Origin of the sequence: Paenibacillus sp. IHB B 3415, assembly GCF_000802655.2 — a bacterium.
GTDB classification, from domain to species: Bacteria; Bacillota; Bacilli; order Paenibacillales; family Paenibacillaceae; genus Paenibacillus_AQ; species Paenibacillus_AQ phytohabitans.
Genome location: NZ_JUEI01000058.1, coordinates 1 through 51587, shown reverse-complemented (window position 1 = coordinate 51587; position 51587 = coordinate 1). Strand labels below are relative to the sequence as shown.

General features: G+C 52.5%; 47 protein-coding genes. 31 read left to right on the top strand and 16 right to left on the bottom strand.

The window, feature by feature from the left end; all coding sequences use genetic code 11:
• The first annotated feature begins 364 nt into the window (after window positions 1-364).
• From miaB to QW71_RS23640, 8 genes are all read left to right on the top strand, one after another.
• On the top strand, window positions 365-1948 hold the full coding sequence (gene miaB, locus QW71_RS23675; protein WP_039304695.1) for a tRNA (N6-isopentenyl adenosine(37)-C2)-methylthiotransferase MiaB: 1584 nt from the start codon (window positions 365-367) through the stop codon (window positions 1946-1948).
• A gap of 24 nt (window positions 1949-1972) precedes the next feature.
• On the top strand, window positions 1973-2425 hold the full coding sequence (locus QW71_RS23670; RefSeq protein ID WP_039304693.1) for a RicAFT regulatory complex protein RicA family protein: 453 nt from the start codon (window positions 1973-1975) through the stop codon (window positions 2423-2425).
• Between the two features lie 136 nt (window positions 2426-2561).
• Entirely contained in the window at window positions 2562-3332 is a 771-nt protein-coding gene (locus tag QW71_RS23665) for an NUDIX domain-containing protein (protein ID WP_039304691.1), read from the top strand.
• Between the two features lie 47 nt (window positions 3333-3379).
• Window positions 3380-3922: a cysteine hydrolase family protein gene (locus QW71_RS23660; protein WP_039304689.1), complete on the top strand. Its 543-nt coding sequence runs from the start codon at window positions 3380-3382 to the stop codon at window positions 3920-3922.
• Between the two features lie 272 nt (window positions 3923-4194).
• Entirely contained in the window at window positions 4195-5646 is a 1452-nt protein-coding gene (locus QW71_RS23655) for a nicotinate phosphoribosyltransferase (RefSeq protein ID WP_039304687.1), read from the top strand.
• 380 nt (window positions 5647-6026) lie between these two features.
• Window positions 6027-7256 (top strand): glycosyl hydrolase family 8, encoded by a 1230-nt coding sequence (locus tag QW71_RS23650; protein WP_039304686.1) that lies wholly within the window; start codon window positions 6027-6029, stop codon window positions 7254-7256.
• 419 nt (window positions 7257-7675) lie between these two features.
• Window positions 7676-8686, top strand: coding sequence for a 2-oxoacid:acceptor oxidoreductase family protein (locus QW71_RS23645; protein WP_039304685.1), 1011 nt, complete (start codon window positions 7676-7678; stop codon window positions 8684-8686).
• 26 nt (window positions 8687-8712) lie between these two features.
• Window positions 8713-11019: a thiamine pyrophosphate-dependent enzyme gene (locus QW71_RS23640; RefSeq protein ID WP_039304684.1), complete on the top strand. Its 2307-nt coding sequence runs from the start codon at window positions 8713-8715 to the stop codon at window positions 11017-11019.
• 70 nt (window positions 11020-11089) lie between these two features.
• Here the strand turns inward: QW71_RS23640 and QW71_RS23635 are convergent, their stop codons facing one another.
• Genes QW71_RS23635 through QW71_RS23620 form a run of 4 tightly spaced genes read right to left on the bottom strand, consistent with a single transcriptional unit; the run spans window position 11090 to window position 16008 of the window.
• Entirely contained in the window at window positions 11090-11848 is a 759-nt protein-coding gene (locus QW71_RS23635) for an ABC transporter ATP-binding protein (RefSeq protein ID WP_039304683.1), read from the bottom strand.
• 4 nt (window positions 11849-11852) lie between these two features.
• The gene (locus QW71_RS23630; protein ID WP_039304723.1) at window positions 11853-14183 is read right to left on the bottom strand and encodes an FtsX-like permease family protein; all 2331 of its coding nucleotides are present in this window, start codon (window positions 14181-14183) and stop codon (window positions 11853-11855) included.
• Window positions 14184-14185: 2 nt separating this feature from the next.
• A complete protein-coding gene (locus QW71_RS23625; RefSeq protein ID WP_039304682.1) occupies window positions 14186-15328 on the bottom strand; it encodes a cell wall metabolism sensor histidine kinase WalK in 1143 nt (380 codons plus the stop codon).
• A complete protein-coding gene (locus tag QW71_RS23620) occupies window positions 15325-16008 on the bottom strand; it encodes a response regulator transcription factor (RefSeq protein WP_039304681.1) in 684 nt (227 codons plus the stop codon). The genes QW71_RS23625 and QW71_RS23620 overlap by 4 nt, the downstream gene beginning before the upstream one ends.
• 267 nt (window positions 16009-16275) lie before the next feature.
• On the opposite strand from QW71_RS23620, the gene QW71_RS23615 reads away from it, so the two are divergent.
• From QW71_RS23615 to QW71_RS23555, 13 genes are all read left to right on the top strand, one after another.
• Window positions 16276-17301: an ROK family transcriptional regulator gene (locus QW71_RS23615; RefSeq protein ID WP_039304680.1), complete on the top strand. Its 1026-nt coding sequence runs from the start codon at window positions 16276-16278 to the stop codon at window positions 17299-17301.
• A gap of 11 nt (window positions 17302-17312) precedes the next feature.
• Window positions 17313-18521 (top strand): sugar MFS transporter, encoded by a 1209-nt coding sequence (locus tag QW71_RS23610; RefSeq protein ID WP_039304679.1) that lies wholly within the window; start codon window positions 17313-17315, stop codon window positions 18519-18521.
• Complete coding sequence (locus QW71_RS23605) at window positions 18521-19120, top strand: DUF1349 domain-containing protein (RefSeq protein WP_039304678.1); 600 nt, start codon at window positions 18521-18523, stop codon at window positions 19118-19120. The genes QW71_RS23610 and QW71_RS23605 overlap by 1 nt, the downstream gene beginning before the upstream one ends.
• Window positions 19121-19247: 127 nt before the next feature.
• Entirely contained in the window at window positions 19248-19769 is a 522-nt protein-coding gene (locus tag QW71_RS23600; protein ID WP_039304677.1) for a hypothetical protein, read from the top strand.
• Window positions 19770-20122: 353 nt separating this feature from the next.
• The gene (locus QW71_RS23595; protein ID WP_039304676.1) at window positions 20123-20479 is read left to right on the top strand and encodes a NifB/NifX family molybdenum-iron cluster-binding protein; all 357 of its coding nucleotides are present in this window, start codon (window positions 20123-20125) and stop codon (window positions 20477-20479) included.
• A 33-nt stretch (window positions 20480-20512) separates the two neighbouring features.
• Complete coding sequence (gene nifH / locus QW71_RS23590) at window positions 20513-21391, top strand: nitrogenase iron protein (protein ID WP_039304722.1); 879 nt, start codon at window positions 20513-20515, stop codon at window positions 21389-21391.
• A 51-nt stretch (window positions 21392-21442) separates the two neighbouring features.
• Window positions 21443-22744 carry a nitrogenase cofactor biosynthesis protein NifB gene (nifB, locus tag QW71_RS23585; RefSeq protein WP_039304675.1) on the top strand — a complete coding sequence of 434 codons (1302 nt, stop codon included), beginning with the start codon at window positions 21443-21445 and terminating at the stop codon, window positions 22742-22744.
• Between the two features lie 46 nt (window positions 22745-22790).
• Complete coding sequence (locus QW71_RS23580) at window positions 22791-24110, top strand: O-acetylhomoserine aminocarboxypropyltransferase/cysteine synthase family protein (RefSeq protein WP_039304674.1); 1320 nt, start codon at window positions 22791-22793, stop codon at window positions 24108-24110.
• A 30-nt stretch (window positions 24111-24140) separates the two neighbouring features.
• The gene (locus tag QW71_RS23575) at window positions 24141-25235 is read left to right on the top strand and encodes an ABC transporter substrate-binding protein (protein ID WP_047013936.1); all 1095 of its coding nucleotides are present in this window, start codon (window positions 24141-24143) and stop codon (window positions 25233-25235) included.
• Window positions 25236-25250: 15 nt separating this feature from the next.
• A complete protein-coding gene (locus tag QW71_RS23570) occupies window positions 25251-26249 on the top strand; it encodes an ABC transporter permease (RefSeq protein ID WP_052770149.1) in 999 nt (332 codons plus the stop codon).
• 29 nt (window positions 26250-26278) lie between these two features.
• Window positions 26279-27100, top strand: coding sequence for an ABC transporter ATP-binding protein (locus QW71_RS23565; RefSeq protein ID WP_047013935.1), 822 nt, complete (start codon window positions 26279-26281; stop codon window positions 27098-27100).
• 34 nt (window positions 27101-27134) lie between these two features.
• On the top strand, window positions 27135-28616 hold the full coding sequence (locus QW71_RS23560; protein ID WP_039304673.1) for a nitrogenase component 1: 1482 nt from the start codon (window positions 27135-27137) through the stop codon (window positions 28614-28616).
• Entirely contained in the window at window positions 28600-29922 is a 1323-nt protein-coding gene (locus QW71_RS23555) for a nitrogenase component 1 (RefSeq protein WP_039304672.1), read from the top strand. Before QW71_RS23560 ends, QW71_RS23555 begins: the two co-directional genes overlap by 17 nt.
• A 207-nt stretch (window positions 29923-30129) precedes the next feature.
• On the opposite strand, the gene QW71_RS23550 is transcribed toward QW71_RS23555, so the two are convergent.
• The 5 genes from QW71_RS23550 to QW71_RS23530 form a co-directional block, all read right to left on the bottom strand.
• Window positions 30130-30948, bottom strand: a complete 819-nt coding sequence (locus QW71_RS23550) for an ABC transporter permease (RefSeq protein WP_039304671.1) — start codon at window positions 30946-30948, stop codon at window positions 30130-30132.
• Entirely contained in the window at window positions 30945-31958 is a 1014-nt protein-coding gene (locus tag QW71_RS23545; protein WP_039304703.1) for an ABC transporter ATP-binding protein, read from the bottom strand. The genes QW71_RS23550 and QW71_RS23545 overlap by 4 nt, the downstream gene beginning before the upstream one ends.
• A 30-nt stretch (window positions 31959-31988) precedes the next feature.
• Window positions 31989-32786: an ABC transporter permease gene (locus QW71_RS23540; RefSeq protein ID WP_039304670.1), complete on the bottom strand. Its 798-nt coding sequence runs from the start codon at window positions 32784-32786 to the stop codon at window positions 31989-31991.
• Between the two features lie 32 nt (window positions 32787-32818).
• Complete coding sequence (locus tag QW71_RS38190) at window positions 32819-33859, bottom strand: metalloregulator ArsR/SmtB family transcription factor (RefSeq protein ID WP_083442688.1); 1041 nt, start codon at window positions 33857-33859, stop codon at window positions 32819-32821.
• 318 nt (window positions 33860-34177) lie between these two features.
• A complete protein-coding gene (locus tag QW71_RS23530) occupies window positions 34178-34693 on the bottom strand; it encodes a molybdenum cofactor biosynthesis protein B (protein WP_039304669.1) in 516 nt (171 codons plus the stop codon).
• Window positions 34694-34867: 174 nt separating this feature from the next.
• Between QW71_RS23530 and QW71_RS23525 the strand changes: the two genes are divergently transcribed.
• The 5 genes from QW71_RS23525 to QW71_RS23505 all read left to right on the top strand — a co-directional run bounded on the left by QW71_RS23525 (window position 34868) and on the right by QW71_RS23505 (window position 38757).
• Window positions 34868-35878 carry a GTP-binding protein gene (locus tag QW71_RS23525; protein ID WP_039304667.1) on the top strand — a complete coding sequence of 337 codons (1011 nt, stop codon included), beginning with the start codon at window positions 34868-34870 and terminating at the stop codon, window positions 35876-35878.
• A gap of 93 nt (window positions 35879-35971) precedes the next feature.
• Entirely contained in the window at window positions 35972-36319 is a 348-nt protein-coding gene (locus QW71_RS23520; RefSeq protein WP_039304665.1) for a four-helix bundle copper-binding protein, read from the top strand.
• 214 nt (window positions 36320-36533) lie between these two features.
• Window positions 36534-37502 carry an ATP-binding cassette domain-containing protein gene (locus tag QW71_RS23515; RefSeq protein ID WP_052770147.1) on the top strand — a complete coding sequence of 323 codons (969 nt, stop codon included), beginning with the start codon at window positions 36534-36536 and terminating at the stop codon, window positions 37500-37502.
• On the top strand, window positions 37499-38209 hold the full coding sequence (locus tag QW71_RS23510; RefSeq protein WP_039304663.1) for a hypothetical protein: 711 nt from the start codon (window positions 37499-37501) through the stop codon (window positions 38207-38209). The genes QW71_RS23515 and QW71_RS23510 overlap by 4 nt, the downstream gene beginning before the upstream one ends.
• An 83-nt stretch (window positions 38210-38292) precedes the next feature.
• On the top strand, window positions 38293-38757 hold the full coding sequence (locus QW71_RS23505; protein WP_039304661.1) for a hypothetical protein: 465 nt from the start codon (window positions 38293-38295) through the stop codon (window positions 38755-38757).
• Window positions 38758-38843: 86 nt separating this feature from the next.
• On the opposite strand, the gene QW71_RS23500 is transcribed toward QW71_RS23505, so the two are convergent.
• From QW71_RS23500 to QW71_RS23490, 3 genes are all read right to left on the bottom strand, one after another.
• A complete protein-coding gene (locus QW71_RS23500) occupies window positions 38844-40100 on the bottom strand; it encodes a winged helix-turn-helix domain-containing protein (RefSeq protein ID WP_047013934.1) in 1257 nt (418 codons plus the stop codon).
• Window positions 40101-40242: 142 nt separating this feature from the next.
• A complete protein-coding gene (locus tag QW71_RS23495; RefSeq protein WP_152679839.1) occupies window positions 40243-42339 on the bottom strand; it encodes an ABC transporter ATP-binding protein in 2097 nt (698 codons plus the stop codon).
• 72 nt (window positions 42340-42411) lie between these two features.
• Complete coding sequence (locus tag QW71_RS23490; RefSeq protein ID WP_039304656.1) at window positions 42412-44160, bottom strand: ABC transporter ATP-binding protein; 1749 nt, start codon at window positions 44158-44160, stop codon at window positions 42412-42414.
• Window positions 44161-44682: 522 nt separating this feature from the next.
• On the opposite strand from QW71_RS23490, the gene QW71_RS23485 reads away from it, so the two are divergent.
• Entirely contained in the window at window positions 44683-45000 is a 318-nt protein-coding gene (locus tag QW71_RS23485; RefSeq protein ID WP_039304653.1) for a HesB/YadR/YfhF family protein, read from the top strand.
• Window positions 45001-45128: 128 nt separating this feature from the next.
• Here the strand turns inward: QW71_RS23485 and QW71_RS23480 are convergent, their stop codons facing one another.
• Complete coding sequence (locus QW71_RS23480) at window positions 45129-45644, bottom strand: hypothetical protein (RefSeq protein WP_039304650.1); 516 nt, start codon at window positions 45642-45644, stop codon at window positions 45129-45131.
• Window positions 45645-45764: 120 nt separating this feature from the next.
• On the opposite strand from QW71_RS23480, the gene QW71_RS23475 reads away from it, so the two are divergent.
• Window positions 45765-47513, top strand: coding sequence for an ABC transporter ATP-binding protein (locus QW71_RS23475; RefSeq protein ID WP_039304648.1), 1749 nt, complete (start codon window positions 45765-45767; stop codon window positions 47511-47513).
• A gap of 110 nt (window positions 47514-47623) precedes the next feature.
• On the opposite strand, the gene QW71_RS23470 is transcribed toward QW71_RS23475, so the two are convergent.
• Both QW71_RS23470 and QW71_RS23465 read right to left on the bottom strand, forming a co-directional pair.
• The gene (locus tag QW71_RS23470; protein WP_039304646.1) at window positions 47624-48067 is read right to left on the bottom strand and encodes a DUF441 domain-containing protein; all 444 of its coding nucleotides are present in this window, start codon (window positions 48065-48067) and stop codon (window positions 47624-47626) included.
• A 20-nt stretch (window positions 48068-48087) separates the two neighbouring features.
• Window positions 48088-49071, bottom strand: coding sequence for a YpdA family putative bacillithiol disulfide reductase (locus QW71_RS23465; protein ID WP_039304643.1), 984 nt, complete (start codon window positions 49069-49071; stop codon window positions 48088-48090).
• Window positions 49072-49290: 219 nt separating this feature from the next.
• Here QW71_RS23465 and QW71_RS23460 point away from each other — a divergent pair, with 219 nt between their 5' ends.
• The 3 genes from QW71_RS23460 (at window position 49291) to QW71_RS23450 (ending at window position 51292) form a co-directional block, all read left to right on the top strand.
• Window positions 49291-49887: a metalloregulator ArsR/SmtB family transcription factor gene (locus QW71_RS23460; protein WP_039304641.1), complete on the top strand. Its 597-nt coding sequence runs from the start codon at window positions 49291-49293 to the stop codon at window positions 49885-49887.
• 120 nt (window positions 49888-50007) lie between these two features.
• Window positions 50008-50466: a DUF3939 domain-containing protein gene (locus QW71_RS23455; protein WP_039304638.1), complete on the top strand. Its 459-nt coding sequence runs from the start codon at window positions 50008-50010 to the stop codon at window positions 50464-50466.
• A gap of 154 nt (window positions 50467-50620) precedes the next feature.
• Window positions 50621-51292 (top strand): HAD family hydrolase, encoded by a 672-nt coding sequence (locus tag QW71_RS23450; protein ID WP_039304635.1) that lies wholly within the window; start codon window positions 50621-50623, stop codon window positions 51290-51292.
• A gap of 104 nt (window positions 51293-51396) precedes the next feature.
• Here QW71_RS23450 and QW71_RS41460 read toward each other — a convergent pair.
• Window positions 51397-51587 (bottom strand): hypothetical protein (locus QW71_RS41460; RefSeq protein WP_039304632.1); only part of this gene is annotated, 191 nt, incomplete at its 5' end.

Sequence of the window (51587 nt, the reverse complement as noted above, 5' to 3'; positions counted from 1 at the left end):
ACATGCTAAGCTCATGCCTACTAAAGCCTACGTTTATTTTCGTATAAAAAAGCAGCATTTCACCTGTTTCAAGCGGCTCAGCAGGATTATTCTTGTATTTCCTGCAACAATCCTCCCGAACACCTGGCTATCCTTGAATCCAAGTTGCAAAACGTACAACATTTATGGCCGTAGTGCTTCCTAATAAGTCTTCTCAGCACGTTATGATCCGGTTTCACATGATTCTATCGGACCTTCCGGGAATAAAAGGCTGAATCGTATCAATGGATTAGATGGTTAGATTATCCTTATCTGTGATATAATTTTGTATTGATTGCGGGTGTATCTGAATTCATGAATTACTTATAAAGGAAGTGTAAATCTGATGACGAAGGAGAACCGGAACTCAGCGGACTTCAACTCCACCAAGGGCAAGGATTACTCCAAGTATTTTGATTTTACCGATGCTAAAGTGATAAGTGAGCAAGAGGGCAAGACCACCTATCGCATAAAAGGAAGAAACGTTCAGATAAACAGCCAGCCCGATTACAGGGAAGGCAAGCGCCGCGGTAAGGAAGAGATCGAGGTGCTCTACCATTTCGAGATTCCGCCGGAGATGGAGGATTTTGGCCAAGGCAAAACCTATCATATCACCACCTACGGCTGCCAAATGAATGAGCATGACACCGAAACGATGAAGGGTATGCTGGAGCAACTGGGTTACCGTGCGGCTGATGACCGCAGAGATGCTGATCTTATTCTATTAAATACATGTGCAATCCGCGAGAATGCGGAAGATAAGGTGTTCGGAGAGCTGGGTCATCTCAAATCGCTCAAGCTGGAGAAGCCGGGGCTGCTGCTCGGGATCTGCGGCTGCATGTCCCAGGAAGAAGGCGTGGTTAACCGGATCATGAACCGGTATGGTTTCGTGGATATGATTTTTGGTACGCATAATATCCACCGGTTGCCGGAGCTGATTAAGGAAGCGGTGTTCAGCAGGGAGCTTGTGATCGAGGTCTGGTCCAAGGAAGGCGACATTATTGAGAATCTGCCGAAGAAAAGAGAGGGTTTGCGCGCCTGGGTGAATATTATGTACGGCTGTGACAAGTTCTGTACATACTGCATTGTACCGTTCACACGGGGCAAAGAGCGCAGCCGGCGTCCTGAAGATGTCATTGCAGAAGTGCGCGAGCTGGCCCGCCAGGGCTTCAAGGAAGTTACGCTGCTGGGGCAGAATGTAAACGCCTACGGGAAGGATTTTACCGACATTGACTATACATTCGGGGACCTGATGGACGACATGCGGGGGATCGATATTCCGCGTATCCGCTTCATGACGTCGCATCCCCGTGATTTTGACGATAAATTGATTCATGTGCTCGGCAAGGGCGGCAATCTGGTGGAGCATATCCATCTGCCCGTGCAGTCGGGAAGTACAGCTGTCCTGAAGCGGATGAGCCGCAAGTATACCCGGGAAGCTTATCTGGAGCTGGTCCGCAAGATCAAAGCAGGCGTGCCGGATGCAGTACTGACTACCGATATTATCGTCGGTTTCCCGGGTGAAACCGAAGCGCAGTTCGAGGAGACACTGTCGCTGGTGCGCGAAGTAGGGTATGATATGGCATATACCTTCATTTATTCTCCGCGTGAAGGTACTCCGGCTGCTGCTATGGAAGACAACGTTCCGGCAGAAGTCAAAAGTGCGCGCCTGCAGCGTCTGAACGATCTGATCAAAGAACAGAGCAGGCTGGGGAATGAGCGGATGCTCGGCAAGCTGGTCGAGGTGCTGGTGGAAGGCGAGAGCAAGAACAACATCAATGTACTCGCCGGACGTACCCGCGACAGCAAGCTGGTGCATTTCGAAGGCCCTCCGTCACTGATCGGCACGATGGTGCAGGTGAGAATTACCAGTACGAAGACATGGTACATCAAAGGGGACTATCTGGCGGAAGCCGCAGCAGTCCTCTAATTATAGAGAAATGGGGCGAGAAGAATGAGCCAGGAAGAAGCGCGTTTGAATGAATACGGCATGCAGACCCACAACACCCGTGATTTAATCGTAAGAGAGGATATTATGGGCAAAGCGAAGGAGCTGGCTACACTCATCTCCACCAGTGAAGAGGTCCGGCATTTCCAGCAGGCCGAGCAGAAAATTCTGAATCACGATCGTGTGCAGGGTTTGATTGCTACCATTAAGAAGAAGCAGAAGGAGATTGTGGCCTTCGAGAGCTTCAAGAATCAGGCAATGGTCGCCAAGATTGAACAGGAAATAGAAGTGCTGCAGGATGAAATCGACAGTATTCCGGTCGTGAATGAGTTCCAGCAGAGCCAGAGTGACATTAACTATCTGCTGCAGCTGGTTATCTCCGTCATCAGGGATACCGTCTCGGACAAAATCAATGTGGAAGCAGGCACAGAAGCGCCTCCATCCACTTGCGGTGACTAATTGAATACCCCCGGGGCGGATGAGAATCCGTCCCTTTTTCATATATAGCGCGAACTGCGGTTGATTTTAAGAGGACAGGTTTGGTACATTAAAAGATACGAACAGCAAATATAGCTGCGGCAAAGGATGATCTAAAGTGAGCGAGAACGTGGAACAAACCTATAACGCCAAAAAATACCGCACTCCGGACGGCGTTCCGGCGGATATTGTCATGTTTACGCTGACCAAACGCGAACGGAAGACGGTCACGAAGACACTCCCGCTGCGGGAGTTGAAAGTAATGCTGATCCGGCGCAAAAAATGGCCCTATGCAGGTATGTGGGCTTTGCCGGGCGGCTTTTGCCAGGAAGATGAATCGATCTATGATGCGGCTACGCGCGAGCTGAAGGAAGAGACCGGCGTAGACGGCGGCCATTTGGAATATCTCGGTGTCTACAGCAAGCCGGGGCGCGATCCGCGCGGCTGGATCATCAGCCATGCGTTTTTTGCACTGGTCGAGGAGTGGATGCTGGAGCAGCGTCAGGCCTCTGATGATGCAGGGGAGGTTGGCCTGTTCACCCTGCAGGAAGCGCTGGAGGAGCTCGAGCTGGCTTTTGACCACCATGATATTATTACCGATGCTTATCTGCGGATTCAGCAGCAAATGCTGCAGACCACGATTGCACGGCAGTTTCTGCCGCGACATTTCACGCTGAGTGAGCTGTATCAGGTGATCCAGACGGTCGTGCCTGAATTCAAAGAACCGAATTTTATCCGTAAAATTACGTCAACACGCAGCCGGCAGGGTATATTAAAGGAAGTAAGTGATGAAGCGGGCAATCCGCTTAGCTCCAATCAATACTCCCAGCGTCCGGCACAGCTCTATATGTTCACGGACCATGAACCTTTATTATCGATTTATACCTAATCTGCAGGGAAGCGTATGCTCACAACCCTTTAGGAGGCTATCAACTAATGAGAGCACTAATCGTAATTGATTTCACCAATGATTTCATTGACGGAAGTCTGCCGGTAGGGCAGCCCGGCATCGACATTGCGCCACGGGTCAGCCAGCTCACGGAACAGTTCGTGCAGAGCGGGGATTATGTTGTGATGGCTGTAGACTTGCATGAAGCAGATGATCCATATCATCCGGAGAGTAAATTATTTCCGCCGCATAATCTGCGGGGCAGTCAGGGACGTGAGCTCTACGGCAGCCTGAAGGCCGTATACGAAGCGAACCGTGAAGCCATCTACTGGATGGACAAAACCCGGTACAGCGCTTTTAGCGGCACGGATCTCGCGCTGAAGCTGCATGAACGCGGCATTACCGAGCTGCACCTGATCGGAGTATGTACGGATATCTGTGTGCTGCATACGGCAGTGGATGCGTACAATCTGGGATTCAGCATTATTGTACACGAGGATGCGGTAGCCAGCTTCAACCCGGACGGCCATACTTGGGCGCTGGGACATTTCCGCGGCAGCCTCGGAGCGAAGGTCGTCGCTTCCACATAGATAAAAATATAATTGAACGAAGATAATATCAAAAGCTGTAAGGAACGAAGGGGGAATTTGGAACTGTAGGAGCGGTAGCGACCGCCTTTGTCACCGGATTTCCACTGCTGATAGTAGTATGGAATCAAGAAATCTGGGGACAACAGCGGCCGGAAGTCCAAAGTTCACCGCAGTGACACTTTAGCTTTAAGTTAATTTCAAAGTTCAAATTATATAACACAACAGCAACTGCAGATCCCGCTACAGCAGTGCAACTATTAGGAGATGAGGACTTGAGGAGAGAACTTGCTCTACATACAGACAAATATCAGATTAATATGATGTACGCCCATTGGGTTAACGGCACGCACAAACGCCGGGCTGTATTTGAAGCTTATTTCCGCAAGCTGCCGTTCGGCAACGGGTTCGCGGTATTTGCAGGCCTGGAGCGGATTGCGCAGTATATTGCTGAACTGCGGTTTACAGAGGATGATATCCGCTACTTGTCGGAGCAGGAGGAGAATTATGCACCGGCGTTTCTGGAGGAGCTGCTGCAGTTCCATTTCCAGGGCAGCATTCATTCGATGAAGGAAGGTGCGCTTGTCTTCCCGGATGAGCCGCTGATCCGCGTGGAAGGCACGATTATGGAGGCTCAGCTGGTCGAGACAGCCATCCTGAACTTCATGAACTACCAGACACTGATTGCGACCAAAGCTTCACGGATCAAGCAGGTAGCTCCGAATGATACGCTGCTTGAGTTCGGGACGCGGCGTGCGCAGGAAGCAGATGCGGCCGTATGGGGAGCCCGGGCAGCGTATGTGGGTGGCTTCCATGCGACCTCCAACATGCTGGCCGGCAAAATGTTCGGCATTCCTACGAAGGGCACCCATGCCCATTCCTGGGTGCAGAGCTTCCCGAGCGAACAGGAAGCCTTCGACGCTTACGCCAGAGTCATGCCGGACGGCGTTACCCTGCTCGTCGATACCTTCGATACCCTACGCAGCGGTGTGCCGAATGCGATCAACACCGCCAAGAAGCTGGAGGCGCAGGGCAAACGGATGAACGGCATCCGGCTCGACAGCGGTGACTTGGCCTATCTGTCCCGCAAAGCCCGGCAAATGCTTGATGAAGCCGGCCTGCAGTATGTGAAGATCGTTGCCTCCAATGACCTGGATGAGAACACGATCATGAACTTGAAGTCGCAAGGGGCGGCTATTGATACATGGGGCGTCGGAACCCAGCTGATTACAGCTTCCGATCAGCCATCTCTGGGCGGAGTCTACAAGCTGGTCGAGATTGAATCTCCAAGCGGAGAGATGATTCCAACGATCAAGATTTCCTCCAATCCCGAGAAGGTATCGACTCCCGGCAAAAAGGCCGTTTACCGCATTATCGGGCAGAACGGAAAAGCCCTGGCGGATTACATCAGCTTCTCCGGGGAAGAGGCGCCGCGTAACGGTGTCCGGCTCAAGCTGTTCAATCCGCTGCATCCTTATATGAGAAAACATGTGGAGCACTACGAGGCGCTGCCGATGCTGGAGCCGATTGTGGTGAACGGCTTCCAGGTCTATCAGCTGCCGGATCTGAACGAGATCCGCCGCTACCATCAGGAGCAGCTTGATCTGTTCTGGCCGGAGTACCTGCGTAAGCTGAACCCTGAAGTATTCCGCGTGAATCTCAGCGAGCAACTGTGGAACCGCAAGCAGCAGCTGATCGCGGAGCATATGATGCCGGATATGGAATAGCCTGATTGTTATATAGGAATAGGCTCAATTAACTAAGCCCTCTGCCGGTGGATGATCCATGACCGGGGAGGGCTTTTTTGCTGCGGCATGTTCAGAGGGGAGGCTCTTGCCCCTGCGTATATCTTCATAGACACGTAATACGCAGGACCATATGCTCATTGACACGAAGTCTCTGGAATAATATATTAAATATGTTCTTAAATACAATTTTTACAGGAATGATATTTTTTTGGGGCTAAAGTTAAAGCGCTTTAACTTTAGCTCGGCAGACAGTTGGGCGGATACTCAATGTGAGGGGGTGAACTTTTCCTAAGGCAGTTCGTTTGTGATTGCAATGGATTCGAAGCCATATCCACCAAATCATGAGGAGTGAATGCGTTATGAATAAGCAAGGGAAACGCAAGCTGCACTGGAAAAGTCTGATGCTTCTTTGTCTGGCGCTCTTTATCCTGCCTGCCGGGTCCGCTTTCGCTGCAGTGAACAAACCGTTCCCGCAGCATACGACCTATACGGCCGGAACAATCAAACCGAATAATGTCACCCAGACGGTTTTGGATAACGCGGTAAAGAGCAAATGGGACGCCTGGAAAGGCGCTTATCTCAAACCGGCCGGGACGGGCAAATATTATGTGAAATATAATTCAGACGGGGAGACCGTCTCGGAAGCGCATGGCTACGGTATGCTGTTCACTGTTCTGATGGCCGGTTACGACACCAATGCGCAGACGTACTATAACGGACTCTACAATTATTACACAGCACATCCAAGCTCCATCAATCCTTATCTGATGTCCTGGAAACAGAACAGCAGCTTCCAGAATATCGAAGGCGAGGATTCCGCAACGGACGGTGATATGGATATTGCGTACTCGCTGCTGCTGGCTCACAGACAATGGGGAAGCACGGGAACAGTTAACTATTTGCAGGCAGCAACCAGCATCATTAATGCAATCATGGATAATGAGATCAATCAGACCCAGTGGACCATCCGCCTGGGTGACTGGGCGAATAGCGGTTCATACAATACAGCAACCCGTCCTTCCGATTTCATGCTCAGCCATTTGAAGGCCTTCCAGTCCGCTACCGGGGATGCCCGCTGGCAGAATGTAACGGATAAGACTTATACGATTATTAACAGCCTCTATACCGGTTATAGCTCTACCACCGGTCTGTTGCCAGATTTCGTAGTTTACTCCAGTAACACCTATAAACCGGCCGCAGCGAATTTCCTGGAGGACGCCAACGACGGCAATTATAACTACAATTCATGCCGTACCCCGTGGCGGATTACCACCGATTATTTGCTCACAGGCGATAATCGCGCCTTGTCCCAGCTCAATCAGCTGAACAGCTGGATCAAGACCAAGGTAAGCAGTACTCCGGGTAACATTAAGGATGGTTACAAGCTCAACGGAACCACCTTCGGCAGCTACAACAGCGGCGCGTTCTATGCTCCGTTCGGCGTAAGTGCAATGACCTCCTCAGGCAACCAGAGCTGGCTGAATTCACTCTGGAGCCATACGTCAGGCAGCGCGGCAGAGGATTATTATGAAGACAGCATCAAGCTGTTCTCCATGATCGTGATGTCCGGCAACTGGTGGACTTACTAAGTATTTTTATTCTTGATATGATCCAAAGACGAAATCCTGATGATCACTGATCACGGGTTTCGTCTTTTTTTATAACGGGCGCCTGTGACATTTATCATGATTTCTGTGATAAATTTAACATCTTAATTTTTAATTTTATTGCTAAATTAAGGGTGACATTGGTTCCACATCATCCTTGGGAAAACGCGGAATTACACACAATTTTCACAATTTGTCGTTTTTATGGCAGATTACCTTCTATTGAAGTAACGCCGCGCTGTCGCGTATAAAGAAATCCATTGAAATCCATAAAGAATTGTGATTCCCAAAGCGTGGATAATGCAAGATATGTCACTTCGCGGCTTGCAATTTCAAGTTACAATCGTTGAAAAAGTCAAAAGGATGTTATTCTTCTTGACACTAAGAAAGGGGTTATGTCGGTGGTACAATTGCCAAAAGTAAATGAGCTCGGCTTCTTTGAGATTCGTCTCGAATCTATTGGAGGCCTGGGAGCGAACCTTGCCGGTAAAATGCTCGCGGAAGCGGGTGTAGTCGGCGCAGGACTCAATGGCGTCAGTTTTTCATCGTATGGTTCGGAGAAGAAGGGGTCGGCGGTTAAAGCTCATATCCGTTTCTGCGATATGGACACTCATATCCGTGATACCTCCCCGGTAGAGCGTCCGCATGTTGTAGGTGTTTTTCACGAAGCGCTTGCCAAGACCGTTAACGTAACCGGCGGAATTCATGAACACAGTACCGTTCTTGTGAACTCGGCCAAGACGCCGGAAGAACTCAAAGAACTGCTGAAGATGAAGGCCGGTACGATTGCAGTAATCGATGCTACCAGCATCGCACTGAAAGAGAAGAACCGCGTGAATATGGCGATGCTAGGCGCGTTGTTCCGGCTCTGTCCGTTCCTGGATACCGATATTATGAAGGGCGTTATTGAGAAATCGCTCGGCAAGAAATATCCGCAGGCGGTCCAGTCGGCCATTACGACCTTTGACCGTGGTTTTAATGAAGTGAAATTCATGCATTTCGAGCTCGCTGCCGGCGACAGCATGCCGGTGTATGTCCGCTCCGATATTTCCGCTCTCGGCTACGAGACTCAGCCGATAGGCGGCACCATCACGAACCCGGGCGGCAGTTTCCTGAAGAACCTCAGCATCTCCCGTTCCGGTATGCTTCCGGTCTATGAGAATGAGTCCTGTATCAATTGCGCACAGTGTGACACGGTATGTCCGGATCAATGCTTCGTCTGGGAAGAGCGGCTGGACCGCAAGGGCCGTTCGCAGATGTTCCTGCTCGGCATTGACTATCAATATTGCAAAGGCTGCCTGAAATGCATCGGCGCCTGCCCGACCTCGGCGCTCTCCAGCACCCGGGAGAAGGAAGGCTATGCGGACAGCCATACCGTGAAACATAAGTTTGATCTGGTTGCTCAAGTCTAAATTTCGGAAGAAAGGTGGAATGAATTGTGGCTATTGATTATGAAAAAGAAGTAGGCTCCGCCAAAGTGGAGCAGAAATTCCTATATGAATCCGGCAATGAAATGGCTGCTTATGCCGCCCATCAAATTAACTATCATGTTATGGGGTATTTCCCGATCTCCCCGTCGACGGAGGTTGCCCAGTTCCTCGATACCATGAAAGCCAGCGGCCAGCATGATATTATGCTGGTGCCTTCCGATGGTGAGCACAGCTCCGCCGGGATCTGTTACGGCGCTTCAACAGCAGGCGGCCGCGTGTTCAATGCTACCAGTGCTCAAGGGTACATGTTCATGCTGGAGCAGCTGCCTGTACAAGCAGGTACGCGGATGCCTATGGTTATGAACCTGATCTGCCGTTCGATCTCGGGTCCGCTGAATATTCACGGTGACCATTCCGATTTGTATTTCGCCCTGAACACCGGCTGGCCGATCCTGATGTGCCGTGATCCGCAGTCCGTCTACGACATGAACCTGATGGCATTGAAGCTTGCGGAGCATGCCAAGGTCCGCCTTCCGGTAATGGTTGCTTCTGACGGTTATTTCACGTCCCACCAGAAACGCCGTGTGCAGGCTTTTGCCCACCGCGAGGATGTTCACAAGTTTGTAGGCGAGCAGCCGCCAGTTGGCTTCACCGATACGCTGGACCGCAATAACCCAGTTACTGTAGGACCTTATATGAACGAACCGGATTATATCAACAACCGTTATCAGCAGTCGGTGGCCATGTACAACGCCGGTGAAGTGTTTGAAGAGATCGCAGCGGAATTCGCTGTGCTGACTGGCCGCCATTATGGGGTGATCGAGCAGTACCGGATGGAGGATGCCGATGTGGCCGTATTCCTGATGAACTCCGCTTCGGAGATTATCAAGGATGTAGTCGACCAGCTGCGTCTGCAAGGAATCAAAGCGGGAGCGATCTCCCCGAATATGATCCGCCCGTTCCCGCAGAAGCAGATTGCTGAAGCGCTGAAGAACGTCAAAGCCATCACTGTCGGTGACCGTGCGGATTCCGTCGGCGGACACGGCGGCAACATGGTTAACGAAATTAAGGCTGCACTGTTCACGTACGGCAACACTACCACTAAGGTAATCAGCCGTATCTACGGACTGGGCGGTAAAGACTTCTATGCTGAAGACGGCCATCACTTCTTCCAGCTCGCAATGGATGCCGTGGTAGCGGACCGCGTAGAAGTGCCGTTTGATTACTACGGCCACAATCCGGGAGCGCCGGAGAATGCGCCGAAGCGCCTGCTGAAGCCGATGAACTTTGATCTGTTGAAGACCGGCCTGATTACGGTGAACAAGAATGAAGAAACAGGTAAGCTGGCCGTGAAGATTCCGCCGATCCGCTCCCTGATGAAGAAGCCAAGACGCTTGTCTCCGGGACATGGCGCATGTCCGGGCTGTGGTATTTTCTCCGGCCTTGAGCTGTTCTTCAAAGGGATTGAAGGGGATATCGTAGCGCTGTATCACACCGGCTGTGCCATGGTTACAACTACTGGCTATCCGTATTCGTCACATAAATCAACGTTCATCCACAACCTCTTCCAGAACGGTGCAGCTACGCTGTCCGGTGTGGTCGAAATGTTCTGGGAACGCAAACGCCGCGGCGAGCTGGACGGCCTGGGGCTGCAGGATGACTTCACCTTCGTTATGGTAACAGGTGACGGTGGTATGGACATTGGTATGGGGCCGGCGATCGGCGCTGCACTGCGCGGCCACAAGATGATCATCGTCGAATACGATAACGAAGGCTACATGAATACAGGCGCGCAGCAGTCTTATTCCACACCGCTCGGACACCGTACTTCGACTTCGAGCATCGGCAAAACCCAGCAGGGCAAACTGACCCAGCATAAGGACACTGCACAGATTATGGCTGCGACTAATATTCCTTATGTCTTCACCGGCTGTGAAGCTTACCCGCAGGATCTGCTGAAGAAGGCTGCGAAGGCCCAGTGGTACGCGCAGAACGAAGGTCTGGTCTACTGCAAGATCTTGATCGCCTGTCCGCTCAACTGGATGAGTGAAGACAAAGACGGTACAGATATCGTCTCCCTGGCCGTTGAGTCCTGCTTCTTCCCGCTCTATGAAGTAGAGCAGGGCATGACCAACATCACGTATAACCCGGAAGACAAGGAGAAACGGATCGAAGTCTCCGCCTGGCTGAAGACTATGGGCAAAACCCGCCATCTGCTGAAGCCGGAGAACGAACCTGCGCTGCGCAGCTTCGAGAATGAGGTACAGCGCCGCTGGAGCCGTCTCAAAGCGAAACATGAGCATCCGGATTTGTAAGACTTAACCTAAGCACCACTATAATTAGCAATCGTTCCTATCCGCCCGGCAGAGATTCTCTGCCGGGCTATTAAATACCCACGGCCGCCATCCCGGCGAGTACCTTGTCCCCTCTCTCCTCCATATCCGTGCCGCTGAACTTTTGTAGCGGTAGTTCGGAAACGATACTCCCGTCTTTCGTAAACAGAACCCTGTCAGCCCTGGCCGCGACTTTCGCGTCGTGGGTCACAAGCAATATGGCTGTGCCCTCTTGATTAATAACCACCAGCAGCCCCATGATTTCATCCGCTGACTTTGTGTTAAGCGCGCCGGTCGGCTCGTCGGCAAAGAGGATCTCCGGCGTATTCATCAGCGCGCGGCAGATGCCGGCCCGCTGGAGCTGGCCGCCCGATACCTCTGTGATATCCCTGCGTTCCAGACCGGCAATCCCCGTTTTCTTCATCAGGGCTTTCGCCTTTTGCGAGATTTTCGCTGTATCCTTGTAGCCCTCATGCGCGGCGGGGAGAATAATATTATCCAACAGATTTAAGTTTTTCAGCATAGTGGGCTGCTGAAAGACAAAGCCCATTTTTGTCCGGCGAACATCTGCAAGCGCGTTTTCGCGGAGTTTAGATAGTTCGGTATCGCAAAAGTTCACTGATCCGCCTGTAATCTCGTCCATGCCGCTGAGCGCGAACAACAGTGTGGATTTCCCCGAACCGGACGGCCCCATCACGGCAACGAATTCACCCTTTGCTATTTCTACGTTTACTCCATTCAGTGCCGTGACCTGCTCCTTACCCTTGCCAAAGGTTTTCACGATATTTTTACCTGTAATAATGTTATTCATAAGGTTAAGCCTCCTTAATATGTTCGGAAATTTGTAGTGTCCGGATGCCGGAGACGCCCAGCATGGTAGCGGAGATGACGCAACCCGTAATCAGCAGAGGTGAGGCGAGATAGACAAACCATGGATCTACCGCAAAATGGAAGGTTGCTGCGCCAAAGGAAGAGACGATGGCTACACCGACAAGCTCTCCCAGCGTGTTTGCCAGAAGCGTTCCGATGAAGACGCCCAGCGCCAGCACGGTTATGGAGCGTGTAAGATACTGCCTGCGAATATCCGCACAGGTGAAGCCCATTGATTTCAGGATGGTGATGGGATAACGGTCTTTCGCCACCAGCATTTTCATAAACAGCACCGTAACCAGCAGTGTAAGCAGGACGGTTGCCAGGGCAGCGACAACGGAAGCCATTTTGATGGAGTCCCGTATAGATCCGAGCATCTGCCCAATGCTTTCGTCGATGCCGGTAACCTTGGCGAAGGGCAACTGTTCCCTGTACTGAGATATTGCTGTTTGTATACTCTGGCGGTCACGGAACGTGACTGCCATCCCAACGCTCAAAACCTCTCTGTTATTTACGTCAAAAGTGGCTTGTGCCGTTCGGCCGCCGCTCGTGACATCAGAGTATATCCCGCACACCGTCAGATGCTTTTCTGCTCCGTCAACGATTAAAATGATTTCATCCCCAACGGCTTTTTCAAGGTCTTCGGCATTGAGGACGGAGAGGGCGATTTCCGATTCTGACTGCGGCGCATGGCCCTTGGAGTAGGTGATAGGGTAGGCGGAGTAGTCACCAACTGTCACCCGCAGCTTCTCCATCGTTCCGTCGTTCGCTATCCGGTCTAACATCATGCCGGTGAACAAAGCATACTTTTCAACATTCTTATCCTCCGCCAGCATTTCAGCAACTTCCGCCGCCTTCCCCGGGACGTCTTCCACCTGTGTCCGCATCACCCCGATATTAACATCGCTAATTCCCATACCCATGTAGGTGATGAAGCTTTCCGCAGAAATAGTGCTGCTGATATTGTGCGGTACAATCATAATGAATGAGGATATGATCAGCACCATTAGCATGGTGGCATACAGTTTTTTCCGGGTAAGAACATCTTTGATTCCAAGAAAGATATTCCGGGAAAAGAGCCTGTTATTGCTCAGCCTGAAGCTTCTGGCTGATTTCGATTGTTCCGGCGCTGAGCCGAACCGCGCCGCCTGCGCTGCAGATATTTTGCGGAAACGCCGTAACACCCCGTTCACATACAGCATGACAACCCCGCTGATTACTGTGGCCCCCGCAAGACCGCAGAGCAAGCCGGGTAACGGGCTGCTGCTCTCTCCCATATATAGACGGATATTTTGCATGAAAGGAGTTTGGAGCGGCAGGGAGGCCAGAAAACCCAACGCGCAGGCTGCCCCTGAGATAGCGCCGTATTTCGCAAGGTAAAGCTTTTTAATCTGTGATACCCGTATCCCCATGGCCTTCAGTACGCCTATTTCCTTATAATCCTCTTCAATTTTAGCCAGAAGCGTTAACCGGATGCACAAAAATGCCACGATGATGACGAGGGTGCCTATCAATACCAGCACGGCAATCGTGATACCGTCTGTAATGCCATTTATCATCTTTACTTGTGGGTAAGTGATCGCGGGGGGGCCGTTCGACGGAAGCCCCGCATTAAGATAGGCTGCCTCGAAAGCAGGGAAGGAAACATCCTCCGCCAGCCGGAACTCAATAAGGTTCTCTAACTGTCCGAAATCACGGACTTTTTCAAAATCCGCTTCGCTCACAAGGAACCGCTTGGAGCTTACCATCGCTGCGTTCATGATAGAATCCCGCAAATAACCGGCGACGGTGAAGGAAATGCCATGAATGATCACTTTGTTGCCAAGTGCCGCGTTTCCATCCTGCCTGTAATAGATGGGGAGATAGATTTCACCGTCGGCTGGCTGGATGATTTCACCGTTTAAGTTAGTCAGGAAGTCGAATTTCTCGCCCTGTACTGAAAGGCCGTTGTCCTGTATGCTCCCGGCAAGAGAAGCGTCCCCGATGACAATGTCTGCACCCTCAAGATTGAGGAACTTAAGCACCTGATAATCCTCTACGCTGTCGTTAGCGTCCGCGAAGCTCCCCAACTGTTCCATATCAATATCGCCTGTGTGCATCTGCATGAAGTGGGGTGACTTTGCCGATAGAAGCATATTGTCAATAGCACCGAAAAGGTTTACTGTCAGCGATGCAGCCAAAGCAGTCAGCATGGCGGCAACCAGAATAAATGCCGTAATCGTCGCGGTAATCAGCTTGCTTTTGCGTATATCATTTTTGATCATTTTACGATACATCTTCATCCCTCAGTCTTTCTGTGTCTTGAAACTTTGGTGAAACATAAGACAAACATCTTGGTATAGGGCGAGGGGGCGTCCAATAGAAAGACCTCACCGGAATGGTGTTCCATCACCTTTTTTACAATGGCTAGCCCAAGTCCTGCTCCACTGCTGGTACTTCTTGAATCACTGCCGGATACAAAAGGCTCGAACAGACTTCCCGCGATCGTCTGGGGGATAGCCACACCATTATCGGCAACATGTATCTCGATACAGCCGGATTCATCCTTCAGCCCCACGTATAATAGGCTGCCGCTCGGGTTATGGCGGATTGCGTTGATGAGCAGATTGCTGATAGCCCTGGCAATTTCCAACGAATCCGCCATATGAAATACTGGGCTATCCGGTAACCGCAGCTCCAATTTCATCAGCTTGTTTTCGATTTCACCGAACAAAGTGGCACAAGATGCTCGAAGCAGCTCTACAAGGTCAACCTTGGCAAAATTCAACCGGTATTGCGGCGTACCCAGCTTGGAATAGGAAAGCAACTGGTCAATTAATTGGTTCATCTGTCCGGATTTCGCTTGAATCGCCAGATGGTATTCCCACTGTTTGTTAGCTTCCTCGACCATACCGCTTGCCAAAGCCCCAGCGTATCCGGAAATCGTAGTCATGGGGGTTTTTAAGTCATGGGCAATGTGCGAGAAAAGCCGCATCCTCTCATTTTCCATGGTCATTCGCTGTTCTTCGGAATCTTTCAGCTTTCGCGCCATATAGTTGAAGGCGTCTCGCATGTCCCCAAATTCCGTTTCTGTTTCAAAGTCTAGTGTAGTGTCCAGGTGGCCGGCGGTAACAGCCCTGAAACCTTCTTCCATTTTCTGAACGGGTTCCATGATTCTCTTGTTGATTCCGCGCCCAAAAAGGACAATTCCAATAAGATATACTCCAGCTGTAATAAGATTCCAGAATACTGAAAGTGTGATTTGAAGAGATTCCGTCCCCTCGCCCAGAGGGGAAGACGCCAGCTCCGAGAGATTCATCCCGTTATTCAATGTAAACAGACTGAATAAAAACTCCAACACCAGAAGCGTTAGTGCAATTCCGATGGTGTAACCTATGAATCTGCGCATGATGACTCTTTTGAAACTGCGTCTGTTCTTCATGTACGCACCTCCAGACGGTACCCTAATCCCCGCACGGTTCCAATGGATACCGCGCCGTCGGGAAGTTTGCTGCGCAGCTTGCTGATGGCGACCATCACTGTATTGTCGTCTACGATGGCGGTCTCCTGCCATGCAGCCTCATAAATCTGCTGTTTGGTGTATACACGACCGGGACTTTGCATAAACAGCTTCATCATGTTAAATTCCGTAGCGGTTAGAGGAATTGTCCCGTTGCCAAGGTTAAGAATGCAAGTCGAAACATCCATACGCAATTCGCCTGCCGTCAGCAGACCCGCTTCGGGATCCGACACACCTCCGTCATAACGTCGTAATTGAGCTTTGATCCGGGCAGTAACCTCCAAAGGGTCAAAAGGCTTTGCTACATAATCGTCTGCGCCAAGGTCAAGCCCCAGAATTTTCTCGTAATTTTCCGTTTTGGCGCTGACAACAATAATAGGAAGATTACTGTGTTCTCTCAGACCTTTTATAAGCTGATAGCCATCAAGCTCAGGCATCATAATGTCGATAACCGCCAAATCAATCCGTGTGGACGCAGCCCGTTTAAGCGCCTCCAATCCGTTAGCAGCCTGGATCACGGAGTAGCCGTCCTTTTCGATATACAACCGCAGAAGCTCACGGATTTCCTTCTCATCATCTACAACCAGAATCGTTTTGTTCATGATTTCACCTCTCTTCCTGTTCATCATATCCTCGGGGCCGTAAGTTCATTATAGTTGCCTTGCCTTTCAGTTAAATATGACTAACCTTAACATTGTCTTAAGATTATTCCTGCGATCCGGCTGTCCATGCATAATAATATGCAGGGACTCACGCTGCAGCGTTGGGTGGAGGTGCGTACCGTCATAGCGTTCCTTAAGCCGGAGTTTTCAATTTATCTATTTATTAAAATACTTTATTAAAGTATTATTATAACGAGGTGAAAGCAGATGCAGAAGATTGGCGGCAATGCGTTAGTCATTCGCGAAGTGAATATGAACCTGGTGCGGCAGGTGCTGAAGGAACACGGGCAGGCAACCAAACGGCAGATTGCCGGGGTTAGCGGCCTTAGTGTCGTTACAGTAGGCACTGTGCTGCAGCTTTTGGAGGCGCAGAATGAGGTGCTGGCGGGAGCGCAGGTATCCTCCAGCGGCGGGAGACCTGCACAGCAATACATATACAATGACGAGTATGCTCTGGCGCTGATTCTGTTCACGCATGAAGAGCAGGATGTGATCTACATTCACAGAACGGTCGTTACACTTGCCGGACGTACACTGTTTGAGGATAATACAGCGGTCTCAGGCGTCGATCTGGCGGCCTTTGAAGTGGTGATTGACAGCTCGCTGCAGATGTACCCCCTGATACAGGCTATCGGGCTGGGCCTGCCTGGTGCTGAAGTAGAAGGCCAAATGGTTGTATCCGATTACGAAGCCTTGCGCGGTGTTCCGGTGGCAGAGCATTTCCGGCATCGGTACGGCAAACCTGTAGTGATCGAGAACGATGTCAACGCAGCCGTGATTGGCTATTGCCGCCGGATGAAGGAGGAGACAGCTTCAGTTGTCTATTTGTATTTTCCGGATCGCTTCGCTCCGGGAGCCGGTATATTTATAGGAGGCAAGCTGTATAAGGGGAAACGCGGCTTCGCCGGAGAGGTAGCCAACATTCCGCTCGGTATTGCCTGGGGAGACGGCGGACTGATTGCTTCCTTTGAGGCACTTACGGATGCGATTGCCAAACTGTCAGCTGCTGTCAGCAGTGTGCTGAATCCGGATGTTGTTGTGCTGTACGGCAGCTTCTTGAACGAAGAGCATCTTCTATCCGTGGAGAAGAAATGCGGCGCCTCGCTGCCTTATCCTGCAATTCCAAGGGTGAGAATGTCAGACGATTTTGCCGCAGATTACATTCAGGGAATGATTGTGCAGACACTAGGCACTTTGGAACAAAGACTGTATTTAACGAAAATAGAAGGTTAGGCGGGGAAGAGATGGCAACGGTATTCTTGATCATTATTTATTTGGCATTTATCAGCTTAGGTCTGCCGGACTCCATGCTGGGAGCGGCTTGGCCGATCATGAGGCTGGATTATGGGGCGCCGGTTGAGACAGCAGGACTGCTCTCCATGATTGTAGTTGCGGGGACGATTATTTCTAGTTTAGCCAGCAGTGCCGTGCTGAAACGGCTGGGTACGGGGATGGTTACTTTTATCAGCGTGACTGTGACGGCTCTAGCCTTACTTGGCTTCTCTTACTCTTCTTCCGTGATTTGGCTGGCTGTGCTGGCCTTGCCGCTGGGACTGGGTGCAGGTTCTATCGATACAGGGCTGAACAATTATGTGGCTACCCACTATAAGGCGCATCATATGAGCTGGCTGCACTGCTTCTGGGGCATCGGGGCGATGCTCGGACCGATCATTATGTCGCGTTATATCGCAGGCGGTGATTCCTGGAGAACGGGATACTTCACTGTCAGCATGATCCAGTTTGCGCTTGTGGTGCTGCTGTTCATCAGTCTGCCGCTATGGAAAAGGGCAGGCAAGAGCAGCAGTCCGCAGGCTGAGAACGTCCGGGACGAGGCAGAGACGGTAATGGCAGCGGAGGCTGCTTCCGGCAATGTGCTGCGGATCAAAGGCGTGAAGCTGGCGATGATTACCTTCCTGTTCTATTGTGGAGTGGAAGCCACGGTAGGACTCTGGGGCAGCAGTTACCTGGTTAATGTCAAGGATGTTTCAGCAGCAACTGCAGCTGGTTGGGTGTCATTGTATTACGGGGGAATTACGGCCGGGCGGCTGATTACTGGGTTTATTACCTTCCGTTTCAGCAACAAGGAGCTCATCCGCGGCGGGCTGGCAATATCCATGCTGGGTGCGCTGGTGCTGGCTTTACCGCTTCCGGCGGTCTTTTCACTGGTTGCTTTTATCCTGATTGGACTGGGGTCGGCACCGATCTTTCCCTGTATGCTGCATGAGACACCGGCCCGGTTCGGACAAGCGAACTCCCAGAAGATTATGGGCTATCAGATGGCTCTGGCCTACACCGGCGGAGCTTTTCTGCCCCCGCTTCTGGGCTGGGTGGCGGCGCGCAGCAGCTTTATGATTCTTCCGCTGGTGATGATCGGGTATATTATTGTTATGATTCTAAGCTCTGAGCAGATCAACAGTATGATGAAAAAACGGAAAGAAGAGGTGAGCCTGTAATGAGAATAGTAGCGTGGCAGGATGGAGCATGGAGTAACGAACCGGTGTCCAGCAGAGTTGTAGCAGGAGCACTTGTGGCGGAAGCTGCAGAAGGCAGCGATTATTGGCAAAAAACGATGTACGGCTTCCAGCATGACAACGGGCACGCCTTGCTTGCACCCTGGGAGGATGCGGAAGCTATGGAGGTCAGCTTTTCGCTGGACGGGTTTACAGAGCTATATGATCAGGCAGGCATTATGCTGTGGCATAGTGAGGAAGTCTGGATCAAAGCCGGTATTGAGCTGAATGATGGTATTCCGCATGTGGGAGCCGTTGTGACCGATGGCTACTCCGACTGGTCGCTGTCACCTGTTCCGGAATGGACGGGTGAGGTAATCACCCTCCGGGCTTCGCGGATGAAGGATGCCGTTATCCTCAGAGCCAGAACGGAGAATCATCCCTGGCGGACGATTCGGGTTGCGCGGTTTTCTTATGAGGCCGGCAAGCAGGCAGGTCCCTTCCTGTGTGCTCCCACCCGGCCGGGGTTTCAGGTAACCTTTACACGCTGGGCCGCTTGCGCACCCGATACCGATGTGCACACAGACCCGCCGGTACGTTAATCTCCCGGTACACGGATTCATTCCAGCAATTTGCGGTAAGACAATCGGCTCTTTGCATACTTTTCACATACTCAGCCATCCTATACCTAACAGGAAGAATCTGAGTGTTTGTGAAGGGGGAATAGTTATGAAGCGCCGATTAGCAGGTATGCTGGCTGCGGTATTGACTGCAGGAACACTGCTCGCAGGCTGCTCCGCGGAGCAGAACAAGAAGGAAGCGGGAAGCTATACGATGCAAGCGTATCAGGACGGGACAATGCTGGCTTACTCGCAGGGAAAAGGGCTGGACGGCCGGTTCCGCAAGGCGATGCGGCGGGCTTTTGCCAATGAACAGCTTGCACTGACCGATGAGAAGTTCACCGAAGACAACCGCGGAAACACAAGCTATCAGTACCTGATCAACAACCAGCCCGCGCAGAATATCACGCTGCATGTATTCACCAGCCGCCCTGAGCGGGTGAGCCGGATTACGGATTGGTACGGCGGTATGCAGCTGGCGGAGACTTCCGGGGCGAGAACAGAGGTCTATAACAAGGACAATACTTCTCTGGTGTATACCTCCATGGGCAAAGAGAAGGGGAAGTATTCGAAGAAGGTAAAGGACCTATTTAGCGGACTTCTGGAGCACCTGGGTACACACGCCCATTAAAAGATCACACAATATTCACCATTCAGGGGATTGATCTTTAGGCATTGGTTAGGTATATTAATACAAAGTAATTCAATTGGTATTTGTTTATTTAGCCGAGCGGTTAACCGCAGGCCGGTCTCAACATCCGTAAGTGGGTGGGGTGCCGGCCTTTTCTTTTATATACCTATGTGAACGAGTTCACAACAAAGCAATGACTGCACAACAGCTTTAAGCAGGAAACATACACCAAGAGCATAGCGCAGCATCTGCTGAGATTGGGCCGACTGGACCACAATCCGGAGGTCAAACCATACACCTGAGAGGTGAGCGGTTTGGCCTCTTTGTGTATCGCGGATCAGGAGGAGATGAGAGTGACGTGGAAGATTGCCATCGGAAGTGCGGACGGCATCAATATCAATCAGCATTTTGGGCGGTGTGACCGGTTCCTGATCTATAGGATGGAGCCGGAGGGAAGTTACAGCATTATAGAGGACCGGAGTTATGACCGGCAAGCGGAAGCAGCAGGCCATGACACGCATACGCTGCAAAATACCGCCGCCCTCCTCGCAGACTGCAGTATAATTCTGGTCAGCCACATTGGACCGGGAGCGAGAGCGCTGCTCTACGAGCGGGGAATTCAGTCTATGGCGGTCGAGGCTCCGATTGAACAGGCGCTGGAGCGTCTGGTGCATTTTCTCCGGTCAGGGAGGGGTGCTATTCTGCAGTGAATGATTGCATACTACATCAAAGGAGTGTCAGACATGGCTAAGAAGTTGAAGCAGATTGCGATTTACGGCAAAGGAGGAATCGGCAAGTCGACAACCACTTCCAATATCAGTGCTGCGCTGTCGGTGGCAGGCTACAAGGTCATGCAATTCGGCTGTGATCCCAAAAGTGATTCCACCAATACGCTGCGGGGCGGAGAATACATACCTACAGTGCTGGATTCATTGCGTGATAATCATTCGGTCAGGGCTCAGGATGTGATTTTTCGGGGCTTCAACGGTATCTATTGCGTGGAGGCTGGCGGACCCGCACCGGGAGTGGGCTGTGCAGGGCGCGGCATTATCACCTCGGTATCCCTGATGAAGCAGCAACGGGTGTTTGAGGAGCTGGATCTGGATTTTGTCATCTATGATGTGCTTGGTGATGTGGTATGCGGAGGGTTTGCTGTTCCGGTACGTGAAGGGATTGCCGAGCATGTCTATACAGTAACTTCAGCGGATTTCATGGCAATCTATGCAGCGAATAACCTGTTCAAGGGGATTCATAAGTATTCACAGGATGGAGGCGCACTGCTGGGCGGAGTTATTGCCAACTCAATTAATGCCCCGTATGCGAAGGAGATTGTGGATGACTTCGTCAGCCGGACGGATACAAGAGTGGTTGAATATGTGCCGCGTTCACTGACTGTGACCCAAAGCGAGCTGCAGGGCAAGACAACGATTGAGGCAGCTCCGGATTCGGAGCAGGCCAAAGTATACCGCAGCCTCGCGCAGAACATTGCCGAACATACGGTATCCAAGGTGCCGGCTCCGCTGGAAACGAATGAACTGCGGCAATGGGCGGCGGAATGGGGGAAACGCCTGGTCCAGCAGGATTCCGGACTGGCGGCTCCGGCAGGGGCAGGGAGTCTGTAGACACCGGACTTGCTGCATTAGCATGTAAAGTAACAACGGGGAGGGAGCGGCTTGCAGAATGTTCAGCGTCACCCCTGCTATGATGAGCTGGCGCACGAGGTATTCGCCAGGATGCATCTGGCTGTAGCTCCGAAATGCAATATCAACTGCAATTATTGCAACATCAAATACGACTGTGTCAGTGAGAGCCGCCCCGGGGTGGTCAGCCGGGTGCTTACACCGGAAGAGGCCTGCCGGAGTGTGCAGCAGACGCTTAAGGTTCTGCCCCAGCTGACTGTAGTTGGCATCGCCGGTCCGGGAGAACCGCTGGCGAATCCGGTGCAGACCTTTGAAGCGTTCCGGCTGCTGTCACGGGACATGCCGGATCTGCAGCTGTGTCTAAGCACGAATGGCCTGATGCTTCCTGATTATGTTGAAGAGATCACCGGATGCGGCATTAATCATGTCACAGTTACGATGAATGCCGTGGACCCGGTCATCGGCGGGCGGATCTATCATTCGATCTATTACCGGGGTAAAGCCTACCGGGGAGAAGCTGCCGCAGCAATTCTAATCTCCCGGCAGCTGGAGGGAATCTCGGCCATGGCGTCCAAAGGAATTAAAATCAAGGTCAACTCTGTACTGATACCGGGAGTGAATGATAACCATCTGGTTGAGGTTACACGTGCTGCGAAGGAAGCCGGGGCATTCTCCCATAATATTATGCCGCTGATTATTTCACCGGGCAGCCTGTTCGAGCGGGACGGGCAGGTGGCGCCGGATCCCGGTCTGACCCTCAAGGTCCAGGAGAGGTCGGCAGAGCTTATGCCGGTCATGCGCCACTGCCGCCAGTGCCGGGCCGATGCCGTCGGCCTGCTAGGCGAAGACCGGGGCGGCGAATCGCTGGCGGGTCTGCCGGAATACTCCCTGGAAGAGCGGGAGCTGAGGCTTATGCAGCTGGACCGGGAGCTGGAGGTCCGCCGGAATCGGCAGGTGTCCGGGCGCAGCCCGGGTGTCCGCGCAACGAGAATTGCAGTTGCAACTAGGGGCGGCGGCAGGGTTAATCTGCATTTTGGCCATGCCTCAGAATTTCTGGTCTATGAAGTGGAAGAAGACAGCTACCGGCTGCTTGGGGTCCGCAAAATCCAGGCTTATTGCAACGGAACAGCTGCCTGTGGTGAGGCGGATGGGGCGGCCATACTTAAGGAAAGTACAGAATTACTGCATGACTGCCAGCTTCTGCTCTGTTCAGGAATCGGCTCCTTCCCCCAGGAGGTGCTGCGTCAAGCGGACATTATGGCTGTTGTCACGAAGGATGATATTGGAGTATCGCTGCTTAAATACGGACGTCTGCTGTCTTACTTCAAAGGATAAGAAGTATATGTTTACGCTATAAACAGGAAAGAAGGCGGTAATAACAATGGCTGATCACAATCTGGGTTTCGATACGCTGAAGGTACGGGCGGGCTATGACTCGCGGGAGCATAATTATGCGGTGGCCGTGCCGATCTATCAGACAGCCTCCTATGATCTGGGCAGTGTGGAACGGGCGGAGAAATTGTTTGGCATGGAGGAAGCAGGGTATTTGTATACGCGAATCGCCAATCCGACGGTTGCGGTACTGGAGCAGCGGCTGACTGCGCTGGACGAGGGGACGGGAGCGGTCGCTGTAGCTTCCGGGATGGCGGCAGTAACCTATGCGCTGCTGAATCTGGCGGAAGGCGGAGGCCGGATTGTCACTACGCCGCGCCTGTATGGCGGATCGTTTGACGCACTTAAGCATTTATATCCCAAGTTTGGCGTTTACGTTGATTTTGTGGAGGATTCGGATGATCCTGAAGCCTTCCGCCGGGCCATCCGGGCGGATACCAAAGCCATTCTGATTGAGAGCATCAGCAATCCCAATTCTACAATTCTTGATATTGAAGCTATAGCTGCTGTTGCCCATGAGAACGGTCTTCCGCTGGTCATTGACAACACCTTTGGCACTCCGTATTTGTTCGATTCCTTCGCCCATGGTGCAGATATCATCGTCTACTCGGCTACCAAGGCTATCGGCGGTCACGGCACTACACTCGGCGGAGTGATTGTCGAGAACGGCAAGTTCGACTGGGCGGGCGGCAGATTTCCGCATTTCGAAGAGCCGCAATATCTGCTGCGTGAGCAGGAGACCGGCCGGGAGCGCAGCATACTTGAGGTGTTCCCGGAGGCTCCGTTTACCGCCAGAGTCCGGCTGAGTTATCTGGCTTATTTCGGTGCCGCACTTGGTCCGTTTGACGCCTTTCTGCTGCTTCAGGGCACCGAAACCTTGTCGGAGCGGATATCCAAACAAGTGGCGAACGCTCTTAGAATCGTAGATTATCTGCAAAAGAATGACAAGGTCAGCTGGGTGAGTCATCCTGCTGCAGACGGGAATCCGTACCAGGCGCTTGCCGCCAAGTATTTCCCCAAAGGGGCAGGCTCGATCTTCACCTTTGGCTTTGGAGGCAATGAGGAGCAGCTTCGTACTTTTCTGAATGCCGTTGAGCTATTCAGCTATCATGCCAATGTCGGAGATGCCAGATCGCTGATCATCAATTCCCCCAAGACCACCCACGGTGAGCTGAATGCCGAAGATCAGGCTGCAGCAGGCATTACTCCGGATACGATCCGGTTGTCCATCGGCCTGGAGGACGCGGACGATCTGATCAGGGACCTGGAGCAGGCCTTCGCGGCGGCGTTTGTGGAGAGTCTGGTATAAATTATTGAAGCGGGAAGGGAAGTTAACGAAATGAATACTAGCAAAAAACTGCCGGCCGTTCTGCTGGTTACCTCTGCATTACTGGTGGTCACAGCATGCGGAAATAATACGGCTAATCAAAAGACATCTGCTAACAACCATAATCATTCAACATCTTCGCCGACAGTTGCTGCATTATCTCCCTTAAGCAGTGCGGCAGCATCAAACAGCAGCAAAGCGGCTCCAGCCAGCTACAAATACGGCAAGCTCAAAATCCAGGCGTTGAGCGGAGCCGTCTGCGGAGCACCAAGCTATGTGGCTTATGAGAAGGGATTTTTTGCCGAAGAAGGATTGGATGTTGAGCTGGTCAGCGGTTCGATGGATGCGATGAAGACAGGCCTGACCACGGGAGAATTCACGGTCACGAATGGCGACTTTGTCTGGTTCACCTCCATTCAGCAGGGACTTGACCTCAAGGTAATCGGCGGGCTGCATCACGGCTGCATCAAGCTGGTAGTTCCACCGGGTTCGGTCATTAAGACCGCCGCCGATCTGAAGGGTAAACGGATTGGTGTCGATGAAATCGGCGGTGTGCCGATGGCAGTGGCGAGCGTAGTTGTGACGAATGCCGGACTGGACCCGCAAAAGGATGTGCAATGGCTGGCGTATCCGCTCGATCAGCTGCAGGAAGGGGTCAGGAAAGGCGAAATCGACGTCTACGCCGCCTGGGATCCGTTCGGCAAGCTGGCTGAAGTGAATAACGGATATACGGTACTGGCTGATATTTCGACGGACAGCAATTTTGCCGGGAAAAGCTGCTGCTTCCTATACGCCTCCGGCAAGCAGATCGAGGAAGATCCGGAGCGTGTAGCTGCGATTGCCCGTGCTTACCAGAAGGCGACGGCGTGGATCGCCGAGCATCCGGAGGAAACTGCAAAACTGGAGATTGAGAAGAAATATGTTGCGACGGGTGATGTGAAGCTCGTGACGGATCTGATTGAGAGCTATCACTTCAATTACACCACCGATGCCGCCCAGGAGGATATCCGTTATTTCGTCAAGCAGTTCAGCAAGACCGGATTCCTGAAGAAAGATACCGACCCGGACGAATTCCTGAAGAAGGCTTATTATGATGTTTTTAAGTAGGAGGCTGACCCATTCATGAGCCTTGTAAACCGCAATCTGTTGCTGGGAGGGCGTACACGTGAAGCCTTTCGTATCCCTGATCCGCTGCGTGCGGGTTTGCCGGTAATGTCTTTTGGAACGGCGCTAATGCTGAGCCTGGTGCTGCAGTCACGCCAGGATGTGGAGCAGCTGCCTTACCGGATCACGCTGCTTGCGTTCATTGTTTATTTTGCGCTGCATTTCCTCCTGCGTGGCAGGATCAGCAGCCGGAGATGGAAGCAGGTGCTGAACAAATCCCCTTTTTATCTGGTGCTGGGGTTCGTGCTGGCAGGCTGGGATGTACTGACTACGAAGCTGGACGTGCTGCCGCTGCCGTTCGTTCCGGGATTGGCCCAGATTCTCTCGGTTATGGTCAATGATGCGCAGATGCTGCTGATCAGTACCGCATACTCATTGCGGCTGCTGGTGATTGGATTCGTGATTGGCAGCCTGATCGGGATTGTGCTGGGGGTGCTGATCGGCTGGTACCGCAAGTGGAGCTACTGGCTGTTTCCGGTGCTGAAAATAATGGGTGTGGTACCCGCAACGGCGCTGATTCCCATAGTGATGATTCTGGTCCCGTCCAGCTTCTATGCAGCAGTGCTGCTGATCGTGATCGCGGTATGCTTTCCGGTGGCTTTCATGACCAGTGTCGGGATTGCCAATGTGCAGAACACGTATTTCGAAGCGGCACGGACGCTGGGGGCGGATGAACGTTTTCTTATTTTCAGAGTGGCTATTCCCGGGGCGATGCCATCCATCTTCAGCGGGATCTATACGGCGACGGGGATATCTTTTGCCACGCTGGTGGTGTCCGAAATGATCGGAGCCAGGGCAGGGCTTGGCTGGTACATTAACTGGGCCAAAGGATGGTCTGATTATGCCAAGGTGTATGCCTCGATCATTATTATGGCGGTGACCTTCTCTATCGTAATGGCCATTATTTTCAGAGTCAGGGACAGGGTGCTCAAGTGGCAGAAGGGGCTGGTGAAATGAGCCGGAGGGATATCGTAGGAGGGACATCAGTGGAAGCTGTTAAGGCGGGGGAGCCGGAGTCCTTTCAGGAGGTCAGCGGTGCTGTGAGTATCCGCAAGGTGAGCCGCAGCTATGAAGAGGATACGGGACGCAGGGTGGAAGCGCTCAAGGAGGTGGAGCTGGAGATTGAATCCGGCAGCTTCGTCTCCTTCATCGGTCCCAGCGGCTGCGGCAAAACAACGCTTATGCGCCTGATCGCCGGCCTGGACGAGTGTGCAAGCGGTGAAATCACACTGGATGGCGAGCGGATTCAGGGGCCGCATTATGAGAGGGGTTATGTATTTCAGCAGGCAAACCTGTTTCCGTGGATGACGATCCGCGAGAACATTGCCGCTGGGCTGAAGGCCCGTAAAGTCTACCAGGAGAACCGCAGGAAGCCTGATGAATTCATTAGCATGGTCGGGCTGGACGGCTTCGGCAATGCCTATCCCCATCAGGTATCCGGCGGCATGGCCCAGCGCGCCTCGCTGGCCCGCGCGCTGATCAACCAGCCCAAGGTACTGATGCTGGATGAGCCGCTGGGGGCGCTGGATGCTTTTACACGGATGAATCTGCAGGATGAACTATTGCGGCTGTGGAGGCTGCACGGCACAACAATGATCCTGGTTACCCATGATGTCGATGAGGCGGTGTATCTCAGCGACAGGATCGTCATTATGTCGGCAAGGCCGGGACAGATCAAGGAGATTATTGAGGTGGAAATGGAGCATCCCCGTGACCGGGGCAGCTCGGAGTTTGTCTTTTTGCGCTCCCGGATTCTGGAGACCCTGCATTTTGCCGGCAGCAGCGCAAGTCTGGAGTACTATCTGTAGGCCATCCGGCCGCGACAAGGAAAGGGAGAAGAACATGAGCAAAGTGAATTTGAACACCCCCGAGGTTCCGGTCCGTGAGCTCCGGCTGGGGTCGATTACCGGGTTCTCCGGCACTGCCGCAGGCCTGGTAAGCTGCTCGAACGCCGGGGGCCTGAAGGACGGTTCCCGCTCCTTCAGCCAGTGCATGGGCTGCAGCTCCGGCAATGCTTTTTGTCAATTATCAATGATTACAGACGCGGCGATGGTGAATCATGCGCCTGTAGGCTGTGCCGGAGATTTCTTCGGCTATAACTTCGTCTACCGGGTAGGACAGATGGAACGTGATCTTCCTCCGGTGATCGGCAGATATTTCAATACAAATATTGAAGAGATGGATACTGTATTCGGCGGGGCACGGAAGCTGGAGGCGACAATTCGGCTTGCTTTTGAACGGGCGAAGCCGAAGGCCATCTTCGTAACCACCTCCTGTGCTTCGGGAATTATCGGGGACGATGTGGAGAGCGTGACGAATAAAATGACCCGGGAGCTGGGCATTCCCGTGGTCACCTGCTTCTGCGAAGGGTTCAAATCAAAGATCTGGACTTCGGGGTTCGACTCCGCTTATCACTCCATCGTCCGCAAGATCGTTAAGCCGCCGGAGAAGAAGACAAACAAAGTAAATATCATCAACTTTTGGGGCAGCGATGTGTTCTCCGGTCTGCTGAACAAGCTGGGTTATGAGGCGGATTATATCGTTCCGTTCTCCACAGTAGCTCAGCTGGAGCGGATCTCGGAAGCTGCAGCAACCATTCAGATCTGCCCGACACTGGGCACATATCTGGGAGCAGCGCTGGAACAGGTCTACGGTGTGCCGGAGATCAAAGCACCGGTTGCGTATGGCCTGGCAGGAACTGATGCCTGGATGCGGGAGCTTGGCCGGGTGCTGGGCCGTGAACAGGAGATCGAGGAGATCATCGCTGTAGAGAAGGCCGCGGTTCTGCCGAAGCTGGAAGAATACAGAGCCAGGCTGACAGGGACGACCTGCTATATCACGGCCGGTTCGGCACATGGTCATGCCCTGATTGCGCTTCTGCGCGAGCTGGGCATTGATGTGCAGGGAGCGGCGATTTTTCATCATGACCCGGTGTACGATAATGGCGATCCGGCTGCAGATATGCTTGATCATACGGTCAAGACCTATGGGGATATTCCAAATTACAATGTCTGCAACAAGCAGGCATATGAACTGGCGAACATTCTGAACCGGGTGCGGCCCGATCTGATGATTGCCCGCCATGGGGGCATGACGCATTGGGGAGCGAAGCTTGGCATTCCTACGCTATTAATCGGGGATGAGCATTTCAGCTGGGGGTATCAGGGACTGCTGAATTATGCCGAACGTATCCTGGAAACGCTGGATAATAAGGAGTTCGTGACCAATTTGGCCAAACACAGCACCATGCCCTACACCAAATGGTGGATGGAGCAGCCGCCGTATACTTTCCTGGGAGGCAACGTTCATGTCCAAGCTTATTGAACAGCCGCGCTACTCCTGCGCGCTTGGCGTACAGCAATCGGTGATCGCCATCCACCGCGCTGTTCCTGTAGTCCATGCCGGACCGGGCTGCAGCACCAAGATCCATGGATTTCTGGGGCAGGGGGAAGGCTATGCGGGCGGAAGTACGATTCCCTGCACCAATTCCAGTGAAGCGGAGATTGTCTTCGGCGGGGAGAACAAGCTGCGTGGCGTGATTGACGGAGCCTTCAAGGTGATTGATGCGGATCTGTTTGTGGTGCTTACCGGCTGCACCTCGGATATTGTAGGGGATGATGTGGGACAGGTGACCCGTGAATTCCAGGCAGCAGGCAAATCGGTGGTCTATGCTGAAACCGGCGGATTCAAGAGCAATAATTATGTCAGTCATGATCTGATTATCAAGGCCATTGTTGAGCAGTATGTCGATAAATTCGCTGCCGACAAAACCTCTGTCATTCCGGGACTAGTCAATCTGTTCGCTTCGGTGCCTTACCAGGACCCGTATTGGATCGGGAATCTGCAGGAGCTGAAGCGTATCCTGACCGGTATCGGTCTTAAGGTAAGTGTGCTGTTCGGACCGGAGTCCGGCGGGGTAGAGGAGTGGCTGAGCATTCCCCGGGCCGAGTTCAACATCGTGGTGTCCGCCTGGCCCGGACTGAAGAGTGCTGAGCTGCTGGAGGCTAAATATGGCACACCGTTCTATCATTTTCCTTATCTGCCTGTCGGCGGGATAGAGACCGGCCGTTTCCTACGGGAAGTCGCAGATTTCAGCAGTCTGGACAGAGCGGCGGCGGAAGCTTTTATTGCAGATGAGGAACGGAAATTCTATGCCCATATTGAACGGACTGCAGATTTCATGCTGGAATTCCGGTATGGCCTGCCCCGGGTGTTCTATACGATGCTGGATGCATCTTACGCGGTCGGACTTGCCAAATACCTGCTCAATGAGCTGGGTATTCTGCCGGCACAGACGCAATATGTCGTGGATAATACACCGGAGGAATACCGCGCTGCGATTGTGGAACGGTTCCGCAGCATCTCCTCCAGGCGTTCGGCCAATGTGGAGTTTGTGGAGGACGGAGGCGCTATCCAGGAGGCGATCCGGCTGGGTAAACCCGCGCAGCGTGCGCTTATTCTGGGCAGCGGCTGGGAACGCGATCTTGCCGCCGAGCTTGGGGCCGATCTGTTGCCTGTCAGTGTGCCGATTACCTACAGACTGATTCTGAACTGCGGGTATGCCGGATATAACGGCGGTCTGCGGCTGATTGAGGATATATACGACCGGGTGCTGGGGACGTACCGGTGAAGTTTTCTTCCGGGTGCAGCATAACGCATTCATAGACAACCGGTTTTTTTGAAATGGCTATGTTGAATTTGGTCAAAAGGCGGTTTATCGAGCTATGGCTCGGGTCAATATTCGGACTCCCGGCCGCTTTCCCCGGAAGGGGCTTATATGCTGAAGCGGACTGAGTCATCCTCGAAGTTAAAGCCCTCCTTTGCGGGGGGAGCTTGTCTAGAACATGCTCCAGTTACCCTTCAGGCGGGCATGGCGCTCTGCGCGGTACAGGATGTACCGGGTGCAACCGGCAAGCAGAAGACTGCCCGCCACCAGAACGGTCAGCGCCAGCCACCAGACCCGGCCGGTAGTGCCGTATAATGCTCCGCGTACCAGAATCAGGCTGTATGTCACCGGGAACAGGGCGGACAGCCCCGTTGCCCACGCCGGGAAGACGGCAGGAGGAATGCGGACTCCCCCGAACAACTCCATCGGAGTCTGAAAGATATAATAGAGAAATGAGGATTCCCGGGAGAACAGCGACACCGCACTTAGCATTGCCCCCCAGATGATAGCGGCAATTACAATCAGCAGCAGAGCAAGGATTAGCGCCGGCCAATTCACGGACGCAGCGTCAGCGACATACACAAACGTCAGAATGGAGAAGGCCGCGAACATCCATATTCCATGCAATAAGGAATAGAGGGAACGTCCATACAGAAAGGCTATTTTGGATGCCGGAGTCAGGAAGACGGTCTCGACAGTACCGTCCTTACGCTCCTGCTCAAAAATCCAGGCAGCTTCCACCACCGTCCAGAACAGCTGGAATACTAAGTAGCCGCTCAGCAAAAACAACGGGATACGTTCATCCGGGATGATCCGCGATAACACAGAGCCTTCCCCGGTCCGGTAGGGCTTCATCGTGTAATAAGAGGTCAAGAAGCTGATGATAGGCCAGAAGAGCAGGGAGAAGAAGGTTGCCCGTCCCTTCCGGCGGTTTCTGTGCTGCTTCGTAAGTTCAGCGGCAATTGTCATCCATAGGCCGCCGGGTCTCATGAGGCCCGCTCTTCCGAGAGGAGGATAATGGCATCCTCTAAGGTAGGCTTTTCGCAGGAAAAGCTGTGGATGTGCAGACCGTGATCACTCACCCAGGGAAGCAGCTCTGTAATCAGCCTGTCCGCTGCAGGCGTTTGTACAGAGATTCTATAGGTCTCATTAGGGCTGGAAGAGAGTAGTCCGGCAACGTGTTGCCCGCCCGCCAGTTGCGCCGGATGACCCAGTGCTCCCAGATGGGCAAGCAGCAGCGGCCGGAGGCACTCGTCCCATCCGCTTACATCCAGATGCGCGGTCTGCGAACCGGCAATCTGCGAGACGATAGCCTCCGGTTTGTCGCAGAGCAGCAGCTCGCCGCGGCGCAGTATATACACCCGGTCGCATAGCTCTTCAACCTCCTGCAGATAATGGCTGGTCAGCAGAATGCCTTTGCCTTGTTCCTTGGCGAGCTTCCGTACCGTTCCGCGCAGCTGCCGTGCAATGGGTGCATCAAGCCCCAGTGTAGGTTCATCAAGGAATAAGTAAGCCGGATCATTGATTAATCCGCGGGCGATCTGCAGCCGCTGCTTCATCCCTTTGGAGTACTGCTCGACCGGCTGGTCAGCCGCTTCAGCCAGTCCAACCTCCTCCAGCAGCCTGCTGCTTTCCCGGCGGATTGCCAGGCTGCTGAGTCCGTACAGCCTGCCGAAATACTCCAGGTTCTCCCTGCCGGTTAGCCGCCAGTACAGCATCCGTTCACCGCCGGGAATCATGTTCACCTTCGATTGGATAGCTTTCCGGTTATCATCCATGGAGAGTCCATCCACCTCTATACTCCCCGAAGTCGGATCGAGCAGGGTGGAGAGCATGCGGATGGTTGTGGTTTTGCCTGCTCCGTTCAGGCCGAGCAGTCCGACAACCTCACCCGGTTCAATGGTTAACGACAATGCCTTGACAGCGGTGTGAAGCTTGATTTCAGAGCGGAACAGGCCAAGCCTGTTTTTGGTCTGATAGATTTTGGTAACCTCATTCATGCGGATCACTTGGACATCAGCCTCTCTTATTTAGAATTTCTCGAATAAACGGCGTTCCACCCTGGAGATGCACCATAACCCTACTGCAATATAGACCAGACTGAGCAGAAGTGCTGGCAGGAGGTCTGTCAAAGATACCGTCTTCCCGGTCAGCAGAGCGCCGCGCAGTAGCTGGAGCGAAGTGGTAAGCGGGAAGATCTCCGCTGCCATCTGCAGGAACCGGGGCAAATACTGGCGCGGGAACTGGAACCCGCAGAGCAGGGTTGTTACGGTGAACAACGTATTCTGCACGATGTATGTATCACGTGTAAGCAGCATCACACTGCCCATCACCAGTGCCATTGCATAGGTAGACAGGATAAAGAGGAAGGCTCCGGCCAACACAGACAGCAGATGAGGGGCCGGGAGCCGTAAGCCGGCCAGAATGCCGAAAGCGAGAACAGCCGCCAGGATCAGCCCGCTGCGGTAAAATTGCTGCACGGCCGTTCCCAGGAAATAGCCGTTCCTGCTGGAAGGCGAGAGCAGCAGCGCCTCAAGTGTGCCTTCCCTCCATTCGGTGATTAGCGACCTGGAGACATTCATCATCATGCTGACGCAGAAAATATTCAAAGTGCCGCCGATGATGGCGAATGCCAGATAGTTATGAGTTCCGGTATAAAGGGCGAATTTGTCATCCAAATCCCCTTGAATCAAATAAACATACGAGAAATATGCGACCAGGACCAGATAGGCTCCTTCAATAATGTGGCCCAGAGTGAAGTTCCAGGGAAACGCTCTGAGGTTGGACCTCTGGTTTCTTACGGCGGTTGCAATGGCGGTTTGCCACACGGGCGGACATCTCCTTAACCTTTAATTCAGCTCTATTGTTCAAAATACTGCCTTTGCAGAACAATCAAGCTGTCAAACGCCTCCTTGTTGCTGGAGTAGAATAAATAATTCCCCTTGCGCTCATAGCTCACAAGACCCGCTACACTCAGCAGCTTCAGCTGCTTCGATACGGCAGCCTCAGAGATGCCTAGCACCGGAGCGAGCTGCTTCGTACAGTGCGGGCCCTGCCACAGCAGTTTTAAAATGCGCAGGCGCGTAGCGTCGCCCAGTCCCTTGAACTGCCGCAGAAGATCCTCCGGAGGCGCCTCGCTGTAGGGAAGGCCGGGAATGTCGACAGTGAGCGGCAGCATAATCGTATCCCCGGACCAGTCCATCAGCAGATGGGGGAAGATGAAGGTCGAGGGAAGCACATAGATCAGCTGAAGCTGGTCATATACAAACTGGTAGGTGACCGCTTTTTGCGCAGTTATCGATCCACCGGCAGCCTGCAGCCGGGGATGAAGCGAGCTAAGCGCCTGTTCCGCAGAGCGGGAGACATAGTCCTGAAACTGTGCTGCAGCAGTATAGACCCATGGCTGGATAAACTCCCATTCCTTGCGGAAGTAATCCCGTTCATAGATTTCCAGGGTTGTGAACAGTTCTATCCGGACGGCATCGAGATGCTGCAGCAGGTAGCGAGCAGGTTCATCCGGCGGACTTACCGATTTGCCGCTCCCCGGCAATATACCTTGCTGCCACGCCAGAATCGTACCCAGAGAGATTCTGCCGTTCAGCAGCATATGGATCAGCTCCGCATCCGGAAGAGCCTTAAGCTGCCGGATGCCATCCAGACTTGACGGGAAGGGACCTCTGCGCACGGTAAACGAAAGACTCAGCCAGCCGTCCGTGAACTGGCCTATGACGTGTATTCCCTGAACCAGAGAGGCGGGCATCCCTTGGAGCAGCCCGTTTGCCCAATAGAGCCTCTTGGGGTGATGCTCCGGCTGGTGGAGAACATGGAGGCTGCACAGCATTTCATGATAGGGGCAGACTACCGTTTTGATTTTGCGTTGCAATTGTTGGAGTGAGCTCATCTCTTTCCTTTCCGATTAACCAAATGGTTAATCAAAAACCACTTTCGCGTAAAGTGTTCAATATTATAGATACAACCCGGGAAGTTGTCAATGCGTTATTTAAGAAAAAAAAGGCAAACCAGCCAGCTGGGTACCCTCAATGGAACTCAGTTGGCTGGTTGCCTTTTCTAATTAAGTTTATATGCTGCGGGACCGGAACACAGTGATGGCGCCGGACCACTTCAACATGGTGGACTATCTGGACTACCTGGGGATGATAGTAATCTTCATATACGACCTCTGTAGGATCTGTAACCGTATGACTATCCGCTACCTAGATTAGGAACGTTTGTAGATCTCACGCATGACATGGCGCAGTTCGGGAAGGATCAGCCGCTCCATGGCCAGCTTGACTGCTCCGGTGGAGCCGGGCATCGAGAAGACTGCCGTACTGGCAATTGTGCCGGCGATAGCCCGGCTAAGTATAGCTGCAGAGCCGATATCTTCCGTGAAGCTAAGCAGCCGAAAAATCTCACCGAAACCCGGAAGCGACTTATCGAGCAGTGAAGCAACAGCCTCATAGGTCGTATCGCGGGGGGATATACCTGTTCCTCCAGTCAGCAGTACAGCTTCTATGCCGGAATGGACGGAGCTTTTATAGACCAGTTCGCGGATATCCTCATAATCATCCTTGACGATGGTGCGGCCGGTAACGGTGTAGCCCGCTTCCTCCAGCATATTCTGAATCAGCAGCCCGCCGGTGTCGGTCTCCAGGGTCCGGGTGTCCGAGACCGTAATGATATAACAAGCTACTGAATCGGGGGCTTCACGCCGGTGTTCTTCTACGGATGTCATGCGAACCAGCTCCTTTTGTCTATAATGAACGCTTTATAACCCCCATGATAGGGGATGAAGCCGGCAATGACAAGTTCTTGCAGCAGCCGCGGCTGCTGAAGGGCAGTCTTGCACAGAGGCGGCCATTGTAGTACACTCGCTACCATAACTGATTTTTGCGGGGAGCGATTGAACTTGGAACAGTCATTACCAGTTTACATATTGTCTGGATTTCTCGGCAGCGGCAAGACTACATTACTGCAGCGGCTGCTGGAGCATTGGAAAACGCAAGGCCTCCGGCCGGCGGTAATCATGAACGAGCTTGGCGAGGTTAATCTGGATGGTCTGCTGGTAGAGCAGTCTGTGCCGATGGCAGAGATGCTGGGCGGTTGTATCTGCTGTACCAGCCGGGGGGATTTAAGTACAGAGCTGACCACTCTGGTCAAAAAAGAATCACCGGATGTAGTCGTTATTGAAGCGACCGGCGCAGCTAATCCGCTGGAGATTGTGGATGCGGTTACCGAAACCTCACTGTATCAGCAGGTGGAGCTGAAGGGGCTGATCACGGTCGTCGATGCCGCCCATCTTCTGGAGCTGTACCGTTCCCAGCAGGGGGCTACCTACCGCCTTATGCAGGAGCAGATCCGCTGCGCATCCGTGCTTATTCTGAATAAGACGGACCGGATCAGTGCAGAAGAGGCTGAAGAGATCACGGTTGTGCTGCGCAAATGGAATGCGTATGCAGAGATAATGCCCGCTGTACGCTGTGAGCTGGAGCCGGAAGCCCTGCTCGGCAATATCGGTGGAGTCTATTCGGAAGAACGTGGTGTAACAGAAGAGAATGAGCATAGTGAACAGGATGGCGATGCCAGGCAGATGCATGCTTCGCATGATCATGTGATGGCGTACACGCATTATTTCAAGAATCCCGTGAACAGCGAGGCCTTCGAACGGTTTGTTAAGGAATTGCCGCGTGACGTCTACCGGGCTAAGGGTATAGTATCCTTTAACGACACCTCCAGCCGGTTTTTGTTTCAATATGCCTACAGAGAAGCGGATTTCATGAAAATCACCCCCCAGGGCGAAGTGCCTGATGTTGCCGTATTTATCGGTGAACATTTCTCTTCCAGCGGGCTGCGCACGGAACTTCTGCGGTTGGAGAAACGTCTGCTAGCAAGACCGGCTGCCGTCAAAAGAAGCCTGTAATACCTTCCCCTGAATCCGGGGGATTGGTTCGTTCCTTTTCTTGCAGGTTAATACATAGGCATACCCTATAATAATTGCAGGAGGTTTAAGGCTATGACCCGAATTCAATATCAGGAATGCATTGATGCTTGTATGAAATGTATGGATGCCTGTAACTATAGCTATGTCTCAAGCCTGAAAGAATATGATTTGGCAGCACTAAGGGAGACCATCCAGCTTGACCGCGAATGTGCTGATATGTGTTCTTTCGCCATCCAGGCAATGACCCGGCAGAGCCCGTTCGTGGTGGAGATTCTCCGGTTATGTGCTGATATCTGTGAGCGCTGTGCGGATGCGAGCAGCAGACATGAGCATATACACTGTCAGAAATGCATCGATGCCTGCCGCAGTGCGGCAATGGCCTGCAGACTGGTAAGCGGAGCTGTTGAGGTATACGCATAATACAAATTTAAGCACTTCCTTATATAAAAGCAGGGGCCAGACAGGTGCGGGAATCATTCTGCACGGTTCTGGCTTTTTTGTATCCGATATTCAGTAATCTGCGAAATCCAAAAGGAGAAAAGGAGGCTTCCGGCGAATGTAGTAAAAAGAGAACTTTGGCTGTGATTCCATGCGGCCTGTGTCCTAACGTAAATTGAAGGAGGCGTTAAGCGAAATGTTCCTTCAGAGTACAGACAGAATTAATATGCCGGAAGATGCGGATGCACCGCCGCTTATTACGCTCACCCGGGGAGCCAAGCGGTATGGAGGCCGCCCGGTTCTACATGAAATATCGATGATTGTCCGCCCTGGCACGGCGACGGCGCTCATAGGCAGGAATGGCTCCGGTAAGAGTACACTGCTCTCCATTCTCGCGGGACTGCTGAGGCTGTCCTCCGGTGAACTTACATACGGCCGTCAAGGGCTGACTACGGGTTATGCGCCCGAAGCGTTTCCGGGACTGAAATTAACAGCGGAAGATTATCTGCACGACATGGGCCGTATTGCCGGGCTCTCCCGGGCGGCAGCGGTATCGCGGGTGAGCGAACTTCTGGATATCTTTAAGCTGGGAGCGTCCCGCAGCCACCCCTTGGCAGGCTTCTCCAAGGGCATGCTGCAGAAGGTCAATCTGATCCAGAGCCTGCTGATCCGTCCGCAGCTTCTGCTTCTGGACGAGCCTATGTCTGGGCTGGATCTTCCGGCACAGCATACTCTGACCGAACTGCTGCAGGAGCTGAAGTCGGAAGGGACGGCACTGGTCTTCTCCGTGCACGAGCCCCAGACCGTTGAAGCTCTGGCGGATGCCGTGTATGTGCTGCAGGAAGGGCGGATCATCCGGACAATCCATGGAGCAGAGAACCTGCGGGCGGTGCCGTCAGTTCACATCGTCTACACAGACCTTCCGCCAGTGGAACAACAGGCGGTAAAGGCGTTGCCTGGAGTGCTCCATATGCTGCCGCCAGTACCGGATTCTGCAGGTGCAGCCTGTACAGGATTGACTGTAGACCAGAAGATGTCAGATACTTGCCTGCAGCAGATTCTTGCAGCAGGCGGTTCAATTGTTTCGGTTGAACGTCTCGGGGGCTTAAGCGGTATAACAGAGTGGATGGACCCGAAGGAAGAGAATGGGAGTGGACGCGGATGAAGGCTCTCATCGGATATTTTTTGCGCAGCTACAGTGTCTCCCAGCGGTATTTCGGTCCGGTTGCCGGCATTATTATAGCCGTGTTAATCTTGTATTCCTATAAGCCTAATCCTGTAATGAACAGCTACTCCGCTACAGCAGTCTTTCTATTTGTAGCCTGCTGCTGGCTGGGGTTAAGCTTTCTGAATCATGAGCATGCGGTACAGAAACAGGTGGTTATCGTCCAGCTCCGCAGTGCCCGCCGTTACAGTATCGGCGGTATTCTTACATTGGGCCTGCTCACCTTGCTGCTGGATCTCTTTATTGTCATCTATCCGGTGGTGACCGGGAGTTTCAATGAACCGGCCGGACTGGACCGGATCCTGCTTGCTTTTACCGGACATGCTCTACTTGGTATGTTGGGTATTGCAGTCTCCCTGTACCTGCAGTCCTCGTGGGTGTCCAGAACCAGCTACGCCGCCGGCTTGATGCTCATCACAATCATTCTGTCCATCAGCGCCAGCAAGGTTGCTGAGCTGGTGCCCGGACCTGTGGTTCGGGTGCTGCTGCCGCCCGTATTTCCGGTGATGGATGCAATGATGAATGCGGATTCGCTGCCGGTGCCGACTCTGCTTGGCGCCTATGCCCACGCACTGGTATACATAATATTGCTGACCGGATTCTACATTTACCGCTCCGGCCGCATGGACTATAACAAAATAACATGAGCTGTATCCTTTGAACTTGAAGATTTACAGTTAAAGTTTCAATCTATACAGCTCAAATAAACAGATCAGGAACGGGAGGAAAGATGAAGGATACACAGGTACCGGAGAGTGAACAATCCAAAGAGCTATTTGCTTATTTCGGGCTGTCCGTTTATTATTGCCAGGCGCTGGAGCAGCAATTGACTAATCTGCTGCTGCTGACCAAGCTGTCACAGGGCAAAACGCCAACCGACGCAGAGATATCAGAATTGTATCAACGCAAGCTCAGCAATTCACTCGGCCAGCTCATCAAAGAAATCCAGCATCACTTTCCATTCTCGGAGGAAGAAACGAGCCAGCTTCAGGCAGTATGGAAAGAACGCAACCACATTGTCCATGATTATTTCAAGGAACGGATTCAAGAAACGTTCACTCCGGCGGGACGGGCCCATATGATCCGCGAATTGAAACGGTTTAAGAACAAGGCAAGCAGACTGGAGATTAAGCTGCAGGGCTATTGTACAGAGATGTACAGCAAGCTGGGTCTTGAAGAAGAGCATATCAAGTAACGCCATCCTATCAGTTCATACCAAAGAGACTCACTCTTTACGCAGAAAAACCTTGCGGATAAGAGGAGTCTCTTTACGTTGTGATGTTATTGTGGAGAGGACAGCGCGGATTCCAGCTCCTGCAGCCCGCAGGACTGGACAGTTTCCGGCGCAAACCGGATAGCGGACGCTCCGGTTGAACGGGCAAGTGAAGTAAGAGCCTTGACGAGCGCGGGAAGCATGCCCGGAACAAGCGATTCTCCGGTTTCCCACCACCAGCGGACAATGGTAAGAATTCCGCTCTTCTTATCCATCACCGGTTCAAGCCGGGCGATAAAGCGGTCGCCATATAGAAGGGGGAGTACGTAATAACCGTATTCCCGCTCAAGCACCGGCTTGTATACCTCCCAGCGGTAATGGAAGCCGAACAGCTGGCGGATCAGCTCTCTGTCCCACAGCAGGTTATCGAGCGGAGCCAGCGCCGCTGCGAATGTAATCTCTTGTGTACCAGTGCCTGTATCAGCGGCATCATCCAGCCGCAGTACCGCTTCCAGCTCCGGGGCATCGGCTGTCCGCATATACAGCGGGAGCTTGATGCCCTCGACCCGTACCTCGCGGAGCTTATCGCTTAGCAGCAGGCGCTGCACGGCTGCTGTCCGCTCCTTGCTCTTCAGGCCGGAGATTCCGAGCCAGCCGTCCCCGGATTTGTTCCATTGCAGCCCGATGCTGCCGATCCGTCGCAGCACATACCAGTCATGGTGCTGATCCATAGTTACATTCGGATCGCTTGCACTGAGCAGTCCGGCCGGCAGCAGCTTAGCCGTAAAATCATAATAACGGCGGGTATGCACCCGGTGGTGAATGGAGAGCTCTCCCCAGAAATACATGCTCTCCATCGCTGCCCGGGATAGTCTCGCCGGAGCCCAGGACCAGTCGATCTTCTCTTTGCTCTCCAGATCGAGCGAAGAGAGCGGACCCCGCGAGTTCAGCTCCTCACGGACATGGGTGACCATGGCAGCCATAGCTTCATTGTCCTGATGCCTGGCGGCGGCTTCTCTGCGCCTCTGGAAATAAGGCCAGTCCTCTGTGCAGTAGATCGACATATTCTTGTCCCAGCCGTCAATCAGCAGCCTGTCCTTATAGAGCAGCTCCGTGGCCATTTCCGGCCGGAATCCCGGGAGTCTGGCCTGCAGCACAAGCTCATGATTATGTCCGGCTATACTGAGCGGATCATATTGAATACAGCCCACGTGGCGGACGAACTCGTGGATGCTCATCTTGCCCTCCTTCAGTCCTCCCGTGACCAGCCGCTGGTGACACAGCAGGAACAGCCGGGCTTGCCGCTTGCTCAGACTATAGGTCATCAATCCTTCACCCCATCCCTATGTATTGCTTTCCATTATACGGAACAAATGTTCTGAACTCAAGCGAAAGAACCCCCCTGAAGCTTCTACAGCATCAGGGGGGCTTGTTAATCAGCAGAGAGGCTGGCTGATCCTCAAAAGATTAAATCTGCTCCAGTGACGGACGCAGTCCGGCAGCGGAAGTGGAAGAGGAGACTGGGCCTGAGGCAAGTGCCTCTACCCCGTTTCCGGCACCGGCACCCAGCTGAAGCTGATACATGCGGAAGTAACGTCCGCCCAGCGCCATCAGCTCATCATGGCTGCCCCGTTCAACAATCTCGCCCCGGTGCAGCACCAGAATCTGGTCTGCGCTGCGGATGGTGGACAGCCGGTGGGCAATGATGAATGTGGTCCGGCCCTTCTTCAGCACCTCCAGCGCCTGCTGGATGATGCTCTCCGTTTCGGTATCAATGTTGGAGGTCGCTTCATCCAGAATCAGAATCGCCGGATCGAACGACAACGCTCTGGCGAAGGAGATCAGTTGCCGCTGGCCGGCGGACAATGTGCTGCCTTTCTCAATTACCGGTTCGTCAAAGCCTTGCGGCAGATGGGACAGCAATTTGTCAGCCCCTACTTCACGCAAAGCACGCTCTACACGTTCCCGGCTGATGCGTTCATCCCCGAGACTGACATTCGAGGCAATCGTTCCGGTGAAGAGGTAAGGGTCCTGCAGCACAATGCCCATATGGCTGCGCAGCCACTGTTTCGGCAGATCCTTGACCTCCTGCCCGTCAATAGTGATACTTCCGGCTTGCGGATCATAGAAGCGGAACAGCAGATTGATGATCGAGCTTTTGCCCGAGCCGGTATGACCGACCAGAGCGACAGTCTCGCCCGGACGCGCTTCGAAGGAGATATCGCGCAGGACGAAGTCTTTTTTGTAGGCGAAGGATACATCCTTGAAGACAACATCACCTTTATAACGCGGCATCGAACCGTCGGTTACCGGCTCACCAGGCTCATCCATAAGCGTGAAGACGCGCCCTGCGGATACCATCGAGCTGTCGAGGTTCGCCAGCTGGTTGACCATTCCTGTAATCGGCTGGAACATCCGTCCCAGTACGTCAACGAAAGCGTAAAGGACACCCAGGGATACAAAGGTTGAACCGTCGAGACTGCCGAAGCCGAAATACCACAGCACGAGCACGAAGGAGAGACTGCGCAGGGAGTTCACCAGGTTGTGGGACGTGAAGGCATTCAGGTTAAGCATTTTGTTCTGGTATTTCAGATAATCATCATTCAGCTGTTCGAATTCGCCACTACTCTGCTTCTGGCGGCGGAAGATCCGGATAATGGACATCCCTTGAATGGATTCATTGATAATGGCATTGATCTCACTAAGGCGTGAGCGGATGATCGTATTGTATTTCGTTGCAATCTTGCGGTAGAGCACAATCCAGACAATGATAATCGGTACGATGAACAAGCTGACTAGCCCCAGCTTCACGTCCAATAGGAAAAGCGCAACATATACACCGGTGATATTAATAATCCCTGTTGCGAAGTTGGACAATACAGCAATGAACAGATCCTTGACCGCTTCCGTATCATTGGTGACCCGGGACACCACCTTGCCCGCAGGCAGATTATCGAAGAAATGCACCGGGAGGCGCTGGATATGCGCATACACGTCCGTCCGCAGCTTGCGGATGACCTGGTTAGCTGATGATTGCAGCCAGTAGGTTTTGCCGAACTCCGCAATTATGGAGATGACCAGGAACATGGCGTATAGAGCGACCAGTTTATAAATCCCGGGGAACTCTGGTTTGTAAAATGAAAACAGGTCATCAGCTGACAGTCTGACGGCCGGATAGACCGTCGCCTGATCGCCATATTGGATGCGCAGGTTCCCGTCCGAGAAACTCCGTTCGCCTTCGGTCTGGGCTACAGCTTCATTTATAAAATAGAAGCTTCTGCCAGCCTGAAGCAGGCGGATTTCCTGGCCTTTGACTTCATCTGCGGCAAACCGGTCACCGCGCTTGTAATAGTTGTTGTTATATTCAGCAGCATCTTCAGGCGAAGCAGTCTGGAAATAAGGCTTCTCAATTGCGAGCAGGTGATTGTCAATCATACTCTTGGCGATGAAAGGCCCCGCCAGTTCAGCCGCTACCCCGATGGTGAGGAGCAGAAGGGCTGCTATGAATGTTTTTTTGGCAGTCAGTGCGTACTGCAGCAGACGTTTGCCTGTACTCTGTGTCAACGGTGACACCTCCTATATTTCAGAACATTATAATGATAATGGAAATGGTGCACGTTATAACTTATTTTTTGGTTATTCATTCGTCAGGTTATTCTCAACCTGCTGACGGTCGAACTGCTCACGGTACCAGCCGTTCAATTCAAGCAGCTCCTGGTGGGTACCCCGCTCCGTAATATGTCCTCCGTCAAGCACCACGATCAGATCGGCGTGTTCAATAGCCGAGAGGCGGTGGGTGGAGATGAGCGTGGTTTTACCGCTGCGCTCTTCACGGATGTTCTCGATGATCTTGGCTTCTGTCCGCGCGTCAACAGCAGACAGTGCATCATCCAGAATCAGAATATCCGGATTAGAGATGAAGGCTCTGGAGATCGAGACACGCTGCTTCTGTCCTCCGGACAGGGAAACACCGCGTTCGCCAACCATCGTGTCGAGCCCGTCGGATAAGGTGCCGAGGTCATTTTGGAATGCTGCAGCCGTTATAGCCTGCATAATGAGTTCATCGCTGGCTCCCGAATGGCCGAACTGAATGTTCTCGCGTACCGATTTGGAGAACAGAATCTGCTCCTGCGGTACATAGCCCATCCAGCTGTGCAGCTGATCCAAGGCAATCTGCCCGATCGGAACACCTGAGATCAATATCTCACCCTGGCCGGTCGGATATTCATGCAGCAGCTGTTTCAGCAGGGTCGATTTGCCGCTGCCGGTCCGTCCAACCACACCGAGTGTCTGGCCCTGCGACAAGGAAAGGCTGACTCCGCTCAGGTTGTCGATGGTTGAGGTCGGATAGCGGAAGGTCACATCCTTCAGTTCAATAGATGACGGATGTTCTACCGGGGTTGGATGAGGAACATCCTGCACATCAGGTTTGGCATGCAGTGTCTCATCGATCCGCTCCAGCGAGGCGCCGCCGCGCTGCATAATGTTAATCAGCTCGCCGATGGCGAACATCGGCCAGACAATCATGCCGAGATACATATTGAAGGAGACAAGATCTCCAAGTGTGATCTGATTGCGGAAGACCAGATAGATTCCGTAGGTCAGTGCAATAATATAACTGAGGCCTACGCAAAAGCGGATAGTCGGCTCGAAGAAAGCATCGACCCGGGCTACGGCCATATTCTTGCGGTATACATCTTCGGTGATATCAGAGAAACGTTTCTCATCCTGGCGTTCCTGCACATAGGCACGGATAACGCGGATACCGGATACGGATTCGAGCACCTGATCGTTCATGTCCCCGAAAGCATCCTGCGCCAGACTGTAGCGGTCGTGAATGGCTTTGCCGTAGAAGACCATAGCTATCGCGATCAGCGGAAGCGGGATAACTGCGGCAAGTGTCAGCTTCCAGCTGACCAGGAACCCCATGGCGAACAGCACTACTGTCAGATAGACTGTCGAATCGACGAGGGTCAGCATACCAAAGCCTACGGTAGCCGATACCGCACGGATATCATTGGTGGCCCGGGCCATCAGATCACCGGTGCGGTTGCGCTCGAAGAAAGCCGGTGTCATCGTCATGAGATGATTCATGAAGCGCGAGCGCAGCAGGCGCTCCACCAGGTTTGAACCTCCGAACAGCTTGTGCATCCATATGTAGGTGATCCAGTAAATAATCAGCAGCATGAGCACGATCATGCCAATATATTTCATCAGTGAACCTGCAGTAATGGCGCCGCTGACAATATCGTCGATGGCGTTACCGAGGAGACGGGGAGGCAGCAATTCAAGCACACCTACCACAATTAGCAGTATAAGGCCTATAGCATAGCGCCTTTTTTCCCGGCGGAAGAACCAGCCGAGATCGCGGAGAACGGAGAACAAGGGAAATCCCTTCCTTTCGTGTTGAGAATGTTGTTTGCCGGCTTGGGTAAGGAAATTGTGGAGCTTCAGGACAATGGATAACTCTCTCAAAGCATGCAAAAAAGCGTACCATCCGAAAACGGATGATACGCCTGTCATTTACGACTATCATGTCCACGGTGCTTGTCGCAGCACAGAGACATGGAAGAGAATTGCTTAGCCTGAATTCATACGGTACGCGTAACACGCATGATACTCAGGAATTATCCATTACTCGGGCTGCTTCGGTATTCAGTTGTGTGGATTTGCCGACAATAGTTAGGAAATATGCTGGAACAATAGTAAACACCGCGCTCACCCTTTCTTTGATTTGGTAATAACTTGAAGACGCTTCGTTATGTTCCGAGTTTATCATCCACCTTCAAGGATTGTCAAATGTAATTTTGAACAAATTGCGAATAAGCTGTATGATAAAATATACTTAAGTCATTTGGAGTATTGTGTTTTGTCAGTAGACTTGAGATATGCGGGAGGAGTGGAGAGATGAACATGTTAATTAGCCCGGAAGCTGCCGCCTGGTTCAAGAGAGAGCTGAGCCTCCAGAATGGAGCGTATGTCCGTTTGTTTCCCCGGTATAGCTCAGGGGGCGGATTGCATCCCGGATTCTCGCTGGGAATTGCTACAGAACCGCCGGGCCGTCCCGCTGTTCAGTTCGAGCAGGGAAGCCTTATTTTCTATATGGAAGAGCAGGATCTGTGGTACATGGAGGGGTATAGCCTATCGATTGTCTATTCGGAGGCTGAGGATGATATCGAATATAAGTATGAGCCTGTGCCGGTCGCCGGAGGGGTAAAGGAATAACCCGGAAGTGAGGAATGGCGCAGGCCCCGTTACGGTGAAAGATGTAAAAATCCCTTGCCAAGTGGCAAGGGATTTTACGTGAGAACGCATAGCGGATAGGCATTCTGCCTACATCAGCTGCTGCGGCTTCAGGGTGAGCTGCGGAATGTTTCTTCTTCCATCGCGAACTCGAAATCATCAATATCAAACACCTGCACCGGCACTCCGCCTTCGATGATACGCTGAATCAGCTCGAATTGGTCGGTGAGAATCGGTACCTGCTCACGCTGGGAGGCCAGCAGCAGCTCCGTCTCGATTGGATCAAAGGTTTCCCCGTAGGAAGCGTTGTCGAGGCTGTTGATGATGGTAATCTGCGCCTGTCCGCCGAGCAGAATGCCGGAGCTTTTGGCCCACGGGACATTGAGACAGCGGTTGATCTTCTTGGAATTAAGCGGTTCCTCGAAATAGTTGATCAGCTCGCGGATTCTCAGCTTTACATGCTGGTCATCGTCAGCGTGGCTCATCACCGGCTCATCACTGTCCCGTAGTTCGTACAATTCCATAATAGTAGTGTAAGGCACTATATATTCTACAGGGCTCCGCGGTGCGAGAAGCTGGCCGTAAATCGCCATCATGACGGCTTCCGTCACAAATTGTCTGGGCATCATTATCCTCCTGGATTTCAGGTACTGCGATCGTAACTAATAAAATTATAAAAACACTGCGGAGCGCAAATGTCAACAGTGTCCGGGTAAACCAATTAACGGGAAAGGGCGTAAGAGGCTGTGAAACAATGGAAATCTTATTATACCTTCGTACGGCCTTACATGAAATGGATAGTGCTCACATTAATTATCGGGATGATCAAATTCAGTATTCCGCTGACGCTGCCGATGATTTTGAAGTATGTAGTAGATGATCTGCTGGGCAATCCTGCGTTAACCATTGCTGACCGGGTGTCCAAGCTGATGATCGTTCTCAGCGGCGCATTTGTGCTGTTCGTGATTATCAGAGGTCCGGTAGAGTATTACCGCCAGTATTTTGCCCAACTGATTACAAGTAAGATCCTCTTCGATATGCGCAATAAGCTGTACGGACATATGCAGCGCCTGTCGCTGCGTTATTACCAGAATACCAAAGTGGGCGAGGCGATCTCAAGATTTATTAACGATGTGGAGCAGTCGAAGAATCTGGTTGAGGTCGGAATGATGAACGTCTGGCTGGATATGTTCACCCTGCTCTTTGCACTAGGGTTCATGTTCTACCTGAATCCGGTGCTGGCGCTGGTCTCGATTGCGATTCTGCCGCTGTACGGCATTGCCGTGAACACTCTGTATAAGCGGCTCAAGCTGCTTACCAAGGACAGGTCCCAGGCGCTTGCAGTTATTCAGGGCTACTTACATGAACGGATTCAGGGAATTGCGGTGATCCGCAGCTTCACCATGGAACGGGTGGACCAGCAGCAGTTCAAGGATATTAACGGCAGATTTCTGGAAAAAGCGATGGCGCAAACGCGCTGGAACGCTTTTACCTTCGCGATTATCAACACCTTGACGGATATCGCGCCGCTCCTCGTTATTGGATATGGAGGGTACCAGGTGATCCAGGGTAATCTGACTCTGGGGACCTTCGTAGCCTTCTTCGGATATTTGGACCGCATGTATGCACCACTCCGCCGCCTGATTAATTCCTCGACTGTGCTGACCCAGGCTTCGGCTTCGCTGGAGCGGGTGATGGAGCTGATGAACGAGCCTTATGATATCGTAGACGCCCCGGGGGCGAAGCCGCTGCTGGCACCCGCAGGAGAGATTGAATTCAGCGGAGTATGGTTCAAGTATAACGATGAGAACGAGTGGGTGCTGCGCGATATTAATCTGCGTATTGCTCCGGGGCAGACGGTGGCTTTTGTCGGGATGAGCGGGGGCGGCAAGTCCTCGCTCATCAGCCTGATTCCGCGGTTCTACGATATCAGTGAAGGCAGCCTGCGGATGGACGGGCAGGATATCAGAGGGCTGACCCAGGAGAGTCTGCGCAAGGCAGTGGGCATGGTGCTGCAGGATAACTTCCTGTTCAGCGGCTCCGTGCGGGATAATATTCTGTTCGGTAATCCACAGGCAGGGGAGCAGGAGGTCATTGCAGCGGCGGTGTCGGCTAATGCCCATGATTTCATCATGCAGCTGCCGGAAGGCTATGATACGGAAGTGGGAGAGCGCGGAGTGAAGCTGTCCGGAGGCCAGAAGCAGAGAGTGGCGATAGCGCGGGTATTCCTGAAGGACCCCAAAGTGCTGATTCTGGACGAAGCCACCTCAGCGCTGGATCTTGAATCAGAGCATCTGATTCAGCAGTCGCTGCAGGCCCTCTCCTCAGAACGGACTACACTGATTGTGGCTCACAGACTGTCTACCATAACCTATGCCGATCAGATTGTTGTTCTGGAGAACGGGGCCGTTACTGAACGCGGAACCCATGAACAGCTGATGGCGCTGGAGGGAAGCTATGCACGACTGTTCAATGTGCAGCGGCTGGATGGTTAACAGGGTCCCCAAGCGACAGCAGGGCGCAACTCATTAGGCAGGACAACAAACAGGCTGCATACTCACCCGATTAGGTGAAGATGCAGCCTGTTTCATCTTTGCGGCGGGGTTCAGATTCGTCCAATCAGCAGCGACAGGATACCGGCCGCAATCAGCGGACCAACCGGAACGCCTTTGAAAAAAGCGACGCCGATGACGGTTCCAATCAGCAGTCCGGCCACAATGGTCGGCTGGCTGCCCATAAGCACCGCGCCGCGTCCGCCGAGATAGGCGACGAGAATCCCGATTCCGATTGCGGCCAGCGATTTCCAGTGCAGGAACGATTGCCCGATCGTCTGCAGCGAGATTTTACCGCTGGCCAGCGGTGTCATCACTCCGATGGTCAGAATGATGATGCCAACGGTAAGCCCGTATTTCTCCAGCCAGGGAAAAGCCTGCTGCAGGCCCAGTACCCGTATCAGCAGCAGAACGACCATGGCAATCGTGACCGGAGAATTGCTGCTGATAACCCCCAGTGCGGCCAGACCCAGCAGCAGTAACGAGGTCATATCCATAGCTTAGAAGCACTCCTTCTCTAAGAAAGCCTTTTGCTCATAATATGATCGGCAATCAGTTTGCCGTGCCCCCGACCGCTCTCGATGAATACCTCATTGGCGTTCCGTCCGGACGCGATAACGCCTGCGACATAGATACCGGGAATATTGCTCTCCATCGTAGAAGGATTGAAGGCAGGTTTATCGAGGGAATCATCCATCAGCACACCTGCCGAGGATAACAGGGTTCTGCTCGGACGGAAGCCGGTCATGGCAAGGACGAAGTCATTATCAAGGATGCGGGTCTCCCCGCTGCCTGCCGTGACGACTGCAGAAGACGGGGTGATTTCCGTTACCCGTGACTCCAGATGGAGAGTAATGTTCCCTTTCTGGACCATGCTCTCAAAAATCGGACGCACCCATGGCTTAATATTCTCCGAAATACTGCTTCCACGGTAGACCATATCCACCTTGGCACCGACCCGGATAAGTTCCAGAGCGGCATCAACCGCCGAGTTGCTTCCCCCGATAACGGCAACCTTCATGCCGGAATACGGATGGGCTTCACCGAAATAATGGGTTACTTTGGATAGCTCTTCCCCGGGAATCCCGATCATATTCGGCTGGTCGAAATAACCGGTTGAAATGACTACATTCGCGGCGCTATGGTGCTGCTCTTCTCCGCGCTTGTTGCGTGTATGTACGATGAAGCTGCCATCCTCCTGCGGCAGAACGGACAGTGCCTCCTCATAGGCGGCGATATCGAGGCCATGCTGCGCGGCAGCGCGGCGGTAATAGACCAGGGCTTCATGGCGGTACGGCTTGTCGTTCGGGGAGGTGAAGGGCACATCTCCGATTTCAAGCAGCGGGGTTGTACTGAAGAACTGCATATTCGTCGGATACAGGTAAATAGAATGGACAATAAAGTTCTTTTCAATGATCAGGCTGGAGAGCCCCTGGCGCTGGCATTCTATAGCTGCAGACAGTCCGCAGGGCCCCGCACCGATAATAATAACGTCTTTCATAATAGCTGCATCCTTTCGGGTAAGTATTCTTTTCAGTAAATGGTACCTTATATTTTAGATTTTTACCATTCCCCGGTGTTTCCAGTAACAAGAGCATTGCTCAAACGTTGAAAAAGGTATATAATTAGATATATATCTAAACGCAATGCAGCAGATAAGGTATGTATTTTCGTACAACAGCGTTTATGAATGTTCAAATGTCCATAGGAGCGTGTTCCGATGCAGTTAGATAAAATTGTTGCTTACCATAAAGCGTTGTCCGATCCGACCCGGCTGCGGATTCTGCTGCTTTTGTCCAAAGGCGAGGTTCACGGACATGCGCTGGCCGAGAAGCTGAACCTGTCACAGCCCACCGTAACCCATCATGCCGCCAAACTGCGCGAAGCTGCGCTGATCATGGAGCGCAGAGACAAGAATACCGTATATTTCAAGCTGAATCCTGAGTTTATTCAGGCAGGCTCAGAGGCCTCGCTGAAATTTATTTTTGCCAAGGGGGTGGAAGAGATGGAGGAAGAGTCGCCGGAGAGCAGTCTGAAGGAATCGGTGCTGCGTAATTTTTTTGCCAAGGACGGACGCCTGCGGCAGATTCCCGCACAGTATAAGAAGAAGCTGATCGCCCTGCAGTATATGGTGGAGAAGCTGGAGCCGGGTGTAGTCTATTCCGAAAAAGAGATCAATGAATTCATCAAGCCGTTTCACGAGGATTATGCGACGATCCGCCGGGAATTCATTATGCATCAATTCATGTACCGGGAGAACGAGAAGTATGAGCTGAATCCGCCGGAGTTGTGGACTCACTGGGAAAATGTCAAATAATGATCTAATAAATGGGGATTTTGTGTGACAAGTTCGAATCTGCTGATTAAATGGTTGAATAACGAATAAAATGGAATTGTAAGCGTTATCTGACATAAACTTCGAAAGGAGACTTTCAGTATGATATTCAAACGCGCCAAAAAAAATATGCCATCTGTTCATCTCACCGTTACCTTGCCGCAGATCAAGCAGGCTGTTAGGCAATTTGAAGAAGATATGCCTGCGCCGATTAACCGCACTGCTCTGATTATGGAAGATAAAAGTATTGATCTAAACCGGCTTAAACGATATTTGGGCGGGGTCCCGCAACAGAAGTTCTATATGTCCCGCGAAACCTTTGAAATCTTTGAGGAAGCTGACAAGCTGGTACCGTATTATCTCGACATGGTGCAGTCGGCTGTAGATAACTATATCAGTGACACGGGCAAGCTCCCGCTGCTTGAAGATGCCTGGCTGCCAGAAGTTCATTACCGGCTGCTCTCCACGGAACGTTATCTCAAGGAAACGCCGCCGTTCCCGCTTTACATTACGGAAGAGGAAATGATGCTTACGCATCGCGCAGAGCATTTTGAATCTTAAGCGTCCCGGACCTGATCTGAAAATAGAGGCCATCCTGTGAAAGAAGCGTTTGTTCTTCTTAACAGAATGGTCTTTTCTTTGTTCCCCGGTGCATAGTACAATGAATTTCTGGTGTGGGAATCATTGAAATTGATGAAATAAGGGGAACGAAAGAATGAAGGAAGTACAAGCCCTACTGTTTGACCTCGACAATACGCTGATGGACCGTGATCAGACCTTCCGCAGCTTCAGTATGAAATTTGTACAGGATTTCCTCGGACACCTGAATGAGGATGAAGCCGGCCGGGTGGTTGAAGATATGATAATCAGAGATGCTGACGGCTACCGTGATAAGGATGGCTTCTTTGCAGAACTAAGCGAAGTTCTCCCTTGGCAGACAGTGCGGTCGGCAGAGGACATCCGGAAATACTACGACGAAACCTATATACACCACGGGGCAATCATGAAGCATGCAGTGGAGACACTGGAATATTGCCAAGGCCGCGGCTATCCGCTGGGACTGGTAACGAATGGCAGCAGGGATATTCAATATGGCAAAATTGATCTGCTCGGCCTGCGTCCCTATTTCCGTACCATCGTAATTTCCGGTGAAGTCGGAATCAGCAAACCGGACCCGCAGATTTACCGGCTGGCCTTGGAACGCCTGGGTTCAACCGCAGACCAGACCCTGTTCATAGGAGACCATCCGGTGAATGATATCTGGGGGGCAGTCCGGGCCGGAATGGATACCATCTGGCTGAAGCGTAACCATGCCTGGGATGAGTCGCTGAACGTGCAGCCGATTGCCACCATTCATGAGCTGAATGAGCTTGAAGGCATTATTTAATTAGATTTTGTTAAAAAATTCAAGAGAGCCTGTTGACAAACAGCAGATGGTGCGTTTATCATAACAGCATATTAGTTCGGAAGGAGACGATGTCAAATGACAGTTTATACCGTGTTATCAGGATCAGTTGCAACTGTTGTGGATACGTGTCTTCCGGGAACAGCGGCTGTGGAATAAGATTCCCAGCTTAGCAGGTAAGCTCTAACATGCCTTTTAGAGCCGCCGGGAACCGTATCGGTTCCGGCGGCTTTTTTGCGTGCATCGGCCAGCTTTATATTCATGCGCTTGAATGTAA

Coding starts and splice junctions, on each gene's coding strand:
- QW71_RS23580 (WP_039304674.1), top strand. CDS start 22,791: ATGGCTGATCACAATCTGGGTTTCGATACGCTGAAGGTACGGGCGGGC.
- QW71_RS23620 (WP_039304681.1), bottom strand. CDS start 16,008: ATGAACAAAACGATTCTGGTTGTAGATGATGAGAAGGAAATCCGTGAG.
- QW71_RS38190 (WP_083442688.1), bottom strand. CDS start 33,859: ATGAGCTCACTCCAACAATTGCAACGCAAAATCAAAACGGTAGTCTGC.
- QW71_RS23610 (WP_039304679.1), top strand. CDS start 17,313: ATGGCAACGGTATTCTTGATCATTATTTATTTGGCATTTATCAGCTTA.
- QW71_RS23625 (WP_039304682.1), bottom strand. CDS start 15,328: ATGAAGAACAGACGCAGTTTCAAAAGAGTCATCATGCGCAGATTCATA.
- QW71_RS23500 (WP_047013934.1), bottom strand. CDS start 40,100: ATGACCTATAGTCTGAGCAAGCGGCAAGCCCGGCTGTTCCTGCTGTGT.
- QW71_RS23530 (WP_039304669.1), bottom strand. CDS start 34,693: ATGACATCCGTAGAAGAACACCGGCGTGAAGCCCCCGATTCAGTAGCT.
- QW71_RS23670 (WP_039304693.1), top strand. CDS start 1,973: ATGAGCCAGGAAGAAGCGCGTTTGAATGAATACGGCATGCAGACCCAC.
- QW71_RS23520 (WP_039304665.1), top strand. CDS start 35,972: ATGACCCGAATTCAATATCAGGAATGCATTGATGCTTGTATGAAATGT.
- QW71_RS23515 (WP_052770147.1), top strand. CDS start 36,534: ATGTTCCTTCAGAGTACAGACAGAATTAATATGCCGGAAGATGCGGAT.
- QW71_RS23455 (WP_039304638.1), top strand. CDS start 50,008: ATGATATTCAAACGCGCCAAAAAAAATATGCCATCTGTTCATCTCACC.
- QW71_RS23510 (WP_039304663.1), top strand. CDS start 37,499: ATGAAGGCTCTCATCGGATATTTTTTGCGCAGCTACAGTGTCTCCCAG.
- QW71_RS23480 (WP_039304650.1), bottom strand. CDS start 45,644: ATGCCCAGACAATTTGTGACGGAAGCCGTCATGATGGCGATTTACGGC.
- QW71_RS23575 (WP_047013936.1), top strand. CDS start 24,141: ATGAATACTAGCAAAAAACTGCCGGCCGTTCTGCTGGTTACCTCTGCA.
- QW71_RS23545 (WP_039304703.1), bottom strand. CDS start 31,958: ATGAATGAGGTTACCAAAATCTATCAGACCAAAAACAGGCTTGGCCTG.
- QW71_RS23600 (WP_039304677.1), top strand. CDS start 19,248: ATGAAGCGCCGATTAGCAGGTATGCTGGCTGCGGTATTGACTGCAGGA.
- QW71_RS23560 (WP_039304673.1), top strand. CDS start 27,135: ATGAGCAAAGTGAATTTGAACACCCCCGAGGTTCCGGTCCGTGAGCTC.
- QW71_RS23485 (WP_039304653.1), top strand. CDS start 44,683: ATGAACATGTTAATTAGCCCGGAAGCTGCCGCCTGGTTCAAGAGAGAG.
- QW71_RS23635 (WP_039304683.1), bottom strand. CDS start 11,848: ATGAATAACATTATTACAGGTAAAAATATCGTGAAAACCTTTGGCAAG.
- QW71_RS23660 (WP_039304689.1), top strand. CDS start 3,380: ATGAGAGCACTAATCGTAATTGATTTCACCAATGATTTCATTGACGGA.
- miaB (WP_039304695.1), top strand. CDS start 365: ATGACGAAGGAGAACCGGAACTCAGCGGACTTCAACTCCACCAAGGGC.
- QW71_RS23650 (WP_039304686.1), top strand. CDS start 6,027: ATGAATAAGCAAGGGAAACGCAAGCTGCACTGGAAAAGTCTGATGCTT.
- QW71_RS23550 (WP_039304671.1), bottom strand. CDS start 30,948: ATGAGACCCGGCGGCCTATGGATGACAATTGCCGCTGAACTTACGAAG.
- QW71_RS23505 (WP_039304661.1), top strand. CDS start 38,293: ATGAAGGATACACAGGTACCGGAGAGTGAACAATCCAAAGAGCTATTT.
- QW71_RS23630 (WP_039304723.1), bottom strand. CDS start 14,183: ATGTATCGTAAAATGATCAAAAATGATATACGCAAAAGCAAGCTGATT.
- QW71_RS23605 (WP_039304678.1), top strand. CDS start 18,521: ATGAGAATAGTAGCGTGGCAGGATGGAGCATGGAGTAACGAACCGGTG.
- QW71_RS23555 (WP_039304672.1), top strand. CDS start 28,600: ATGTCCAAGCTTATTGAACAGCCGCGCTACTCCTGCGCGCTTGGCGTA.
- QW71_RS23570 (WP_052770149.1), top strand. CDS start 25,251: ATGAGCCTTGTAAACCGCAATCTGTTGCTGGGAGGGCGTACACGTGAA.
- QW71_RS23450 (WP_039304635.1), top strand. CDS start 50,621: ATGAAGGAAGTACAAGCCCTACTGTTTGACCTCGACAATACGCTGATG.
- QW71_RS23460 (WP_039304641.1), top strand. CDS start 49,291: ATGCAGTTAGATAAAATTGTTGCTTACCATAAAGCGTTGTCCGATCCG.
- QW71_RS23465 (WP_039304643.1), bottom strand. CDS start 49,071: ATGAAAGACGTTATTATTATCGGTGCGGGGCCCTGCGGACTGTCTGCA.
- QW71_RS23470 (WP_039304646.1), bottom strand. CDS start 48,067: ATGGATATGACCTCGTTACTGCTGCTGGGTCTGGCCGCACTGGGGGTT.
- QW71_RS23615 (WP_039304680.1), top strand. CDS start 16,276: ATGCAGAAGATTGGCGGCAATGCGTTAGTCATTCGCGAAGTGAATATG.
- nifH (WP_039304722.1), top strand. CDS start 20,513: ATGGCTAAGAAGTTGAAGCAGATTGCGATTTACGGCAAAGGAGGAATC.